The sequence below is a fragment of the Clostridium sp. AF23-6LB genome (genome assembly GCF_003461085.1).
GTDB lineage: Bacteria > Bacillota > Clostridia > Lachnospirales > Lachnospiraceae > Coprococcus > Coprococcus ammoniilyticus.
The window spans coordinates 1-57,671 of sequence record NZ_QTWK01000003.1; the positions used below are offsets into that span (position 1 = coordinate 1).

The 57,671-nt window shown below is 40.3% G+C and carries 54 protein-coding genes, 1 tRNA gene and 2 pseudogenes (1 of these 57 running past the window's edge); 49 read left to right on the forward strand and 8 right to left on the reverse strand.

Features of this window, described 5'->3' with window-relative positions; all coding sequences use genetic code 11:
* The first annotated feature begins 145 nt into the window (after positions 1-145).
* Positions 146-216: transfer RNA gene (locus DWY07_RS06975), tRNA-Trp, on the forward strand.
* Positions 217-261: 45 nt separating this feature from the next.
* On the opposite strand, the gene DWY07_RS06980 is transcribed toward DWY07_RS06975, so the two are convergent.
* Positions 262-1,149, reverse strand: coding sequence for an IS3 family transposase (locus DWY07_RS06980; protein WP_173783630.1), 888 nt, complete (start codon positions 1,147-1,149; stop codon positions 262-264).
* Between the two features lie 163 nt (positions 1,150-1,312).
* Here DWY07_RS06980 and DWY07_RS06985 point away from each other — a divergent pair, with 163 nt between their 5' ends.
* From DWY07_RS06985 to DWY07_RS07000, 4 genes are all read left to right on the forward strand, one after another.
* Entirely contained in the window at positions 1,313-1,573 is a 261-nt protein-coding gene (locus tag DWY07_RS06985; RefSeq protein ID WP_117807451.1) for a type II toxin-antitoxin system Phd/YefM family antitoxin, read from the forward strand.
* Positions 1,563-1,874, forward strand: coding sequence for a type II toxin-antitoxin system RelE/ParE family toxin (locus DWY07_RS06990; protein ID WP_117822564.1), 312 nt, complete (start codon positions 1,563-1,565; stop codon positions 1,872-1,874). The genes DWY07_RS06985 and DWY07_RS06990 overlap by 11 nt, the downstream gene beginning before the upstream one ends.
* A 203-nt stretch (positions 1,875-2,077) precedes the next feature.
* Positions 2,078-2,299: a ferrous iron transport protein A gene (locus DWY07_RS06995; protein WP_226801016.1), complete on the forward strand. Its 222-nt coding sequence runs from the start codon at positions 2,078-2,080 to the stop codon at positions 2,297-2,299.
* Between the two features lie 260 nt (positions 2,300-2,559).
* The gene (locus DWY07_RS07000) at positions 2,560-2,958 is read left to right on the forward strand and encodes a hypothetical protein (RefSeq protein ID WP_117822565.1); all 399 of its coding nucleotides are present in this window, start codon (positions 2,560-2,562) and stop codon (positions 2,956-2,958) included.
* 125 nt (positions 2,959-3,083) lie between these two features.
* Here DWY07_RS07000 and DWY07_RS07005 read toward each other — a convergent pair whose 3' ends face one another.
* Entirely contained in the window at positions 3,084-4,400 is a 1,317-nt protein-coding gene (locus tag DWY07_RS07005; protein ID WP_117822566.1) for an aspartate kinase, read from the reverse strand.
* Positions 4,401-4,770: 370 nt separating this feature from the next.
* Between DWY07_RS07005 and DWY07_RS07010 the strand changes: the two genes are divergently transcribed.
* The 25 genes and pseudogenes from DWY07_RS07010 to yihA all read left to right on the forward strand — a co-directional run bounded on the left by DWY07_RS07010 (position 4,771) and on the right by yihA (position 29,023).
* Positions 4,771-5,211, forward strand: a complete 441-nt coding sequence (locus tag DWY07_RS07010) for a 6-carboxytetrahydropterin synthase (protein WP_117807456.1) — start codon at positions 4,771-4,773, stop codon at positions 5,209-5,211.
* A gap of 75 nt (positions 5,212-5,286) precedes the next feature.
* Positions 5,287-6,717, forward strand: coding sequence for a Firmicu-CTERM sorting domain-containing protein (locus DWY07_RS07015; protein ID WP_181983897.1), 1,431 nt, complete (start codon positions 5,287-5,289; stop codon positions 6,715-6,717).
* 3 nt (positions 6,718-6,720) lie between these two features.
* The gene (xrtG, locus tag DWY07_RS07020) at positions 6,721-7,311 is read left to right on the forward strand and encodes an exosortase family protein XrtG (RefSeq protein ID WP_008400576.1); all 591 of its coding nucleotides are present in this window, start codon (positions 6,721-6,723) and stop codon (positions 7,309-7,311) included.
* Complete coding sequence (locus DWY07_RS07025; RefSeq protein WP_117822568.1) at positions 7,298-8,671, forward strand: TIGR03111 family XrtG-associated glycosyltransferase; 1,374 nt, start codon at positions 7,298-7,300, stop codon at positions 8,669-8,671. The genes xrtG and DWY07_RS07025 overlap by 14 nt, the downstream gene beginning before the upstream one ends.
* A complete protein-coding gene (locus tag DWY07_RS07030) occupies positions 8,664-9,797 on the forward strand; it encodes a hypothetical protein (protein WP_117822569.1) in 1,134 nt (377 codons plus the stop codon). The genes DWY07_RS07025 and DWY07_RS07030 overlap by 8 nt, the downstream gene beginning before the upstream one ends.
* A gap of 4 nt (positions 9,798-9,801) precedes the next feature.
* Positions 9,802-10,245, forward strand: coding sequence for a 6-carboxytetrahydropterin synthase (locus DWY07_RS07035; protein WP_117822570.1), 444 nt, complete (start codon positions 9,802-9,804; stop codon positions 10,243-10,245).
* 5 nt (positions 10,246-10,250) lie between these two features.
* The gene (locus DWY07_RS07040; protein WP_117822571.1) at positions 10,251-12,695 is read left to right on the forward strand and encodes a 6-pyruvoyl-tetrahydropterin synthase-related protein; all 2,445 of its coding nucleotides are present in this window, start codon (positions 10,251-10,253) and stop codon (positions 12,693-12,695) included.
* Positions 12,696-12,868: 173 nt separating this feature from the next.
* Complete coding sequence (locus DWY07_RS07045; protein ID WP_008400583.1) at positions 12,869-13,345, forward strand: acyl-CoA thioesterase; 477 nt, start codon at positions 12,869-12,871, stop codon at positions 13,343-13,345.
* Positions 13,346-13,364: 19 nt separating this feature from the next.
* Positions 13,365-14,456 carry a DUF2974 domain-containing protein gene (locus tag DWY07_RS07050; RefSeq protein WP_117807462.1) on the forward strand — a complete coding sequence of 364 codons (1,092 nt, stop codon included), beginning with the start codon at positions 13,365-13,367 and terminating at the stop codon, positions 14,454-14,456.
* A gap of 229 nt (positions 14,457-14,685) precedes the next feature.
* A pseudogene (locus tag DWY07_RS07055) lies at positions 14,686-14,928 on the forward strand (ABC transporter permease); the annotation flags it as partial.
* A gap of 163 nt (positions 14,929-15,091) precedes the next feature.
* Positions 15,092-15,323 (forward strand): annotated as a pseudogene (locus DWY07_RS07060) (RbsD/FucU domain-containing protein).
* A 39-nt stretch (positions 15,324-15,362) separates the two neighbouring features.
* Positions 15,363-16,253 carry a ribokinase gene (locus DWY07_RS07065; protein ID WP_117807463.1) on the forward strand — a complete coding sequence of 297 codons (891 nt, stop codon included), beginning with the start codon at positions 15,363-15,365 and terminating at the stop codon, positions 16,251-16,253.
* 110 nt (positions 16,254-16,363) lie between these two features.
* Positions 16,364-17,017, forward strand: coding sequence for a fructose-6-phosphate aldolase (gene fsa, locus DWY07_RS07070; protein ID WP_117807464.1), 654 nt, complete (start codon positions 16,364-16,366; stop codon positions 17,015-17,017).
* Positions 17,018-17,136: 119 nt separating this feature from the next.
* Positions 17,137-18,273, forward strand: coding sequence for a hypothetical protein (locus tag DWY07_RS07075; RefSeq protein ID WP_117822573.1), 1,137 nt, complete (start codon positions 17,137-17,139; stop codon positions 18,271-18,273).
* Complete coding sequence (locus DWY07_RS07080; protein ID WP_117807466.1) at positions 18,248-18,757, forward strand: isochorismatase family cysteine hydrolase; 510 nt, start codon at positions 18,248-18,250, stop codon at positions 18,755-18,757. The genes DWY07_RS07075 and DWY07_RS07080 overlap by 26 nt, the downstream gene beginning before the upstream one ends.
* 42 nt (positions 18,758-18,799) lie before the next feature.
* A complete protein-coding gene (locus DWY07_RS07085) occupies positions 18,800-19,498 on the forward strand; it encodes a 5'-methylthioadenosine/adenosylhomocysteine nucleosidase (protein ID WP_117822574.1) in 699 nt (232 codons plus the stop codon).
* Positions 19,499-19,585: 87 nt separating this feature from the next.
* Positions 19,586-20,068, forward strand: coding sequence for an S-ribosylhomocysteine lyase (locus DWY07_RS07090; RefSeq protein WP_021944150.1), 483 nt, complete (start codon positions 19,586-19,588; stop codon positions 20,066-20,068).
* Between the two features lie 116 nt (positions 20,069-20,184).
* Positions 20,185-21,105: a phosphate butyryltransferase gene (gene ptb, locus DWY07_RS07095; protein WP_021944151.1), complete on the forward strand. Its 921-nt coding sequence runs from the start codon at positions 20,185-20,187 to the stop codon at positions 21,103-21,105.
* 51 nt (positions 21,106-21,156) lie between these two features.
* The gene (gene buk / locus DWY07_RS07100) at positions 21,157-22,224 is read left to right on the forward strand and encodes a butyrate kinase (RefSeq protein WP_008400594.1); all 1,068 of its coding nucleotides are present in this window, start codon (positions 21,157-21,159) and stop codon (positions 22,222-22,224) included.
* A gap of 127 nt (positions 22,225-22,351) precedes the next feature.
* On the forward strand, positions 22,352-22,567 hold the full coding sequence (locus tag DWY07_RS07105) for an alpha/beta-type small acid-soluble spore protein (RefSeq protein WP_021944153.1): 216 nt from the start codon (positions 22,352-22,354) through the stop codon (positions 22,565-22,567).
* A gap of 263 nt (positions 22,568-22,830) precedes the next feature.
* The gene (gene tig / locus DWY07_RS07110; RefSeq protein ID WP_008400597.1) at positions 22,831-24,117 is read left to right on the forward strand and encodes a trigger factor; all 1,287 of its coding nucleotides are present in this window, start codon (positions 22,831-22,833) and stop codon (positions 24,115-24,117) included.
* Positions 24,118-24,155: 38 nt separating this feature from the next.
* Complete coding sequence (gene clpP, locus DWY07_RS07115; RefSeq protein WP_008400599.1) at positions 24,156-24,737, forward strand: ATP-dependent Clp endopeptidase proteolytic subunit ClpP; 582 nt, start codon at positions 24,156-24,158, stop codon at positions 24,735-24,737.
* A gap of 17 nt (positions 24,738-24,754) precedes the next feature.
* On the forward strand, positions 24,755-26,047 hold the full coding sequence (clpX, locus tag DWY07_RS07120) for an ATP-dependent Clp protease ATP-binding subunit ClpX (protein ID WP_021944155.1): 1,293 nt from the start codon (positions 24,755-24,757) through the stop codon (positions 26,045-26,047).
* A 55-nt stretch (positions 26,048-26,102) separates the two neighbouring features.
* Entirely contained in the window at positions 26,103-28,433 is a 2,331-nt protein-coding gene (lon, locus tag DWY07_RS07125; RefSeq protein WP_117822575.1) for an endopeptidase La, read from the forward strand.
* Positions 28,430-29,023, forward strand: a complete 594-nt coding sequence (yihA, locus tag DWY07_RS07130) for a ribosome biogenesis GTP-binding protein YihA/YsxC (protein WP_021944157.1) — start codon at positions 28,430-28,432, stop codon at positions 29,021-29,023. Before lon ends, yihA begins: the two co-directional genes overlap by 4 nt.
* Positions 29,024-29,027: 4 nt before the next feature.
* On the opposite strand, the gene DWY07_RS07135 is transcribed toward yihA, so the two are convergent.
* The gene (locus tag DWY07_RS07135) at positions 29,028-29,576 is read right to left on the reverse strand and encodes a DUF4364 family protein (RefSeq protein WP_117822576.1); all 549 of its coding nucleotides are present in this window, start codon (positions 29,574-29,576) and stop codon (positions 29,028-29,030) included.
* 287 nt (positions 29,577-29,863) lie between these two features.
* Here DWY07_RS07135 and rho point away from each other — a divergent pair, with 287 nt between their 5' ends.
* From rho to DWY07_RS07190, 11 genes are all read left to right on the forward strand, one after another.
* Entirely contained in the window at positions 29,864-31,768 is a 1,905-nt protein-coding gene (gene rho, locus DWY07_RS07140) for a transcription termination factor Rho (RefSeq protein ID WP_117822577.1), read from the forward strand.
* A 118-nt stretch (positions 31,769-31,886) separates the two neighbouring features.
* Positions 31,887-32,096 (forward strand): 50S ribosomal protein L31, encoded by a 210-nt coding sequence (gene rpmE / locus DWY07_RS07145; RefSeq protein WP_008400609.1) that lies wholly within the window; start codon positions 31,887-31,889, stop codon positions 32,094-32,096.
* An 82-nt stretch (positions 32,097-32,178) separates the two neighbouring features.
* The gene (locus DWY07_RS07150) at positions 32,179-33,183 is read left to right on the forward strand and encodes a DUF1385 domain-containing protein (RefSeq protein ID WP_173783627.1); all 1,005 of its coding nucleotides are present in this window, start codon (positions 32,179-32,181) and stop codon (positions 33,181-33,183) included.
* Between the two features lie 42 nt (positions 33,184-33,225).
* Entirely contained in the window at positions 33,226-34,071 is an 846-nt protein-coding gene (gene prmC / locus DWY07_RS07155) for a peptide chain release factor N(5)-glutamine methyltransferase (RefSeq protein WP_242997322.1), read from the forward strand.
* 65 nt (positions 34,072-34,136) lie between these two features.
* The gene (prfA, locus tag DWY07_RS07160; protein ID WP_008400612.1) at positions 34,137-35,213 is read left to right on the forward strand and encodes a peptide chain release factor 1; all 1,077 of its coding nucleotides are present in this window, start codon (positions 34,137-34,139) and stop codon (positions 35,211-35,213) included.
* Positions 35,214-35,414: 201 nt separating this feature from the next.
* Positions 35,415-36,791, forward strand: a complete 1,377-nt coding sequence (locus DWY07_RS07165) for a Mur ligase family protein (RefSeq protein WP_021944162.1) — start codon at positions 35,415-35,417, stop codon at positions 36,789-36,791.
* A gap of 3 nt (positions 36,792-36,794) precedes the next feature.
* Positions 36,795-37,517: a hypothetical protein gene (locus tag DWY07_RS07170; RefSeq protein WP_021944163.1), complete on the forward strand. Its 723-nt coding sequence runs from the start codon at positions 36,795-36,797 to the stop codon at positions 37,515-37,517.
* 209 nt (positions 37,518-37,726) lie between these two features.
* Complete coding sequence (locus DWY07_RS07175) at positions 37,727-39,637, forward strand: DUF4173 domain-containing protein (RefSeq protein ID WP_181983898.1); 1,911 nt, start codon at positions 37,727-37,729, stop codon at positions 39,635-39,637.
* Positions 39,638-39,780: 143 nt separating this feature from the next.
* On the forward strand, positions 39,781-40,452 hold the full coding sequence (locus tag DWY07_RS07180; protein WP_117807478.1) for a hypothetical protein: 672 nt from the start codon (positions 39,781-39,783) through the stop codon (positions 40,450-40,452).
* 178 nt (positions 40,453-40,630) lie between these two features.
* Complete coding sequence (locus tag DWY07_RS07185; protein ID WP_117822580.1) at positions 40,631-41,494, forward strand: DegV family protein; 864 nt, start codon at positions 40,631-40,633, stop codon at positions 41,492-41,494.
* A 177-nt stretch (positions 41,495-41,671) separates the two neighbouring features.
* Positions 41,672-42,214: an NADH peroxidase gene (locus DWY07_RS07190; protein ID WP_008400622.1), complete on the forward strand. Its 543-nt coding sequence runs from the start codon at positions 41,672-41,674 to the stop codon at positions 42,212-42,214.
* 115 nt (positions 42,215-42,329) lie between these two features.
* On the opposite strand, the gene DWY07_RS07195 is transcribed toward DWY07_RS07190, so the two are convergent.
* Positions 42,330-43,205, reverse strand: coding sequence for a DUF6709 family protein (locus DWY07_RS07195; RefSeq protein ID WP_117822581.1), 876 nt, complete (start codon positions 43,203-43,205; stop codon positions 42,330-42,332).
* Between the two features lie 303 nt (positions 43,206-43,508).
* Between DWY07_RS07195 and DWY07_RS07200 the strand changes: the two genes are divergently transcribed.
* The 6 genes from DWY07_RS07200 to DWY07_RS07225 all read left to right on the forward strand — a co-directional run bounded on the left by DWY07_RS07200 (position 43,509) and on the right by DWY07_RS07225 (position 51,761).
* Positions 43,509-44,201, forward strand: a complete 693-nt coding sequence (locus DWY07_RS07200) for a VanZ family protein (protein ID WP_117822582.1) — start codon at positions 43,509-43,511, stop codon at positions 44,199-44,201.
* 104 nt (positions 44,202-44,305) lie between these two features.
* Positions 44,306-45,160: a chorismate mutase gene (locus tag DWY07_RS07205; protein WP_117822583.1), complete on the forward strand. Its 855-nt coding sequence runs from the start codon at positions 44,306-44,308 to the stop codon at positions 45,158-45,160.
* A gap of 26 nt (positions 45,161-45,186) precedes the next feature.
* Complete coding sequence (gene pyrF, locus DWY07_RS07210) at positions 45,187-46,107, forward strand: orotidine-5'-phosphate decarboxylase (RefSeq protein WP_008400628.1); 921 nt, start codon at positions 45,187-45,189, stop codon at positions 46,105-46,107.
* Between the two features lie 102 nt (positions 46,108-46,209).
* Positions 46,210-46,974, forward strand: a complete 765-nt coding sequence (locus DWY07_RS07215) for a dihydroorotate dehydrogenase electron transfer subunit (protein ID WP_117822584.1) — start codon at positions 46,210-46,212, stop codon at positions 46,972-46,974.
* Positions 46,974-47,885, forward strand: coding sequence for a dihydroorotate dehydrogenase (locus DWY07_RS07220; protein WP_117822585.1), 912 nt, complete (start codon positions 46,974-46,976; stop codon positions 47,883-47,885). Before DWY07_RS07215 ends, DWY07_RS07220 begins: the two co-directional genes overlap by 1 nt.
* A 54-nt stretch (positions 47,886-47,939) precedes the next feature.
* On the forward strand, positions 47,940-51,761 hold the full coding sequence (locus DWY07_RS07225) for an EAL domain-containing protein (RefSeq protein WP_118662769.1): 3,822 nt from the start codon (positions 47,940-47,942) through the stop codon (positions 51,759-51,761).
* Between the two features lie 41 nt (positions 51,762-51,802).
* Here DWY07_RS07225 and DWY07_RS07230 read toward each other — a convergent pair whose 3' ends face one another.
* The 3 genes from DWY07_RS07230 to DWY07_RS07240 are packed head-to-tail and all read right to left on the reverse strand — an operon-like array spanning position 51,803 to position 54,200.
* Positions 51,803-52,006, reverse strand: coding sequence for a hypothetical protein (locus DWY07_RS07230; protein ID WP_117807487.1), 204 nt, complete (start codon positions 52,004-52,006; stop codon positions 51,803-51,805).
* A 15-nt stretch (positions 52,007-52,021) separates the two neighbouring features.
* The gene (gltS, locus tag DWY07_RS07235; RefSeq protein WP_008400636.1) at positions 52,022-53,209 is read right to left on the reverse strand and encodes a sodium/glutamate symporter; all 1,188 of its coding nucleotides are present in this window, start codon (positions 53,207-53,209) and stop codon (positions 52,022-52,024) included.
* A gap of 25 nt (positions 53,210-53,234) precedes the next feature.
* Positions 53,235-54,200 carry a TAXI family TRAP transporter solute-binding subunit gene (locus tag DWY07_RS07240; protein WP_117807488.1) on the reverse strand — a complete coding sequence of 322 codons (966 nt, stop codon included), beginning with the start codon at positions 54,198-54,200 and terminating at the stop codon, positions 53,235-53,237.
* A gap of 240 nt (positions 54,201-54,440) precedes the next feature.
* Here DWY07_RS07240 and pyrE point away from each other — a divergent pair, with 240 nt between their 5' ends.
* A complete protein-coding gene (pyrE, locus tag DWY07_RS07245) occupies positions 54,441-55,115 on the forward strand; it encodes an orotate phosphoribosyltransferase (RefSeq protein ID WP_044944879.1) in 675 nt (224 codons plus the stop codon).
* A gap of 17 nt (positions 55,116-55,132) precedes the next feature.
* Positions 55,133-56,002: a methionyl aminopeptidase gene (locus tag DWY07_RS07250; RefSeq protein ID WP_008400640.1), complete on the forward strand. Its 870-nt coding sequence runs from the start codon at positions 55,133-55,135 to the stop codon at positions 56,000-56,002.
* A gap of 273 nt (positions 56,003-56,275) precedes the next feature.
* Here DWY07_RS07250 and htpG read toward each other — a convergent pair whose 3' ends face one another.
* Positions 56,276-57,671: the 3' portion of a molecular chaperone HtpG gene (gene htpG, locus DWY07_RS07255; protein WP_117822586.1), read on the reverse strand. Its footprint extends 542 nt past the window's final position; 1,396 of the gene's 1,938 nt are visible here — the last part of the coding sequence; the start codon falls outside the window, past its right edge; its stop codon occupies positions 56,276-56,278.

Consider the following 57,671-nt stretch of genomic DNA (forward strand, 5'->3'; position numbering starts at 1 on the left):
TTATCCTGAGAGGTTCGAAAGATAAGCGGAAGAGATTGGAGAGAATGAAGTCGCAAGACTTTCTGTATGAAATTCTGAAGGTACATGAAAAGTAAATATTTCATTTATCTGTGAAGTGTCCCAATTTAGGACACTTAAGCAGTATAGGGGATTGGTCAAATGGTATGATAGGGGTCTCCAAAACCTTTGGTGGGAGTTCGATTCTCTCATCCCCTGCTATTAGGAATAGCCTTAGAAGTCGCATAAATGCTGGCTTTTAGGCTATTTTTTTTGTTTTGTGAAGATAGAAAACTCTGTGATATCAGTAAGCCATTTCTGATTCGGTTTTGTAGCATGGAAATCTCTAGCTATAACATTCTCCACCGCAGGTGTTATTTCACCTTTATAGGAGTTATATTTCTGTCTGCGTTTTCGTCTGATAATTAGTTTTTCTTGCTTCATAATACGACGAACCGCTTTTTCAGAAACTTTTATACCTTCACGATGAAGCAGCGTATGAATTCTCCGATAACCAAATATATCACGATTTTCATGAAACAGTTGTACGATTCTTTTGCGAAGATTGGAGTATTTATCCTCTGCATAAATGGTTTTTTCTTGATAATAATAGCTACTTTTTGCAAGGTTTAGTTTTTTAAGAAGATCCGGCAGTGAATACCTATTTTTCAGGGCATCGATTATCACTGCCTTCTCCCGATTTGAGAGAGCTGTCTGATCGATGCCGGGGTCTTTTTTTAATACATTGATTGTTTCTTTAAGAATATCTATTTCCATCTGCATATCAAGCATCTGAGCTTTAAGCTCATTGATATCTTCCGCAGATGTGATATCGTTTGGATTTACATTAATGTTGGCAGTAGTTTTTTTCGTGGGTTGAAAACATCCCTTCTCCCGATACTCCCTAATCCATTTATATATCAAGGAAGGTATGTATCCGATTTCTTCTGTCACTAATTTTACAGGCTCGCCCTTAATAAGGCAACGTTTAATTACGTCATGTTTCAATTCAGTTGAAGCTTGTCTCCAATGCTTTTGATTTGGAACATCGTAATATTCGGGATACTTTTTATGCCAATGATAAAGCATTGGTGCAGATGGATACCTTAAGGTTTGGACAACTTTGTCTGGGGATCCTGTCGCTTTTAGCAATACAAGTGCTGTCGATATTTGTTCTTGTGTGTACCTCATAACATGTCAGACATTACACAGTCCAACTTTTCGTCCGCATGCCCGTTTATTTTACGGTTATTTACTTTTATAAAGAACACAATTATGGTATAATAATACCATTATAAAGTAGGAGGTGGGTATTATGCCACAGATTATACCAATTAAGGAATTAAAGAATACAGCAGAGATATCAGATATGTGTCACAAGTCTGAAGAACCAATTTATGTTACAAAAAATGGATATGGTGATATGGTTATTATGAGTATGGAGAATTACGAAAATACCATGAATCGAATAGCGATGTATCATGATATAGAAATTTCAGAACAGCAAATAAGAAAAGGTCAAGTAAGGGATGCAAGAATCTCGCTTCAAGAAACAAGGGGAAAGTATGGCTTATAATTTGAGAATAACAAAACATGCAGAGAAACTGTTAGATAGACTTGTTTATTATTTGCTTTATCGACTTAAGAATGAACAGGCTGCCAGACACTTGTTGGATAGTATCAATGATATATATGAAAGATTGGAAGAAAACCCATTGCAGTTTCCACGATGCAGAGATAACTTTCTTGATCAAAAAGGATACCATGAGGTGGTTGTGCCACAGATGAATTATGTGGTTGTATTTAGTATTGATGGAAATGTTGTGAATGTTCTAGGTTTTTTTCATCGACTTGAGAACTATTCACACAAAATATAAATAGCAGAACTTGTGAACAAAAAGGTTTCTAAAGCATGGTTGACCAGATAGTTAGTTTCTGATAAGAAAGATTAGATTGTTGAACAATAATTAGCATTGACTTGCACAGGAAGTGTGGAAGTATAATTTATATAATCGGGGATATACTAAGCATATATCAGCAGATGATTGACACATATTTGTTAGAAGAAAGGGTGGTTATTATGATGTCATTATCAAATGCAGCGGATGGATTTTGTTCAACGATCGCGTGGAACTGTGCAGATAAAGCATTATTTGGAGATTGTCCGTTAGATACGGGGGATGAGGTTCAGGTGGTATCATCGTTTTTCGGAAATGTCATCGTCCGGGTACACGGAAGATGCCTTGCAATTACCAAGGATACGGCAGAGCGGATCAAGATGTGCCAGCCGGACGCACAGTAAGAGATAAAATTTATAACTGTTCTTGAATTCGTGGGCAAATGTTTTATTGTGTAAATGTTAAATGAAAATGAGTTGGTTGAAATAATAAATAATATATATTATTATTTATATATCAATAATTTGGAGGGAGACATTTACGAAAGAAAAAGAAGTATTTTATTATTATGTGTATTATTGATCATTGCACTCATACTGCCATGTAGTGGAAGCGAGACAGCATCTAAGTTTACTAAAAAGCAAAGGCAACATACAAGAAGTGTTTGGATAAATATTTTTATAAGACAAATGGGAAACCTTTAAAGTTTAAATATTATTATAAAGGAAAGCTTAGAAGCGAAGGTACAAAGAGTGACCAACATGGTATATATACACGTATAACAAAAATGTCTGATAAAGCATTTGTAGATGAATTTATCGGACGTATGGGTGTGTATATAAAGACATATTTCAAAAAGACAAAGTCGGGTGGAACAGAGGTCGCGAAATATAGCACACGGATGGATCCGGTAACGTATAAAACAATAAACGAGTATTATGTAAATGGTAAGAGAACAACAAAAAAAGCTTATCAGAAAAAAGTAAAATCATTAGGAAAGTTAAAAAAATTACATATCAGAATTATAATGATGTCTGGTAAAATGGGAATATATTTAATATGAATACAAACGCCTGCCATTGGATTGAATAAGAACCAATGACAGGCGTTTGTATTACCTGTGCGAGGACAATAAGCTAAAGTCTGTATTTATACAATGTGCTCTGATAATTGCCCACGATATAAATATTATTTTGTAATAAACGTGCTGTAGATTGCTTTGATTGCTGTCTCGAAGTCACGGTTTTCAACACCGATGATGATGTTAAGCTCAGAAGAACCCTGATCGATCATCTTGATATTGATGCCCTTGTTTGCGAGAGCAGTGAAGAGCTTTCCGGCTGTACCACTGGCTGACTTCATGCCACGACCAACAACTGCGATCAGTGCAAGACCGGATTCAATCTCAACAGAATCTGGTTCTGCCAGACGATGGATAGCAGATACAACGCTCTGTTCTTTATCGATGAATTCGTCTGCATGAACAACGATGGTCATAGTATCAATGCCGGATGGCATATGCTCGAAGGAGATATTGTTCTCTTCAAATGCCTGAAGAACCTTACGGCCGAAGCCGATCTCTGAATTCATCATTGCTTTTGTAATGAAGATCGTACAGAAATCTTTCTTTCCGGCAATACCTGTTACAACATAATCCTGCTTCTGGCAGGTACTTTCAACGATCCATGTTCCTGCATCTTCCGGTGCATTTGTATTCTTGATATTGATAGGAATACCACAGCTTCTTACAGGGAAGATAGCGTCCTCGTGGAGAACGGAAGCGCCCATGTAGGATAACTCACGAAGCTCGCGGTATGTGATATATTTGATCGGCTTTGGATCCGGAACGATTCTTGGGTCGGCTACAAGGAAACCGGATACATCTGTCCAGTTCTCATATACATCTGCACGGCTGGCTCTTGCAACGATAGAACCGGTTACATCGGAACCACCACGGGAGAAGGTCTTAATATTTCCATTTTTACCCATACCATAAAAGCCAGGGATAACAGCACGTTCATTCTGAGCGAGACGCTCGGTCAGACGCTTGTATGTCTTATAATCGTTCAGATTTCCCTCTTCATTGAAGAAAATGACTTCTGCTGAATCGATAAATGGAATACCAAGGTAAGCTGCCATGACCTTACCATTTAAGTATTCACCTCTGGATGCAGCATAATCGCTCTGAGGATTCTCTGAAAGGTTCTTTTTGATCTCGGCAAACTCATCATCCAGACTGAAATCCTTCAGTTCAAGACCAGTGATGATCTCATCGTATCTGGCTTTGACCGCTTTTAATTCTTCGTCAATATCATTGCCTTCGCTGGCGGTCTGATATGCATGAAGTAACATATCAGTTACCTTTGTATCTCCATCAAATCTTTTTCCCGGAGCAGAAGGAACAACATATACACGGCTATCATCTGCATGGATGATTTTTCCGACCTTCTTGAACTGCTCTGCACTTGCCAGGGAACTTCCACCAAATTTAACAACTTTCTTCATAATAAACTCCTGCATTTTTATTTTTATTTACAAATTATCTCTATCTTAATATTATTGTGCCGATTAGACAAGGAAAAAATGTGATTTTTTTGAATTTTGAATGATCGAATAAAAACCTCTTGTATAATGGTTTTGTTTTAGGCAAAATGTTGAACCTTTTCAGAAATAATCTGAGATTTTTGATAGATGAAATATAAGAATATGGATTTTACACGTAAATTGTGCAAAATGACTGAAACAGCTGAAAAAATTCGTTATCTCCAAATGTGAAAAAATGTTGTACTTCCTTGAATTTGCTTGTTTTCTATACTAGAATAGCAGTCGAAAAGGTAGCATAATGCCCAAATGGCTAGAAGATTGAGGTGATAATGTGATTGATTTTTATAAGTGTCAGTATCATTTTAATGCCAGCCATAGCTTTGATGGCAATAAAGAACAGGCGCACAGTCATACATTTACGATGATACTGTATATTCGTAATCATTCTGGCCGAGATATGGATTTTAAACGGCTTGACAGAATGATTGAGATTTTTCTCGGCAGATATGAGGGCTTATATCTGAATGAACTTTCCTGTTTTGCCGGGAATGCAAGTATAGAGGCAATCGGAGATTATTTTTACGAACAATTAAAGATAAAATTATCGGAATTGAATGCGGAGCTGATGCAGCTTGATATAGGGGATACACCACTTGGTGTGTATCAGGTGTGTGATCACATTTTGTTACCGACGGTTAATGAGAAACGGAGCAGAGAAAATCTGGAGGCAATCTTGTTCTATAAGAAACAGATGCCTGACCAGAAAAAATAGATAGGGACTCATTCGGATAAGATGGGTCTTTTTTGTGTGGAATGTCATAAAACAGACAGAAAGAAGGCATGTATGATGAGACATAAGAAAATCTGTAAAAAAATAATAGCTGTAGGGATAGCGGTATTGTTGATCGCTGTTTCATGTATGCCAATGACAGAAATGAGGAGTCAGGCAGCAACGTTTGAAGATAATGGAAATACAGTAGATATATATACGGATAATGATTATTTGTGTATTCGGTATAATGGAAGCTGGTCAGGATATCTGAATGAGCGTTTTGACTTGTCGGCAGACGGAGTGTCATTGGATCGATTGAATGCGATCATATTGAATAATGAAAATAATGGAGACGGAAGTTCATTTTCAGTAAAGGATGCATGGAGTTCGGAAATCAGCGGGGCTTCCGGAACGGTTACAAATACCGGAAAAAAACAATATTATGGATATGAATTTATGACATGGAAGATTCAGGTTCCACTTGATACTTATGAGGCTTTTAATCTTGATACGCTGAAGGTAACATATAAAGGGCAGAGCACGGAAGTTGCGATTGGTACAAAGAATACTACGGAAGAAGCTTCTACAGAAAATACGGAAGAAATTACATCTGCTACAGAGAAGGACTCAACGGAAGAAATTCTGACGACCGAAGATACAACTGAAACTGAAAAAAATGATACAACAGTTTCCGGGACAACGGAACAGGGTGTTACTGAAGCAGTAAGTGAAGATACTACTGCAGACAGTACTGATGAGAGCACAACAGAGATATCCGGTACGGAATCAGAAGACAGCAGTGCAGTAACTCCTGAGACTACATCGGAGGATAACAATAATGCAAGCACTACCGTAGAAATGACGGACGAGGCAACAACAGAAACAACAGGCGGAATCCATGTAGGCGGCAATATCCAGATCGATGGATATTATGATGATTGGGAAGGAAGACCGAAGACGGAGATTACATATTCCAGTAATAACAAACAGTGTAACCATTATGGTCAGCTTGCATTAGACGGGGATACTTTATATGGCCATTTTAAGATGAATGAATTATATACCTCCGGTATGCAGCTTCAGATCTGGTATCTGACGATCAACGGCAAGACATTTGCCATGCAGATCCAGCCGGAAAAGAATGGAAATATCGACTGGAGTACGCAGACTCCGAGATCAGAAGGAATCCATACTAACTTGAAAGCTTTTATCGGATATGGAAATAATAATGAATGTGACAGTAAAGTAGCATATACAGTGTATGATGCAGAACATAAGGATAATACGCCGGGAGATGAGGTGGAATTCTCGCTCAGTCTGAAACGTCTGGCAGAATTAACAGGTATTCCCGCGGATGAGATGGGAACTATCACAATCCAGAATCCGAATATCGGAGGTCAGGGTGTGTCGATTGCCGGATCTTCTACAGGACCGGTCGTAGGTGTGTTGATCGCTCTGTTACTGGCAGCAGGCTATGTTGCAAAGAAAAGAAAGGATAAAAGGTAGAGGATGAACTGGCTGGTATTTGTCTGTCTTCTTGGTTGGATCTATATATTAACAGTATTATATCGGGCAAAATTGAATTTCTGGTATTATATCTGCGGAAGTGTGGGATTGTTTATTTTCAGTCTGATACTGATAGAACCGTATGTCGTAGTTCCGCTTCAAAAGGCCGTCTCTGCTGTTGCCGGTGTGATCGGTGGGCTGACGCATCTCTATGATTCTTATTTTCAGCAGGGAATTCTGTTTATCCAGAATGGAGGAACCAGTCTGTCCTTATATATTGATTTTGAGTGTTCCGGTGTGATCGAGATGCTGGCGTTTCTTGCGCTGCTCTGGTTCTTTCCGGTCTATGACAAATATGAGAGAGTGGTTGTAAGTATGATCGGAGTGATGGCGATCTTCCTCGCAAATGTACTTCGAATCTTCTTTATCTGCCTGTTAGTTCATATATGGGGCATCGATATGTATTTCTTTGCACATACGATATTTGCCAGAATCTTGTTCTATGGATGTACAGTATTCCTGTATTTCTATGTATTCACGAAACCACAGATTGTCAGACAGAAGGTAGGTGCATTCCGTTATGACAGCAATTAAAAATATGCTTATGTCTTCCGTGATCTTCTGGGTGGCATGGATCGTCATTCCGTTGATCATGGAAGTGATCCCAACAGTCGGGAATTTTATCATCCTGTTAAAACGCAGGATCATGAAGAAGAAATATAAGCCGTTATCCCATTATCCGGAGGTATCTCTGATCGTTCCGGTCTACAATTCGGCAGAAACCTTGTATGCCTGTGTGCAGTCGATCTATCAATCGAATTACCCGAAGGATAAGATATTTGTTCTGCTTGTCAATAATATGAGCAAGGATAACAGCTTTGAGATATACAGCAAATGTCAGAAGGATTTCCCGAATCTTTCGATTAATTGGATGAATTCGAAGCAGGGAAAATCCAAAGCCCTTAATCTGGCATTGTTTAACTGCCAGGGTAAATATATTATCCATATTGACAGTGATGGAATGTTAGAACCGGATGCTATCAGAAATATTGTAACAATGTTTGAGAATGAACCGGAAGTTCACAGCCTGACCGGAACAGTACTGACGAATCCGGAGTTGATCGATCAGACGAATCGATGCGCTTTACGGTTACTGCAGAAGATGGAGTTTGGTGAATATTGTCAGGCATTTCTATCCGGCCGTAATTTCCAGTCGGAGTTGAACAGTATCTTTACTCTGTCGGGTGCTTTTTCGGCGTTCCGTAAATCTGCGATCATGAAGACGCAGTTATATAATACGGATACCCTGTGCGAGGATACGCATGTAACTTTTCAGGTACGGTTTCAGATGAAGAAGCGTGTGGCACTTTGTCCGAATGCGATTTTTTTTGTAGATCCGATCGAGAGCTTGAATAAACTGTATGTTCAAAGGCAGCGGTGGCAGAGCGGTGAGCTGGAAGTGCTTCATATGTTCCGAAAGGATAAGATGAACATTGGCAGGAGTTTCTTTAAAGATTTCGTCATGCGGATCCTTGTGTATGATCACACGTTTGCGTTCCCTCGGATGATCTGGTATTTTGCGATTATCTGTCTGGCATTTATCAATTATCCGATGAAGCTTATTGTGACATCGCTCGTATTCTTATTCTTTTTATACAGTATGGCCAACTTCCTGTTGTATATCTGTATTATTCTGTTTTTAAAGGATTTTCCGTATTTGAGAAAATATTATGCAAGGAAATGGTATCTGATTTTTTTACTTCCGTTGTTTAATTTTATTGTATTCTGGTTCCGGTTTGCAGGAATTATTAATTCAACCAGAAAAACGAGAACATGGCGGACAAGAGACCTGCATGAAGAATGGAATGACTTTAAACAGGTCGTGACGCATGATTTTGCAGGAACACACCGGGTGCTGGAGAAGATCAGAGATGAGGTAAATACCAGTGAATAAAGAGAAAAAACAATCATGGATAAAAAAACTATATACATCACCGAATCATAGGATTTTCTCGATATCCGCAACCGTGATCCTGTTTATTATGATATTTATGGGATGTATCTGTTATGAGCTGTTACAGAACCGGGAAGCAGTGATACAGGCGTATGAGGATGATCAGGAGGACTATCTACAGTTATTAGCCTGCAACATTCAGTCAGTTCAGAAGTCAGGAAAAGATGCAGAGGTTCTTGCTTTTTTACAGGAGCAGACTGTTTCCTCCGGAGAGAGGTTCTTGGTATATACAAGAGATTCGGAAGTGCTGTGGGCAAAGAATGAGAATACAACGAATACATTAGGTAAATATGCAGAGATCACAGAATTCTGGAAGATGATACGTGAGCAGGATGTTGTGGTGGATACAGTCAGATGGACGGTCGGACAGGAAGAATGTACGATCAGTGTGGTGTCTGATACGGATAGTATTCTGGAACGGACATCGACAATAAAGCATGGATATTATATTGTAATTGCAACAGGACTTGTAAGTGTCGTTCTGCTCGGGCTGTTGATTGCATTGTTAGAATCCTGGAACAAGGCAGAGAAGAATTTGAAGGGTACGAAGAAAGAACTGGACAAACGTAACCGGAAGCTTGAAAAGGTGACGAGCAATGCCGGGAATATGGGGTTTGAAAAGGCTTTAGATGACGAGATGGCAAAGAATATCTATGTACAGAATCAATATAACAGCTCGCATGAATTCTATGATAATAATTTTCTTCGTATCATGCTTCAGAAATCGGATGATGAAGCGTTAAAACCGATCCATTATATGTTCATTCATCTGGACATGATGGATCGTTATTATAGCAGACAGGAGATCTTTCATTTTATGAGGAAGATCCGTTCCAGACTTCATCAGAATGAGATCATGGGTGAGGTGAAGAAAGGATTTTTTGTTATTCTGCTTTACAGGCTGGATGAACAGCAGGCAAAAGACAGGGCGGATGAGATTTATCGGTACTGTATCCGAAAGTCCGAGAATGCATATCGCTCGATACGATATGACTTAATCGATGTTGGGGTAAAAAAACCGGTGGATGTGTACGATGCTTATACCAGAAAGCAGGAGGAGGCGTAGCGGAATGAGATATCAACAGTATAAATTCAAATTCTATATGGATGCCAGGCATGCTATCTATATCGGTGGAAAATTAGGCGAAGTACATCCGCATACCTGGGAGATCGTTCTGCATGTGGTGAAGGGAAAGGAGAATTTTGAACCATTTCATATACTTGAAAAGGCAGTTGAGGAATTTCTGGAACCTTTTCAGAATAATTATCTGAATGATATAAAGCCGTTTGATATATTAAATCCAACGATCGAAAACGTATGCCTGTATTTTAAAGAAAAATTGCAGGAGATATTAAATGCAATGGGATGGATCTTTCTGATGATCGAGATGAGTGAGACACCGGGAAGAACATATGTGATCAGTATGCTGGATGAGCAGGAGATGGAGCAGAATCAGACGGTGCAGACGCTTACAGACCTGATCTTAGATGAGATAAAACATATTGGAGAGTAAGAAATATGACAGACAGTCACAAGAGAATTCGGAAAAACTGCATATGTATAAGTATCTTGTTACTTGCAGGTGCAGGGCTTGCACTGTATCTTGTGCTATCAGGATATGAGCCGTCCGGCGGTGATATCTGGGGACATCTCTATAAGTCGCAGGAAATGTATGAGAGCCTGAAAAAAGGAAACGTCTTTCCGTTGTTCTCCCCATACTGGTATAACGGAATCCAGCTTTTCAGATATTGGGGACCGCTCTCTTATTATATTATGGCGGGACTGATGTTTCTTACAGGGGGCGATCTTCTTCTGGCTTACAGGCTACTTGCCTTTGTTATATTCGTAGTCGGTGGACTTCCGTGGATTCTCTGGGGGATCCATGAGAACCGCAGAGTGCTTGGAACCTTTTTCGGACTGCTCTGGTTCTTTATGCCGGAGCATATCAGAATTTATTTTACAGCGGGAAATCTGCCGCAGATGGTGACGACGATGCTTGTACCATATGCGATCTGGTTCTTATGGCTCTATGTAAGAAAGAAGAATAATTGTGCAGCTGTCGGATTGTTTGTTTGTATGACATTGATGAGTTTTACGCATCTGATGGTTACTGCGATCATGGGCGTATCTGCATTTTTATATCTGCTGATCGATCAGATATGGAATAAGGATACTAGAAGAAAAATATTTGCTCTTATCTATATGATCTGTGGAATCCTGACAGCGGGTATATGGGTGATTCCTTCTTTAAAAGGCGGGCTTGTGACGTCAGAGAGTGGAGACGGAAGTGTTATGTCAACTTTGATCTATCCACTTACGACGTCATTAAATCCATTTAAACGTCTGAGTGCAGGAAATGACAGCTTTTATTTCGGACTGGCAGCAGTACTTATCGCGATAGCCGGAATCCTGCTTGCAAGAGGCGGAAAGAAAGCCGGTTTTGTATTTTTACTGATCATGCTTGCCTGTACAACGCCTGCTGCATACCGGATACTGGTAAAGCTTCCGTTCAGCCAGTTGTTCTGGATGACCCGGTTTGCGCCGATGATCTATGGTTTTTTCTTCAGTGCATGTCTGGAATGGGTTCGCTTGAAGAAAAAATATTGTGTGCTTCTGGCTGCGCTTTTGTGTGTAGACAGTATATCATGTATGAATCTGGATTTTTACAGCGTTGCTACATCAGATGAAACAAAAATGGAGATGCAGAAGCTTACGAAACTGACAGACCAGCGGACGGCTGTTATCGATAAGAGTTCTTATGGTTCTTATCCATCTTATGGAATCAGTGGCAGCAGTCATACGATGTACACGTATGGCTGGGCTTGGCAGGGTGCTGCGACCGGGGATAATATTGTTCTGTTAAATGAAGCGCTTGACCGAAAATACTATCGTTTTCTGTTTGATCGGGCAGTAGAGCTTGGGGCTGATACGGTTCTGATACGGAAGAGTGATCTTGAGAAGCAGGATATCACAATCTCTGATATTGAGCAGGATGCGGCAGCCAGCGGTTATTCTATGGTGCAGGAAATGACGACTGCATATACTTATAAACGTGAGACACCAGAGAACTTTGGAACGGTCACCGGATACTATGGGCTTGCAATCGGAAAATATGCAAATGAAATGACTCTGCTTTATCCGGCATTTGTGGCAGGAAGCTCGGATGTGATTGAGGATTATTCAGTGGAAGAATTGAGCCGGTATGATACTTTGTTCTTAACCGGATTTGAATACAGGAATCAGAGTAAGGCAGAAGCGATACTTACGGACGTGGCGGCAGCAGGTACCAGAGTTGTGATCGACAGTACCCATGTTCCGGCTAATAAGAGTAATAAACAGGAAATGTTTCTCGGTGTATTTGCACAGCAGATCCATTTTGATGAACGGTATCCGGTTCTTTCTTATCAGAACAGCGAGATCCGAAGTGATGACTTTGCGGAGGAAGACAGGGATTTTAGTACAGCTTATATAACTGGAACCGATACCGAGATCGGAACGTTTCAGATGGGCAATCAGAAGCTGACGTTTTTAGGTATGAAAGATGATCTGCCAAATATATATTTCCTCGGACTGAATCTGATGTATGAAGCTGTTAGCAGGAAGGATGCGGCACTGGTTGACATCTTAAATGATGTGCTCGGGATATCAAATGAACAGCTTCCGGACAGAGAACTTGTTCCAATCACAATAGCTTATAAAGAAGATGGACTATCGATCGATGTTGATGCGGATTTTGATCAGGAAACAGGTGTCAATACGTCGATTGCGGCACAGGACATATTTACATCTGATCAGGAGATTTCCGAGCAGATGAATCTTCTTGTTGTGCATGAGAGGCATACAGAGATTTCCTTTGTATATCCTATGTTTGTACCGGGAATTATTATCACGATATCAGGATTTATATGTTTTATACTGTGCATATGTATGGATGTACGCGACAGAAGAAAGCATATTGTTTAACAGACCGGACAAGAGAGCATTGCAGGATAGACGGAATAAAAGGGTATTGTCGGACAGACCGGCTGCCGATTGTGTATTTGCGTCTGTTATGATAAAATGAGCAGAACAGGAATAATACCGGATGAATACTCCAATTATAAACAGGATGAAAATAAAGAAAGGGAACGGTGTATATGGAGCGAAATACGAAAAAAGTCAGTGATTCAATGGTAGAGCAGGTCTTTCAGGTACGGCCGGAGCATTTAAATGGTGCCGGACGATTATTTGGCGGACAGTTAATGGCATGGATCGATGAAGTTGCAGGTCTTGTTGGGATCCGCCATTCAAATGGAGATGTGATCACAGCCTCGGTTGATAATCTGAAATTCATGCGAGGTGCTTATCTGAAGGATCTGATCGTATTAGTAGGCCGTATTACCTATGTCGGACATACCTCGATGGATGTCCGTGTGGATACTTATATCGAGGATCACAGAGGAATCCGGCGCTCAATCAATCGGGCGTATCTGACATTGGTGGCTGTCGATGAAAATGACAAACCAAGACCGGTTCCGGGGCTGACACTTGAGAACGAAAGTGAACAAGCAGAATGGCTGGCAGGAGAGAAACGGAGAGAACTCAGAGGGCAGAGACGTAAAGAAGGTTTTTAGATAAGCCGGGGGTATGAATATGGCAAATATATTAGACTATCTGGAATGGCGGGGTGATCTGCCGTTTGAGGCATCGGCTTTTAATGAGGTGGATGCAGTTGTATTTTCAAGATTTTCATATATACCGTTTGAGGGGATCGTGCCGGATGATTTTAGTCATGCAGTCACGGTAGCAGAGGCGGCAGAGCGTTTCTTAGGAGATGCGAAGCGCATGACACAGGTGATTTATGAAGATGATCTGAAACTGCTTGCTGCAATGGGAGCAAGCCGACGATTTGGTGATCTGCGCTTATGCGGTTATGTGAATCAGTTGGATGAGGAGATACAGAAGCAGTTTTCAGCAGTCACAGTAAAATTATTTGACGATGTAAGCTGTGTGGTATACCGAGGAACCGATAAAACAGTTGTCGGTTGGCGGGAAGATTGTAATATGGCATTCCTTTCACCGGTTCCGTCTCAGCGGACAGCAGTCGAGTATCTGCGGCAGGCAGCAGAACAGATAGCCGGAACATTCCTGCTATGCGGACATTCCAAAGGCGGAAATCTTGCGATTTATGCAGCAGCAACCTGTGAACGTACCCTACAGGATAGGATCCTGAAGGTATGCAGTATGGATGGACCGGGATTTGAACCAAATGTGTTAGAGCTTGCCGGTTACAACCGGATGCTGTCACGGATGATCACATACATACCACAGAATTCCGTAGTGGGAATGCTGCTTGAGCACAGAGAGAAATATGTCGTGATCCGAAGTATGCAGGAGGGCTTCATGCAGCATGATGTATATAGTTGGGAGGTTCTTGGACCATCCCTGATCCATGAGGAGGGGATCACAGATGAATGTCGTTTATTAAATGCTTCCTTAAAAGAATGGATCGACAATATGGACTACGACCAGCGCAGGCAGTTCGTAAATTCCCTGTTCGACCTGCTGGATGAATGCGATGCGAAGACCACGGATGATCTGCAAAATAACTGGCATAAGGATATCGGAAGGATTCTGACCTCGATCAAGAAGATGGACGAAGCCAACCGAAAAGTCGTCAGCCAGACAATCCTGTCGCTGTTAAAGATCACAAGAAAGAATGTATCAAACAGATCAGAAGATTAGAAAATGCCATATACAGGCGAGAAAGTTTTAACTTTATTTTGCAGAACACTTTTATTTGATTGAATTAGAAGAAAGCTATTCATGCGGAGATAATTAGTAAATAAAAAATAGAAGATATCATATTATTATGCAACAAGCCTGCCTGAGCGTCGGTCCTTAGCGACCCGCGAAAGCGGGAGCTTAGTACCGCTACGCCGAAGGTAGAGCGAAAGCGTCTTGTGGAAGGAATGCGATCGCAGCAGCCGTACTTGGTGGAACATCCATGGCGGGTGGTGTTGGTACGATCGGCGGAACAATCGTTGGTGCTTTCGTAATCGGTGTTATCAATGATGGTATGGTTATGTGTGGTGTATCTGAATTCTGGCAGATGGTTATCAAAGGTTTGGTTATCATCGTAGCGGTTATCATTGACCAGTTCCAGAGAAAGATGCAGGCAAAGATGGCATTACAGGCAAGAAATGAGAACAAATAATATCGAAGATATCAGGTAAAGACGGAGATAATATTAAGGAACGTGGACATGGAGAATCGCTTCATGTCCACGTTCTTAAAAAGATAAACATATGTCAGATAGGTATGGAGGACAGATAATATGAAAAAAAAGAGGTATCATTAATGCACAGCTTGCAGGTCTGATCGCAGGACTTGGACATAAGGATACATTTATGATCGGTGATGGCGGAATGCCAATTCCAAAGGGAGTAGAGATTGTAGATCTGGCACTCTGTGGAGGTGTACCGACATTTAAGCAGGTAATGGATGCAGTCCTTGATGAGACACAGATTCGTGAAATTTGCAATTCGGACAGGTGAATTTACACTATATCCAAATATTATCCTTACAGCAGGAGTCGCATTTCCTGCATAAGTAATAACGACAGAAAAATACAGATTTTGGAGGTGAATGATGAAAGTTTTAAATATTGGTTCCATGAACCTTGATTATGTCTACAGTGTCGATCATATTATCGCACCGGGTGAGACGCAGGCAACCTACGGAATGAATGTATTCCTCGGAGGAAAAGGAATTAATCAGTCCATTGCACTTGCAAAGGCAGGCGTAGATATCTATCATGGCGGAATGATCGGAGAAGACGGACAGGTATTCTTGGATGCATGCAGAGAACATGGTGTGCATGATGAATTCATCCGTACGATCGATGAGAAGACCGGACACACGATCATTCAGGTAGACAAGGATGCACAGAACTGCATTTTGCTCTTTGGAGGAGCAAATCAGAGTCTGACAGAAGAATATATAGATGAAGTATTAGAACATTTTGAAGCCGGAGATATTCTGTTACTTCAGAACGAAGTTAATAAGCTGGATTATATCATTGACCGGGCATATGACAGAAAGCTTGTGATCGCACTTAATCCATCTCCATATAATGAAAAGATTGAAGTTTGTGATCTTTCAAAGATCAGCATCTTCCTGTTAAATGAGATCGAGGGTGCACAGATCACAGGACTGACAGAGCCAGATGATATACTTGCTTCCATGAGAAAGCGTTTCCCGGAAGCAAAGATCGTACTGACACTTGGCAAAGATGGCGCAAGGTATTCAGACAAGGACTGTGAGTATGAACAGCCGATCTTTCCAGTAAAAGCAGTCGATACGACAGCAGCCGGAGATACCTTTACCGGATATTTCCTCGCAGGACTGATCCGCGGCATGGAGATACCGGATATCTTAAGAATGAGTGCGAAGGCATCTTCTATAGCAGTAACCAGAAATGGAGCCGTTCAGTCAATTCCAAAGAGAGAAGAAGTAGAGGCAGCATTGTCGGCAGACTGATACAGCAGATAAAGGAGAAAACAAAGCATGAAATTGCATGTATGCATATAAAAGCAAAGCATGAATGACATGCCTGTAAATAAAAAGAAAATAAAGCGAGGTAAAGGAATATGAAATTTTTTATTGATACAGCAAATGTAGATGACATCAGAAAAGCAAATGACATGGGAGTAATCTGTGGTGTAACAACCAACCCATCTCTGATCGCAAAAGAAGGCAGAGATTTTAATGAAGTTATCAAAGAGATCACAACAATTGTAGATGGTCCTATCAGTGGAGAAGTAAAGGCAACAATTGTAGATGCAGAAGGCATGATCAAAGAAGGAAGAGAGATCGCAGCGATCCACCCAAATATGGTTGTTAAGATCCCTATGACAGTTGAAGGCTTAAAGGCAGTCAAGGTGTTATCGGCAGAAGGAATCAAGACAAACGTAACTCTGATCTTTACGGCAAATCAAGCGCTTCTTGCAGCAAGAGCAGGTGCATCTTATGTATCTCCGTTTCTTGGAAGGTTAGATGATATCAGCACAACAGGTATCAACCTGATTGAAGATATCGTAACAATATTTGACAATTATGGTTTAGATACAGAGATCATCGCAGCCTCTGTAAGAAATCCAATCCACGTTACAGACTGTGCTCTTGCAGGCGCACATATTGCAACTGTACCATACAAGGTAATCGAGCAGATGACAAAGCACCCGTTAACAGATCAGGGTATTGCAAAGTTCCAGGCAGATTACAAGGCTGTATTTGGTGAATAAGAGTTTTTTAGATTTATTGTAGATGTTTGAATAAAATGTTACAATAAGCTCGATTTTTTACTTTATAGGATAAGATGTTCTATAAAGTAAAAAACTATAGGAAAGGTGGTGAGAGAGATTTGGCAGAGTATAGGAATAATTACCGCCAGAGAGAGAACAAATCTGTATATGGGGAACGAAATACTTATGAAAAAAAGAAAAATTACCGAAATGGAAATAACAGACAACAGAACCTGAGTCAGAAAATGTATTATGATAAGAGACAGCAGGGAAATTCCGGCAGACAGATGAATGATTCAAAACTCAGACGTAAGATTATGGCGGATGATAATGTGAAGTTTATCTGTTCCAGAAATGAAGATGTGATCCATGATAAAAGCTGTATTCTTACAAGGAATATTAAAGACTATGATCTGAAGTATCTGGTAAATTATCCGAAGTGGATGAAACAGTGCCCGAAGTGTGCGATAGAAGCGTATCTCAGATATGGGGCAGAGGATTATGACAAATTGGCAGAATATGATGCGTTATTCCGACTTATGATGATGTCTGTAGAGATGATCCGGCATATGTATATTGATTGTGATATGAAGACAAGGATAAATGGGGATACGCTTACAATCCATCATAAAGAAGATACATGGAAGATCGTATATTTAGACAGTCCGGGAAATGTCAGACTTCTGCATAATAATTATCATATAGTGGATGAACACAGGGAATTTGAAAAAGGTTTTCATATCCAGAGCGAATTTACTTCTAATACAAAGATTAAATATGCTATCGAAAATATTGAAACATATTCGTGGAGCATGCATCGGGTGCATGAACGGGAAGCGATGTTGGAACAGAAAAAGAATGAAACAGGGAAAATGGGATTCTGGTCACGGGTGGCACGAGCATTTCGTTATGTGTTTCATAAGCAGGAAGAAGATGAATCTAAAAATCAGACAGATGATAACAGAAAAGATGATCCAATCGATTTTCAGTTGGATTTTTCGGATTTTAATTTTGTAAATAAGTTCGGTTACCCGGATAATGGTACCAGATGTATCTATGTCTGGAAGACAAAAAACGGGATATATCAATGGCAAATCGGAGAATATGTATCAAAGAAACGACAGTTTGTGATCAAATTTTCAGATCAGACTTTTATAACGGACTGGCGAAAAGTAATCGCATGGAAATATGTATGGAAAGGTGACCTGAACTGGTCATATGGTGAAAAGAATGAGACGAACCCTGATCGTAATTGATATGCAGAATGATTTTATTGATGGTTCACTTGGTACAAAAGAAGCAGAGGCAATCGTGGATCCGGTAAGAAATCTGATACAGGAATATAAAAACAGGGGAGATGAGGTGCTTTATACCAGAGATACCCATGGGGCAGATTATCTGCAGACGAACGAGGGGAAACATCTGCCGGTGGAACACTGTATAAAGGGAACTAACGGATGGAAGATCGCAGATGGAATATATGCAGATGGCTGTAAGATCATAGATAAGCCATCCTTTGGGTATACAGGTTGGGATCGGTATGAATTTGAAGATGTCTGTCTGATCGGGCTTTGTACCGATATCTGTGTAGTTTCAAATGCTCTTATCATAAAGGCGTTATATCCGGAGATTCGCGTGGCAGTCGATGTCAGATGTACGGCAGGCGTGACACCGGAATCAAAGGTGGCTGCACTTGAAACGATGAAGATGTGCCAGATTGAGCTGGTTGGTGAAGAATAAGCAGGATAAAAAGAACAAATGCAGTAAGAAAGGAAAGAAGACATGCTTGGAATTATAGGAGCAATGGACGAAGAAGTTGCAAAGTTAAAAGAAAAAATGGAACAGGTGCATATTATTGAAAAAGCAGGTATGCAGTTTTACAGAGGTACTTTGTGTGACCATGAAGTGGTTGTGGTAAAATGTGGTGTAGGTAAGGTTCATGCAGCAATGTGTACACAGGCAATGATCGACCTGTTCCCGGTAGATGGAATTGTAAATACCGGAATTGCAGGCTCGTTAAATGCAGACATCAACATCGGAGATATCGTGCTGGCAAAGGATGCATTAGAGCATGACATGGATGTCTCTGCTCTTGGATATGCTCCGGGAATCAATCCGGATTTAAAAGATGATGAAAATATTTTCAAGACAGATGTCAAAATGCTGGAGCTTGCTCTTGCCGCAGCAAAGCAGGCAGAGCTTTCCGTCAACATCTTTACCGGACGTGTAGTCAGCGGAGATCAGTTCATATCAAGGAAAGATAAGAAAAAATGGCTGGTTGAGACATTTGACGGAACCTGTGCAGAGATGGAGGGAGCATCGATCGGACATGTCGCAAGTCTGAACAAGATTCCATATCTGATTGTCCGTGCGATTTCAGATAAAGCAGATGACAGTGCAGAAATGGATTATCCGTCTTTTGCGGCTATGGCGATCGATAACAGTGTTGCACTTATGACAGAATTTGTAAAGTTATGTTAAAAATAGATTGTGACAGGAATACTTGCATTAAAAATAAAAACTGAGAAATTATATTTATTGATACAGACAGGAGGTAGTTGAAAAACTATGGAAAAGATTAAAAGTTTTCAGATCAATCATTTATTATTAAATCCTGGAATCTATGTATCCAGAAAGGATAAGGCTGGAGATGCGGTCCTTACGACTTTTGATATCCGCATGACAAAGCCAAATTTTGAACCGGTCATGAATACGGCGGAGATTCATACGATTGAGCATCTGGCAGCTACTTATCTCAGAAATCATGAGGATTATAAGGACAAAGTAATCTATTTTGGACCGATGGGATGCAGAACCGGATTTTATCTGATCCTTGCAGGTGATTATAAGTCAGAGGATATCGTAGATCTGATGATTTCAATGTTTGAATTTATACGTCATTATCATGATCCGATTCCGGGTGCAAATCCGAGAGAATGTGGAAATTATCAGGACATGAATCTGAACATGGCAAATTACCTTGCAGAGAAGTTCTTAAAAGAGGTTCTTTATAATATAGGCGAAGATCGCCTGAACTATCCAGAGGGTTGACCTTTTTTTTTCAAAGTGATACGATAACAGATAAAGATTGCCGGAAGAGAGCGGCAACCCATAATAAGTTCATGCGTTATGGGAAAAAGAATAAAAATCGCGAGAGGTGTAAACGAATGAGTAAGAGTTTTGAAGATTTATTAGCCAAGGTTGCAAAATGCAGCAAGAAGACAGTATCTGTAGCATGTGCTCAGGACAAGCCGGTTCTGGAAGCCGTTAAGGCGGCAAAGGAAAAAGGTATTGCAGATGCGATTCTCGTCGGTGATGAAGCTGAGATCAGAAAGATCGCTGCTGAACTTGATATGAATCTGGATGAGTATGAGATCATAAATGAACCGGACAGCATTCAGGCTGCACATAAGGCTGTTGAGCTGGTACATAATAATAAAGCAGATATGTATATGAAGGGTATCATTGATACAAAGAACTTCTTAAAGAGCGTTCTGGATAAGGAAGTAGGTTTAAGAACCGGTAAGCCATTATCACATGTAGCAGTTTTTGAGGTTCCGGGTGTTGACAGATTATTATATCTTTCAGACGTAGCATTCATGACATATCCATCTCTTGAGGATAAAAAAGCGATTATTGAAAATACAGTAAAAGTTGTTCATGCTTGTGGTATTCCATGTCCAAAGGTTGCTCCGCTTGCGGCAGTTGAAGTTGTAAATCCTAAGATGCCTGTAACTGTAGATGCAGCAGAGCTTACAAAGATGAACGAGAATGGCGAGATTACAGGATGTATCGTTGACGGACCATTATCACTTGACCTTGCGATCGATCCGGAAGCAGCTAAACATAAGGGAGCAGAAGACCGTAAGATCGTTGGTGATGCAGATATCCTCTTATTCCCGGATATCCACGCCGGAAACCTTGTATACAAGTGCCTGACACATACAACAGCAAGCAAGAACGGTTGTATCCTGACAGGAACAAAGGCACCGGTTATCCTGACATCCAGATCAGACAGCTTTGAAGTAAAGATGAACTCTATCGCTCTTGCAGCAGTTGTTGCAGAAGCAATCAAGAATGAGCAGTAATCAGACCGTTATGGTTACGGAATAAATATATAAGAATTTTGGAGGAAGAACATGTCATACAAAATTTTGATTATCAATCCGGGTTCAACATCTACAAAGATAGGTGTATTTGAAGACGAGAATTTATTATTTGAAGAAACATTAAGACACACAACAGAGGAACTTGCGGGCTTCAACCTTATCGTTGAGCAGAAGGACTTCAGAAAGAAAGTTATCCTTGATATTCTTGCAGAGAAAAATTTTGACATCAAGACATTAGATGTATGTGTAGGTCGTGGTGGTATGTTAAAGCCGATTCCGGGCGGTACATATCCTGTTAGTGATGAATTATTAGAGGATTTAAAGATCGGTAAACAGGGTCAGCATGCATCCAACCTTGGTGGTATCCTTGCAAGAGAGATTGGCGATGAGTTGGGAATTCCATCTTACATTGTAGATCCGGTTGTTGTAGATGAGCTGATGCCATCCTCCCGTTTATCCGGTGTGCCTGAGCTTCCAAGAAGAAGTGTATTCCATGCATTAAACCAGAAGGCAGTTGCAAAGAGATATGCAAAAGAGCATGGTAAGAAATATGAAGATCTGAACCTGATCGTTGTACACATGGGCGGCGGTGTATCTGTTGGTGCTCACTTAAACGGACGTATCGTTGATGTTAACAATGCATTAGATGGTGAAGGCGCATTCTCACCGGAGAGAGCAGGTGGAGTTCCATCAGGTGATCTTGTTAAGATGTGCTTTTCAGGAAAATATACACAGCAGGAAGTTACAAAGAAACTTGTCGGTAACGGCGGATTCAATGCATATATCGGCAGCAATGATGCAAGAGATCTCGAGAAACTCGTTCAGGAAGGTGATGAGCATGCAAAGCTTGTTCAGGACGCATTTCATCAGCAGGTAGCAAAGGATATCGGGGCTATGTCAACCGTACTTTGCGGAAAAGTAGATCAGATCATCTTAACAGGTGGTATCGCATATTCCAAGCATACATGTGCAGAACTGGAAAAGAGAGCCGGATTTATCGCTCCGTTTACAGTATATCCTGGTGAGGATGAACTTCTTGCACTTGCACAGGGAGCATTAAGAGTTATGAATGGCGAAGAAGAGCCGATGACATATTAATTTGATGATTGATATTTTGCCTGTGAACTATAAAAATACAAAAATTGGCATAATAGTTTTTCTTATAATACACATAATAGAATCAAGACAACAAAGTCTTAAATAAATGTATTGGAGGAAATGTATTATGGCAAGTTCAAATTCAACAGGAACAAGCAAGATGAGTGTTCCGGAAGCTAAGGACGCTATGAACAAGTTCAAAATGGAGGTTGCTAAGGAAATTGGTGTAAACCTCAAGGATGGTTACAATGGTGACTTAACATCTGCTCAGAGCGGATCAATCGGTGGCGAGATGGTTCGTCAGATGATCAAGAGACAGGAAGAACAGATGTCAGGCAGATAAGCAGTAAAATAAGAGATATCTTATAGCTTTTGCTTAGCAGGAAGGGGTTATTGTCGAAAAGACAATAACCTTTTTCTGCGTTATTATGGAAAATGGACTGGACATATATCCGGTATATATGGTATAATCGGATGATTGATGCGGGTATTTTTATGCCCACAATAAAAACAAAATGATAAATGGATGCTAAATAATGCCTTATATATTATTAAAAGATGATGGCATAAGGCATCATTTGCATAATTTTAAGGAGGAAATAAAAAATGAGTTTAGCAGTAGAAAATCTGGAACACAGTATGGCAAAACTTACAATCACAGTACCGGCAGAGGAGTTTGGTAAGGCAATGACAACTGCCTACAATAAGCAGAAAGGTAAATTCAATGTACCTGGTTTCAGAAAGGGTCATGTACCACAGGCATTTATTGAGAAGATGTATGGACCTGCAGTATTTTATGAAGAGGCAGCTAATTCATTAATTAATGAGTATTATCCAAAGGAAGTAAGCGCATCAGATGTTGATGTTGTATCAAGACCGGTTATCGATGTAACTCAGATCGAAAAGGGCAAGGATTTTATCTTTACAGCAGAAGTAGCTGTTAAGCCTGAAGTTGAGCTTGGTGATTATAAGGGACTCGAAGTAGAAAAGGCTGACGTAGAAGTAACAGATGATGAAGTTATGGCAGAGCTTTTAAAGGTTCAGAAAGAGAACTCAAGATACAACCCTGTAACAGACAGAGCTGCACAGATGGATGATGAAGTTACACTTGACTTCGAAGGATCTGTTGACGGTGTTCCTTTCGAAGGCGGTAAGGCTGAGAACTACAAGCTCGTTCTTGGTTCTCATTCATTCATTGATACATTTGAAGATCAGCTTGTTGGCAAGAACATCGATGAGGATGTAGAAGTAAATGTTACATTCCCGGAAGATTATCAGGCAGAAGATTTAGCAGGTAAGCCGGCAGTATTCAAATGCAAGATCAAAGAGATCAAGGCTGTAGAATTACCGGAATTAGATGATGAATTTGCAAGTGAAGTTTCAGATTTTGAGACATTAGATGAATACAAAGAAGACATCAAGAGCAAGGCTGCTGAGAAGAAACAGAAGGATGCTGAGAACGAGAAAGAAAACAAGCTGATCGAGAAAGTAATCGAGAATGCTAAGATGGACGTTGCAGATGCACAGGTTGCAGATGTACAGGAAAGAATCAAAGATGAGTTCGCTCAGAATCTTCAGTATCAGGGAATCAACCTTGAGCAGTATATGCAGATCTGCAATATTACAGAGGAAGCATTAATGGAGAGAATCAAACCAGACGCAGAGAAGAGAATCAAATCCCGTCTTGTTCTGGAAGCAATTGCTGCTGCTGAAAACATTGAAGTATCAGACGATGAAGTACATGAAGAACTGGAAGCTATGGCAAAACAGTATCAGATGAATGTAGAAGATATCGAAGGCTTCATGGGTGATGCAGAAAAGGATAGCATTAAAAAGGATCTTGCTGTTAAAAAGGCAGTTAAGGTTGTTGTAGATAACGCAAAGGAAGTTTAATCCATAATTTCTGATTGCGATATTTTGGAGGTGTAAATATGAGTTTAGTACCTTATGTCATTGAACAGACCAGCCGTGGTGAACGTTCATATGATATTTATTCAAGACTTCTGAAAGACAGAATTATCTTTCTGGGAGAAGAAGTAAATGATACATCAGCAAGTATAGTGATCGCACAGCTCCTGTTCCTGGAGTCCGAAGATCCATCCAAGGATATCTCATTGTATATCAACAGTCCGGGCGGTTCTGTAACAGCAGGACTTGGGATTTATGATACAATGCAGTACATCAAATGTGATGTATCTACAATCTGCTGTGGAATGGCAGCAAGTATGGGTGCATTCCTGCTTGCAGGTGGTGCAAAAGGTAAGAGATTTGCACTTCCAAATGCCGAGATCATGATCCATCAGCCATCCGGCGGATCACAGGGTCAGGCTACAGAGATTGAAATTGCTGCGAAGCATATTTTAAAGACAAAAGAGAAATTAAATAGAATGTTAAGCGAGAATACCGGAAAGCCATATGAAACGATTGCTGCTGATACAGAGAGAGATAACTGGATGTCAGCAGAAGAAGCATGTGCATATGGTCTGATCGATAGTGTAATCGCAAAAAGATAGTATAAAGAGGTATTGGAATGGCAAATCGTAGTGAAGATAGAAAACTACTTAGATGTTCCTTCTGCAATAAGACGCAGGATCAGGTCAGAAAACTTATAGCAGGACCAAACGCTTATATTTGTGATGAATGTGTACAGATATGCGCAGAGATCGTTGATGAAGAACTGGAAGAAACAGGTGCTGAAGATTCCATTAATTTACTGAAACCCAAGGAGATCCGTGAATTCCTGGATCAGTATGTAATCGGTCAGGAAGAAGCAAAAAAGGTATTATCTGTTGCGGTATACAATCATTATAAGCGTATCATGGCAGATAAAGATTTTGACGTAGAGCTTCAAAAGAGTAATATTCTCATGGTCGGACCAACCGGTTCCGGTAAGACATATCTGGCACAGACACTTGCGAAGATCTTGAATGTTCCGTTTGCCATTGCCGATGCAACTGCATTGACGGAGGCCGGATATGTTGGTGAAGATGTAGAAAATATTCTGCTGAAGCTGATTCAGGCGGCCGATTATGATGTAGAACGTGCAGAGCATGGAATTATCTATATTGATGAGATCGATAAGATCACGAAGAAGAGTGAGAATGTATCCATCACCAGAGATGTATCCGGTGAAGGTGTACAGCAGGCTTTGTTAAAGATCGTGGAGGGAACGGTTGCATCAGTGCCACCACAGGGTGGCAGAAAGCATCCACATCAGGAATTTATACAGATCGATACATCAAATATTTTATTTATATGCGGTGGTGCATTTGATGGTCTGGAGAAGATCATTGACAACAGAATCGGCAAGAAAGCTATCGGCTTCAATGCAGAGGTTGTTGATAAGACAGAACAGGATATCGGAGAGCTGTTAAAGCAGGTAACTCCTCAGGACTTTGTAAAATATGGACTGATTCCTGAATTTGTCGGACGTCTGCCGATAACGGTTACACTGGATCTGTTGAACAAGGATGCGCTTGTAAGAATCCTGACAGATACAAAGAGTGCAATCTGCAAGCAGTATAAGAAATTATTTGAATTAGATGGCGTGGAATTGGAATTTGATAAGGATGCGCTTTACGCTATAGCAGAAGAAGCGATGGAGAGAAAGACCGGAGCCAGAGGACTTCGTTCTATCATAGAGAAAGCAACGCTAGATCTTATGTATGAGATTCCATCGGATGACAGAGTTGCAAAATGCGTGATCACAAAAGAAGTTATAACGGATGGAGCACAACCAGAAATCACTTATTCTGATAATCCGGCTGAGAAAAAGCAGATAAAGAAGAAGCGTTCAGTAAAAAACAGTGATGAAATAGCTTAAGCAGAAAGCCGGGATGTTATGCATCCCGGTTTTTTGATATAAAGGAGATAAAAGTATGGATAATATCGTCTGGAACAGGCCGATGATCGTTTTGAATAATATTGTTATAATGCCGGATACTTCCTCCCATCTGGATGTGATCAGCAAGGAATCCTGTGAAGCAGTTGCCAATGCGATGAAGGGTGATTGCAGCATCCTGCTGGTTACGGCAAAGGAAGTAAAGGAGAATGGAAAGGTTCCTGATCTTTATCCGATCGGTGTTACAGCAAAGATCAAACAATATCTGAAAATGCCGAACAAAACAGTCCGTATTCTGATTGAAGCAGAAAAACGTGCAAGGATCGTTTCATTTTATAAGGAAGACGGAGCATATAATGCAGACTTTGAATATATAGATACAGAAGAAACAAACCATCTGGATGAAGTAGAGGAAAAAACATTGATCCGTATGCTTACGGATAAGCTCAGACAAGCATTTGCAAATGGAATGGGAACAAATAAGCTGTTATATAAAAAACTGCTTACGATCGATGACCTTGCAAAATTTGCCGATGGAGTGACAGAATTCATTCCTGCGCCATATACGAAGAAGCAGGAGATTCTGGAAACGCTCGATGTGAAAGAACGTGTAATGAAGATCCTTCAGACGATGGATGAAGAGATGGAGATTTTAGCCATCCGTCAGGAGATTCAGGAGAAATTACAGGATTGTGTAAATAAGCACCAGAGAGAATATGTTCTCCGGGAACAGATGAAGGTCATAAAGAAAGAACTTGGCGAGGATGATAATACAGAAAAAGCGGCAGATGAATATATGGAGCGCCTGCAGGAACTGACAGTTCCGGAAGAAGTCAAAGAGAAGCTTACGAAAGAGATATCCAGACTTCGTGCTTTGCCGCCTATGGCTGCTGAATCCGGCATCCTTACAAACTATATTGAGACGTTGCTCGACTATCCATGGGGCAAAGCTTCAAAAGAGAATGATAATCTGGAAAAGGCAATTAAGATTCTGGAACGGGATCATTATGGTCTGGAAGAAGTAAAGGAACGGATCATAGATTATCTGGCAGTTCATATCTTAAATGAAAAAGGCAACATGCCGATCCTGTGTCTGGTTGGACCTCCGGGAACCGGTAAGACCTCGATCGCGAGATCAATTGCTACTGCGACAGGAAAAGAATATATCCGTATGTCGCTTGGTGGCGTTCGGGATGAAGCAGAGATCCGTGGACACAGAAGAACTTATATCGGTGCTATGCCGGGCAGGATCGCACAGTCGATCGCAAAGACAAAGACTGAGAATCCACTGGTACTGCTTGATGAGATAGACAAGGTGAGCAGCGACTACAAGGGAGATGTATCCTCTGCTCTGTTAGAGGTTTTAGACAGCGAACAGAATAATAAATTTTACGACCATTATTTTGAAGTGCCGATCGATTTGAGCAAGGTATTATTTATCGCAACAGCAAATGATGCATCCCTGATCCCCGGACCGTTAGCTGATCGTATGGAAATGATCGAGATCAGTGGATACACGGAAAATGAGAAGTTTAACATTGCGAAGCTGTATCTGGTCAATAAAGCGATTGAAAGAAACGGACTGACTAAGAAGCAGTTCAAGATCAATGGATCAGCGATCAAATATATCATCCGTCATTACACCAGAGAAGCAGGTGTGCGTGATCTGGAGCGGAATATCGATAAAATATGCAGAAAAGCGTGCAGAATGATACTTACAGAACATGTAGAGACTGTAAAAGTAACAAAGGAAATGATACCGCAGCTTCTCGGAACAGAGAAGTACATGGATGACAGCTATGATCTGACCAATAAAGTAGGCTCTGTACGAGGCCTTGCATGGACAGCGGTAGGTGGTGTAACACTTAATATAGAAGTAAATATTATGCCCGGAAATGGCAGCATACAGCTTACCGGTAAATTAGGAGATGTCATGAAGGAGTCTGCTGTTACCGGTTTATCGTATATTCGTACGATGAAGGAATCAGAGCCACTAGGTGAAGATTATTTTGAAAAGCATGATATCCACATCCATATTCCGGAAGGAGCAGTTCCAAAGGATGGACCTTCTGCGGGAATCACGATGGCAACCGCTATTTATTCCGCAATATTTAATAAGTCTGTAAGGGGAGATCTTGCGATGACAGGAGAGATTACTCTGAGAGGAAGTGTGCTTCCAATCGGTGGTTTAAAAGAAAAGCTTCTGGCAGCAAAAACGATCGGTATTAAGAAGGTGCTGATCCCTGAGATGAACCGCAGAGATCTTAATGATATCAGTACAGAGATTACAGACGGACTGGATATTACCTGTGTGAAAACAATGGAACAGGTGCTTAGTCTTGCACTTGCAAAAGGAGAAAAGAAATGATAATTAAGAGTGCTGAACTTGAAACAGTATGTGGAATTACAAGTACACTTCCAGAGACAGAGATGCCGGAGATCGCGTTTGCCGGTAAGTCAAATGTAGGAAAATCCTCACTGATCAATGGATTGTTAAACCGGAAGTCACTTGCCAGAACATCGTCACAGCCGGGTAAGACACAGACGATCAATTATTATAATATTAATCATGATCTGTATTTTGTCGATCTTCCGGGATATGGCTATGCACAGGTATCCGTAGAGATCCGTGCAAAATGGGGTAAGATGGTAGAACGGTATCTGCATACCTCAAAGCAGTTACGGCTTGTATTTTTGTTGATCGATATCCGTCATGAGCCGTCAGAGAATGATTGCATCATGTACGACTGGATCGTAAAAAATGGATATGAACCGGTGATTATTGCAACAAAGCTTGATAAGATCAAGAGAAGTCAGATTCAGAAGAATCTGAAGATCATCAGACAGAAGATCCAGCCGGTAGAGGGAACGATCATAATTCCGTTCTCGGCACAGACCAAGCAGGGAAAAGAAGAGATCCTGCAATTGATCGAAGACCGGATCGCAGAATCAGAATAAATGATCAGGACTGTTTTTCGCCCTTATCATCAGAATACAGCCAGAGAGTATTGACGAGATAGTCATATACTTCGGCACTTTTCGCACGCCAGTTATCACAGATAGCGATGGCGTGCGTTTTTGTTGGTACGTTAAATTTCAGATCGACCAGAGTTTCTTTCCGATCCTTGATCACGCAGGTAACGACGTATTCACCATAGTCATTTAAGGCATAATCGGCATAGATCTCGGATTCATTTTTCAGATTGATCTTCTGATTATCAAAATAATCGAGAATGTCCTGTTTAATCGCATAAGGAATACGATTTTCAAACATGCTTAAGGCTTCTTCACCTTTGTCAGTGATCTTATAATGAGAAGAAGACCGGATCGTGGATACATAGACAAAATCACACTCGATCAGTCCATTAATGGCTTCCTGAAGCGTGAAATAATTCGTATATCCCTTTGTCAGAACAAAATCGGAAATCTGGGAATTGGTTAGTGTGAAATCCACACGATCCAACATATATAATATAATTAATTTGTATAAGACGATCGATTCAGTATTCATAATAATATCCTTTGTATGTTTTGTAAGAATAAATGTATCACAAGAAAAGCATAAAATCAATGAAGCAATGCTGCGGTGAAAGAAAATGATTTACAAAACTTTTTTTTATGCTATACTAAGGCTATTAAATACAACGCTCATGTGGCATCCGGATATCTGATAAGCAGGATGCACAGGTAAGTCATACAGTTGATATACCTGTTTCGAAAAGAATTCATTAGGATAATCCCCAAGAATAAGAATGTGTGTGAATTAAATAAAACGGATAAAATTGGAAGGAGTAAAAGATGGATTTCAAAAATGCATCATTAGAGGAATTGAAGCAATTCGTAAAGGAGCATAAGATAAAGGGTGTATCAGCACTTCGTAAACCGGCTCTGATCGAATTCCTTGAAAAAAATTATAGTGATGAAGCAGGACATGCGGAAGAAAAGCAGAACGTGAAATCACAGAAAAAAGATGCTGAAAAAATAAAAAAGACAGGAAGAACACGGAAACCGAAAAAGGCAGAGCCGCCAGAAAAAGCAGAACAGACTGAAAAAACGGAGCACACAGAGCAGCCGGAGAAATCCGAAGAAGATGCTGTAAAAAAAGTGGATAGAAACCAGACAGAAAATGGTCAGAGATCAGGAGAATCCGGAAGAAGACAGCATAGGAATACTGCCGGAAGACAGACCAACCGAAATGGAAAAAGACAGGACTATCGGTCACAGGGGTATAATAACAGAAATAACAATTCCAATCATGGAAACAATACACCAATTGTAAATAACGGAAGAAAAGACCATGTTCAGGAGAACAAACCGCTTGCAGCCGAGATGACAAAGCTGGAAATGAATATGGAAAAAGCAGTTCTTGAAAAGTCTGCAATGGAAGAGAAAAAAGTAGCTGTTGAAAGTTCTGTAGTATCAGAAAAGAAAGCAGCATATGAAAAATCAGTTATAGAAGAAAAAAATACGGCTGCAGATACAGAGATAAAAGCAGAGGTAAGAATGGAGACGAAGCTTGAGAACAGGCAGGAAGGATCATCTGCTCAGCAGGAACCAAATGGACCGGAGCTTGACAGCGGTAAGATGGCACATGGAATCCTGGAAGTAATGCAGGAAGGATATGGATTTATAAGAAGTGCCAATTATCTGCCGGGAGATCAGGATATCTATGTATCACCGGCGCAGATCCGTAGATTTGGACTTAAGACCGGAGATATCATAATGGGAAATATCCGCGTAAAGACGCAGGGAGAAAAGTTTGGCGCATTATTATATGTAGCTTCTGTCAATGGAGAAAGTCCTGCAAGCATTGCAGGAAGAAAAGCATTTGAAGATCTGACGCCGATTTTCCCGAATGAACGGATCAATATGGATGGGGAGGACAGCCCGATTCCGATCCGTATGATCGATCTGCTGTCACCGATCGGTAAAGGACAGCGTGGTATGATCGTTTCCCCTCCAAAGACAGGTAAGACAACCTTGCTGAAACAGATCGCAAAATGTATCAGTACCAGATACAGTGAGATTCATTTGCTGGTGCTTCTGATTGATGAAAGACCGGAGGAAGTAACGGATATCAGGGAATCCATAGAGGGACCAAATGTAGAAGTTATTTATTCGACATTTGATGAGCTGCCGGAGCATCATAAGCGTGTATCGGAAATGGTGATCGAACGTGCAAAACGATTGGTAGAGCAGAAGAAAGATGTCGTGATCTTACTTGACAGTATTACAAGACTTGCAAGAGCGTACAACCTTACAGTTCCACCAAGTGGAAGAACCTTATCCGGTGGTCTTGATCCTGCGGCGTTACATATGCCGAAGAAATTCTTTGGTGCTGCCCGTAATATGCGTGAGGGTGGAAGTCTTACGATCCTTGCGACAGCGCTGGTTGAGACAGGAAGCAAGATGGATGATGTCGTATTCGAGGAATTCAAAGGAACCGGTAATATGGAACTGGTGCTTGACCGGAAGCTCGCAGAAAAGAGAATCTTCCCTGCAATCGACATTGCAAAATCCAGTACCAGACGGGATGATCTGTTATTATCACCGGAAGAACAGGAAGTTGTATACGCACTTCACAAGATATTATCCGGTAATAAGGCAGAGGATATGCTGGAGGATGTACTGAAATTATTCGTCCGAACCAAGAATAATAAAGAGTTTATCTATTATGTTAAAAAATCATTATTAAGAAAATAAAAAAACACTTGCATTTCTATGTCGGTTTGTGTTAGAATACAAAAGCTGTGTTTTATGAAGAAGTGAGGCTGATGGCCTATTCTCATATATCAATAATATAATAAAGAGGTGAGATTAAATGAGAGAAGGAATACATCCAAATTATTATCAGGCAAAGGTTGTATGTAACTGCGGAAACGAATTTGTTACAGGTTCTACAAAAGAAGAAATTCATGTAGAAATTTGCTCAAAGTGTCATTCATTCTATACAGGCCAGCAGAAGGCAGCTAAGGCTCGTGGTAGAATTGATATGTTCAACCGTAAGTACGGTGTTTCACAGTCAAACTAATAAAAAGGATGATAGGTTGAGGTTAAAGCTTTTAATCTCAGCCTATTTTTGTTTTAGGAAACAATTTTACGAGGTATAGAATTTGAAAAGAGCCAGAATAGGTGGTCAGGCGGTGATCGAAGGCGTAATGATGAAATACGAGGATCAGTACGCAGTAGCAGTCAGAAAGCCGGATCAGGAAATTGAAGTTAAAGTAGAAAGCTATACACCGATAGGTGAAAAATATAAAATCCTGAAATTGCCGATTCTTCGTGGAGTGGTTAATTTCTTTGAGTCGCTGGTAATTGGAGTTAAAACGCTGACATATTCAGCCGATTTTTATGAAGAGGAAGAACCGACTGGAAAGAGTGAAAATAAAGATGATTCCAGGTTGTCAGATACAGAAAGTAATAATGGAAGCGGTTCAGGTGAGAACGGCAGTAAAAACAATAAAAAAGAAAGCAGTACAGGAGATGATCTGATGATGATCGGAACCGTTATTGTATCACTTGCCATTGCGATCGCATTATTCATGCTGCTTCCGGCATTTATTGCAGGACTGCTTGAGCATGTGACAAAAAGCAATGTATTGATAGCGGTAGCGGAAGGTGTGCTTCGGTTGGTGATCTTTCTTGCATATGTAGTATTAATATCATTGATGAAGGATATCAAACGTGTATTTATGTATCATGGTGCAGAGCATAAGACGATCAACTGTTTTGAAGCAGGCGATCCGCTGACTCCGGAAAATGTAAAGAAACATTCCAGATACCATAAACGCTGTGGAACCAGTTTTTTGGTAGTCGTTATGATCATAAGCATTATTGTATTTATGTTTATAAATGTGAAGTCTATGTGGCTGCGATTGCTGTCGCGTGTACTTCTGGTTCCGGTTATTGCGGGAATCTCGTATGAATTTATCATGTTTGCAGGCAGAAGTGACTCAAAGCTTGCGAATATATTAAGTGTACCCGGTATGTGGGTACAGCGTCTTACGACGAAGGAACCGGATCTTGAGATGTGTGAGGTGGCAATTCGTTCGGTAGAAGCGGTGATCGACTGGCGCGCTTATCAGGACGCTATGAAGCGTGGAGAAATCGAAGATTAAGAAGTTGAAATGATGCCAGTGAATGTAAAAGGAAATAGACGTATGACTCAGTATCAGCTTGTAACAGCAGGAAAAGAAAAACTGAACGAACATAATGTGCCGGATGCAGATATCGATGCAGAGTTATTATGGCTCTTTGTATCAAAGCAGGATAAGATGGCATATATTATGAACCGGCAGGAAGATGTTACCGAAACGATTCGTTCTTCCTATGAAGCGTTGATCGATAAAAGGTCAAAACGTATTCCGTTACAATATATAACAGGCATACAGTGCTTTATGGGGTATGATTTTGAGACTGCACCGGATGTACTGATTCCAAGATTTGACACAGAAGTCCTGGTGGAACAGGCAAACCGCTTGATTCAGGACATACATTCTGATAAGATGTCTGTGCTGGATATGTGCTGTGGTTCCGGGTGCATCGGATTGTCGGTAGCACTTATGAATCAGGATATTCATATAGATCTGTGTGATATCTCAGATTCCGCGATCGCACTTACGACAAAAAATGCGAAACGATTAGAAGTATCTGATTATACGGTTATAAAATCAGATTTATTTGATAAGATAAATAAAAGATATGATATGATCCTGTCCAACCCACCATATATAGAGAGCAAAGTGATTGACGGGTTGATGCCGGAGGTTCGGGATTATGAGCCGAGGCTGGCATTGGACGGCGATACGGACGGATTGAAGTTTTACAGAGCAATTATAGAAAATGCGGAGAGTTATTTAAATGAAAAAGGATATATTTTATTTGAAATTGGTAATCATCAGGCACATGATGTGCAGCAGCTCCTTGTAGATAAGCATTTTGAAGATGTACGCGTAGTGAAAGACCTCGCAGAAAATGACAGGGTTGTAATTGGAAGAAAAGCCTGAAAAAAGGCTGGATATATTAACAGACACATGAACAGGAAATGAGCATGTGCTGCAGGAGGATTATTATGTTTGATAAATTAGAAGATTTAGTAGACAGACTTGATACATTAAATAACCAGTTGACAGATCCGGATATCGTATCTGATCAGAACAAATTCCGCAAATTAATGAAGGAGCAGAGTGAACTGACTCCTATCGTAGAAAAGTACAAAGAATATAAAGATGCAAAACAGACGATCGAAGACAGTCTGCTTATGCTTGAAGAAGAAAATGATGAAGAGCTTCGTGAAATGGCGAAGGAAGAATTAAATGAAGCAAAGGCAACAGTAGAAAAGACGGAAAATGAATTAAAGATTCTGCTTCTTCCAAAAGATCCGAACGATTCCAAGAATGTTATCGTCGAGATCCGTGCAGGTGCAGGCGGAGATGAAGCCGCATTATTTGCATATGAGATCTACAGAATGTATCAGAAATACGTTGATCAGTTCAAATGGAAAGTAGAACTGATGAGCGTGAATGAGAATGGAATCGGTGGTTTCAAGGAAGCGGTATTCATGATCACAGGTGATGGTGCATATTCCAAGATGAAATATGAGAGTGGAGTTCACCGTGTACAGAGAATCCCGAAGACAGAGTCTGGCGGAAGAATCCATACCTCAACTGTAACAGTTGCAGTTATGCCAGAAGCAGAGGAAGTTGATGTAGAGATCAATGAAAATGATATCCGTATCGATGTCATGCGAGCATCCGGTAATGGTGGTCAGTGTGTCAATACAACAGATTCAGCCGTTCGTCTGACACATATACCAACCGGTATCGTAATTTACAGCCAGACCGAGAAGTCCCAGCTTCAGAATAAGGCGAAGGCATTTGCGCTGCTCCGTTCCAAGCTGTATGATATGGAGCTTCAGAAACAGCATGATGCAGAAGCTGCAGACCGTAAGAGCCAGATCGGAACCGGAGATCGTTCAGAGAAGATTCGTACTTATAACTTCCCGGAAGGCCGTGTAACCGATCACAGAATCAAACTCACCTTGTATAAGCTGGAACAGATCTTAAACGGTGATCTGAATGAGATTATCGACAGTCTGATCGCAGCAGATCAGGCAGCCAAGCTTTCTCAGGTGAATGAGGAAGAATAAAAGAAACCCTCGATATTGAAAAAACAAGTTGGCATCTGCCTGATCCGGCAGATGCCATTTTTAAGTAAAAGAGGGTGTTGGCGAAATAAACTGAATAAATAAGGCAAATTGATTGACATATTTTTGAATAAGTGGTTATATTATATGTGGCTTAAATGGACATACTAATGATAATTTACAGATATGAAATGAGGTAGCTAGATGTATAAAAAGAATGTAAGGTTCTTTTTTGCTTTGTTCATGGGCAAACTGGCAAGAACCATGCAGAGAATGTTGAAGATGAACGCAAGTTATTTTCCGGGAAAGCTGGCAGTCAAGCTTTGTCCGGATTTCATGGGATGTATAGATAAACCGAAAACGATCATAACAGTAACAGGAACCAACGGCAAGACAACAGTATGTAATATGATCATAGATATTTTGGAGGCAAATGGCTATGACGTTTTGAACAACCGTGCTGGTTCTAATGTGAATGCTGGAGTAGCGAGTTCATTGATCGCAGGAAGTACTCTGACAGGAAAGGCAAAGAAAGAATATGCAGTATTTGAAGTCGATGAAAGAAGTTCAAAGCTGATCTATCCATATGTAAAGCCAACATATGCGGTATGTACGAACCTGTTCCGTGATTCCATTCAGAGAAATGCAAACCCGGAGTTTATTTTTAACTTTATCAATAATAATATGCCAAAAGAATCACATCTGATCTTAAATGCGGATGATCTGATTAGTTCAAATCTTGGATCGGAAAATGAAAAAACATACTTTTCAATCAACAGACTTCCATCTGACCGGGAGGAATGTATTAATCTGATCAATGATATGCGGATCTGTCCAAAGTGTCATCATAAATTAAAATATAACTATGTCCGGTATCATCATATTGGAAAAGCTGTCTGTGAGTTCTGTGGATATACGTCACCGGAAGGCGATTATAAGGCAGATGTTGATTATGAGAACAAAGTAATAACAGTTACACATAATGAGAGCAGGGAACAGTATCCGATGATCAGTAACAGTACATTTAATCTGTACAATGAGTTGACTGCAGTTACCGCTCTTCGTGAATTTGGTTTGACAGGTGAACAGATCCGGAACGCGATCCAGAATCTTAATATTGTGGAATCGAGATATTCCAGAAGTACAGTGGATGGGATCACGATAGTGACCAATATGGCAAAAGGACAGAATCCAATTGCATGTTCCTGTGTATTTGATTATGTGTCTAAGGAACCGGGAAATAAAGAGGTCATTCTTTTGCTGGAAGATATATTTGACCGGAAAAATTCATCTGAAAATATGACATGGATCTTTGATACGGATTTTGAGTTCTTAAATCAGCCGAATATTACGAACATCGTAATAGGTGGTCTGCGGACGAAAGATTATAAGCTCCGTTTAATGATGGCCGGGGTTCCGGAAGAAAAGATCAAAGAGACAACGGATGAAGCAGGTGCATATAAATCCCTGAATCTGGATGGAACAGACAGTGTATACATTCTTCATGATATTCATGAAAATGATACAGCGCTTGTACTTCGGGATAATCTGAAACAATATTTGAAGGAAAGAGAGGCATAACAAATGGGAACAGATATTACAATAGAAGTTCTATATGGAGAATTTGCCAATCTTTTCGGTGAATTACAGAACGTAAATTATTTAAAAGACTGTATGCCGGAGGCAACAGTTATTTATACCGGCTTATATGATAAACCGGCATTTACAGAGGGCAGGGCAAACCTTGTATATATGGGAGCAATGACAGAGAATCAGCAGGAATTGGCGATTCAGGCATTGAAACCATATAAGAAAGAACTGGAAGAGCAAATCGAGGCTGGAACAGTATTTCTCTTTACCGGGAATGCAGTCGAGATCGTTGAACAGTACATTGAGAATGAAGATGGAAGTCGAATAGAAGGACTTGGTATTTTTAATACCTATGCAAAGAGAGATATGATGCATAGATATCATTCTCTTGTATTTGGACAGTATGAAGATATAAAGCTGGTTGGTTTTAAAGCGCAGTTCAGTCATTCTTATGGAGATAATTCAAAGGATTATTTCTATGATGTGATTCGCGGGGATGGTTTTCATCCGGGAATAAAACAAGAAGGTTTGAAGAGAAAGAATTTCTTTGCAACATATACAGTTGGACCATTTCTTATTATGAATCCGTTGTTTGTGAAATATCTGATGCAATTACTTGGTATAAAAGAACCGGTTCTTGCGTATGAATCCGTTATTATGGAAGCATACAGACAGCGTTTGGAAGAGTTTGAAGATGAAAAATTAAAATATCAGTAAGAGAATATAAAGGAAAAACTTCCGGATATGACCTTGTATTGTAAAACAGAGGTTCCTATCCGGAAGTTTTTATTTTACAAAGTTATCAGGAGAGTTGGCGTTTTTGCTATATAAGTATATTAACAAATATTCACTTGACAAAAAACAGGTAACATGAAACTATGGATGTAGGATTTTTTGTTACAGGAAGGAATGGGAGGTTACTTAATATGGATATAAATAATACACCGCCAAATTTTGGAGAACAGCCGAATTATAATAATGTACCGCCAAACTATAATAATGTGCCACCAAACTTTGGAGGACAGCCAAACTATAATAATGTGCCACCAAACTTTGGAGGACAGCCAAACTATAATAATGTGCCACCAAACTTTGGAGGACAGCCAAACTATAATAATGTGCCACCAAACTTTGGAGGACAGCCAAACTATAATAATGTACCACCGAATTTTGGAGGACAATCAAACTATAATAATGTGCCGCCAAATTTTGGATGGCAGTCAAATTACGATTATAAGCCGAGAAGATCAAGACCGGGGGTATCGCCCGAACGGTTTGAGATTTTTGGCGGTTTTGCGTTTGGTTATGCCATGATCTACAGTGTGCTGATGTACCGGAATTATGCAAGTATCTGTGCTGTATTCATGGCAGTTATGACCGTTTTGTTTATGAGTTTCAGTATCATGCGCCATGAGAAGAATCTGCCGGTAAATGACGGAGAATCGTTATCTTTTGGGAAACTTTTTGGAAAGCAGACGAAGCTGATTCCGCATTATGCAGGTATCCTTTTGCTTGGGGTATCAGTTTGCAGGACCGATGATTCATTTTTGATCGTTTTGGATCATCTTTGCATTTTATTCCTTGTGTGTGCAGGGCTTCTCCGGTATTTTGATGATCTTAAAAACATGGGATTTGTCGAATATGGTCTTACGGTTATCGAGAAGATGGCAGAGCCGTTTACCTGTTTTGACCGTTTTTTCTCAGACTACAGACAATATAACAGAGAACATGAAAATGCAAGAAAACGTGCGAAATTTGTCTATATTCTGATCGGTGTTGTCGTTGCGATTCCGTTGCTGTTCGTAATGATCAGCCTGCTTTCCAGTGCAGATCAGATCTTTGGAGATGCAGTTGAAACATTACTTGGAAATATTTTCCTATCATGGGATGCAATCTGGTTTCTTGTATTTGCATTTGCGGCGTTATTATTTACATATGGTATCATTGTGTCAGCACCGTTTGGAAGCAGATATCACAGACAGACAAAAGAAGGAACACATGAACCGATCATTGCGATCACGGCAATGGGACTGCTTACCCTGGTGTATCTGTTGTTTTCAGTGATCCAGATCCTATATCTGTTTACAAATAATATGTCACTGCCGGATGATATGACTTATGCGGAATATGCCAGACAGGGATTCTTCCAGCTTATGTTCGTATCGGTGCTGAATGTGATACTGGTGCTGATCTGTCATGCAATCTTTCGTAAAAGCACAGTGCTTAATATCGTACTGACTATTATGTCAGCCTGTACCTACGTGATGATCGCATCTTCGGCACTTCGTATGACAATGTATATCAAAGCATATGATCTTACTTATATGAGAATACTGGTGTTTGCAGCACTGGCTGTTCTTGCTGTGGTACTTGCAGGAGTGATCGTCAGAATCTATATTGACCATTTCCCTCTGGTACGTTATTCGATGTTTGTGATCGTTACTGTATATATCATCGTATCGTTCCTTCGTCCGGCTTATCTGGTTGCCAGATATAATCTGGAAAATCAGGATCCGAAGGATGTGGATTTCCGGTATGTGACGTCACTTGGTGCAGATGGAGCGGAAGAAGTATATGAGTTCATTGTAGATAACTATATGACGGGACAGGATGATGATTACTACGAGTACGATAACTACCAATACGACGATTATTATAACAAATATAATAATTATAAGGATATCAAGGGATTCTCGTATAACAGAATGGAATGGTATTTTAATGGAATTCGGGATACCTATAAAGAAAAAGGTGCGATCCGTGGATTTAACTTTTCAAGGAACAAGGCAGAGAAGTATGCAAAACGTTTCTTTAAATGGTACGGGAAAGAAGAATAAAGTGCGTTAAATTAAGATTAAAATACGTTGCACCTATTGTAAAAAAATGGGAAATAGTATAAAATAAAACTAAATTTGGGGCATACAGATGAGAGGTCAGAATGCCGCCGGATAAAAGATGATTTTATGGAGGTAGTAGAAAAATGAAAAAAGCAACAAAGAGATTATTAGCTGCATTTTTAGCCCTTGCAATGGTATTCACATTATTAGCAGTACCTGCAACAAGCATGAAGGATGTCAGCGCTGCAACCAGTAAGACTGTGTATATTAACCCGTATAGTGACAGAGTCGTTTCCTATAAGCCGGGACGTGTGACTCAGGCATCCGGTGTTATCAGTATCATGGGATGTACAAAGGCATCTCAGATCAAAAAGTTAAAATGTTCAAACAAGAACATGAAAGTATCAGCCAAAGATGGATATATTCGTGTAGACTATGGAAAGAAAGCTGGTAAGGCAACTATTACATGTACAGTAAAGGGTGTTAAGCTGAAAACTACATTTACTGTAAAGAAATATACCAATCCTGTAAGTTCAATCAAGATTGGAAGCAAGAATTATACATCAAGCTTTGCAAAGAATACTTACACCTATACTTCAAAGAAAGTATCAAAGAAGACACTGAGCGTAAAGGCTAAAAAGGGATGGACCATTAAGTCAGTCAGCGTATATAATGGTGGAAGCAAATATTATAATGTAAATAAATCCAGTTATTCCAAGAAGATTACATTAAGTAAGAAATATTCAGATGTGATCGTTGTTATGTACCAGAAGAGTACAGGACTTACAGAGTCTTTAATGGTAACATACAGATAATTAAAACATAGAATTAATGAAAAGGTGTTGATATATATATCAGAACAGATTATATGTCAGCACCTTTTTGTTGTGCCTGTTTATAAGGTGTGGTATACTTTACATAGCGATTTGGTAAAATATATCATGTGGTTTTAAAAACCATATTTGCCATAAAATGGTAATGGAGGATGTTAAAATGAATGATTATGTTATATTGACAGATTCATCCTGTGATCTGCCGGATGATATCGTGAAGAAATATCAACTGGAGATCTTACAGCTTGATTTTATTGTTGAGGGCGAGGGAAGTTTTCATAATGATCAGGCAGATATTGAGAAAGTATATAGCAAATTAAGGAATGGGGCAAATATCAAGACTTCTGCAGCAAATATCTCGCAGGCATCGGAGGCAATAGAAGCTTTATTTAATCAGAAGAAAGATATCTTATATCTGGGCTTTTCATCCGGGCTTAGTTCTACTTATCAGACCGTGTATATGGCCGGTCAGGAATTGATGGAGGAGTATCCGGAACGAAAGATGGTCAGTGTTGATACTCTTGCGGCATCTATGGGACAGGGACTTTTGGTATACAAAGCATGTCAGGCAAGAGATGAAGGAAAAGGTCTGGAAGAAAATGCACAGTATATCGAAGATATAAAATTAAAACTGTGTCACTGGTTTACAGTAGACGATCTGTTTTTCTTAAAAAGAGGCGGACGAGTATCCGGTGTGACAGCGACAGTTGGCACAATGCTGTCGATCAAGCCGATCCTGCATGTGGATGACGAGGGACATCTGATCAATGTAAGTAAGGTCAGAGGAAGAAAAGCAGCGATCACAGAGCTTGCAAACCGGATGGAGAAGCTGGCGGTACATCCGGAAGATCAGGATATTTTTATCAGTCATGGTGATTGTATAGAAGATGCAGAGAAACTTGCTTCTATTATTAAAGAGAGATTCGGAAATGACAGGATCACGATATCCTATGTCGGTCCGGTGATCGGAGCACATTCGGGTCCGGGAACACTGGCATTGTTCTTCCTTGGAGAACACAGATAAACAGCTTCTTACAGAATAAGGATAGCCGGAACAAAGTTTGATTAAATAAAAAAATAATTGAGAATCATTCCTAATAACTATTGACATTTATCAAAAATTGTGTAAAATAGAATCATAGAAATTGATAACGTTTCTCAATAAGAATAATAATAGCAAAAAGCAAAGGAGATTTTAATTATGGCAAAGTTTGTATGTAGTGTATGTGGATATGTATATGAAGGAGAAGAAGCTCCTGCACAGTGCCCTGTATGTAAGGCACCTGCTGAGAAGTTTATCAAACAGAGTGATGATAAGACATGGGCATCTGAGCATGTTGTAGGTGTAGCACAGGGTGCACCGGAAGATATCATGGAAGATTTAAGAGCAAACTTCCAGGGCGAATGTTCAGAAGTTGGTATGTACCTTGCAATGGCTCGTGTAGCATTCAGAGAAGGCTATCCTGAGATTGGTAATTACTGGGAGAAGGCAGCTTATGAAGAAGCAGAGCATGCAGCTAAGTTTGCAGAGCTTCTTGGTGAAGTAGTTACAGATTCAACAAAGAAGAACCTTGAGATGAGAGTAGAAGCAGAGCATGGTGCAACTGCCGGTAAGACAGATCTTGCAAAACGTGCAAAAGCACTGAATCTGGATGCAATCCATGATACTGTTCATGAGATGGCAAGGGATGAGGCAAGACATGGAAAGGCATTTGAAGGTCTCTTAAAGAGATACTTCGGTTAATCATTCTATGAATGATCGTGCAGAATAGCACAGAACACTAATTAAGAAGTAAATATATAATACACTCTAATAAAAAATCCGGCTGACAGGAATTTCCCATCAGTCGGATTTTGTGTTAGTCTTTCAATTTAAAAGATGAAGTTCCATCGCCATCAAAGGTGTCAGGATCTAAGCCGCTTGTGGTTGCTTCAGATGTATTGTTATCTGAAAATGGAGTCGTTGGCTCCTGTGCATTGGGATCGGCATAGCCTGAATTCATGCTAGTGTTCATATCAGGAGTTGTTGGATTGCCATAAGCACCGGTATATGGTTCTGGCTGGATATCCGGACCGTATACAGTGTTCTTGTGACGGATAATACCTAATATAATGAGCAGGATACCAAGACCGAGAACTACAAGACCGATAATGATAGATGTACGGGATCCCTCTTTTGTCATGATCTTAATATAGTATGGAAGCATATAAGAATCCAGTGTAGCTTTTTCTGTGGAGGTAAGAGTGATATCATAGGCAGATTCATACATATCGTAGATATAATTTTTCATATATCCCATAATCTCACTGTCTGATTTGCATAATTTGCCGATGTAGTGTAATGTACCCGGATCTGCACCTGACTGAGACCAGGTGTGATCGGATAAAGCTTCAAGCTCAGACTTTTTTGATTCAGCAATATTCAGTCCAATGTAGTATTCGTTGTCTTTAAGTGCACTTATCAGATAATACTGGTCTGTTGTTCTTTTGAATACATAATTTGTAGTTTCAACATTCTCACAGAAAGAATAAAAAGCATAGTCAACATCAATCTCTACATATTTTCCGGCATCCAGATCCTTTTCAGATGCGGTATTCAGATTGAGCAGATCCCCATTCAGTTTGCTGTAATCCCGGATTCCCTGAAAGGCAAATACGATACCGATGATTATCAATATAATGCCTGGAATCAGGAGATCGGAAAATTTCTTCGTCCTCTTATTTTTGTTAAACATATAATGTCCTCCCATTTTTTGTTTTTGTGAGCAAAAATCTTCTTTTTGTAGTACAATAGAATACAAGTTGCGCTCTTTTGAAATTTTATCAAATCTGCAATCTTTCGACAATGTGAAATCTGCTGAAAAAAAGCAGCTATTATAAAGGTATGCGGGATGTTTGAATATTATTTTTTGGATAATTTGACCAGAGTAAATTATTTCAGAAAAACACGGGAGAAGAAATGGCAAGATGAAAGAACAGTAAGGTAAAAGAATAAAGAATGAGTCGAATGAACATATCAGAAAAGGATTTAGACAGAGATGCAGAAGAATAATTCAACAAATAAAGCAAAATCCACAAATGCAAATAAAGCTAAAACTTCAGGCGGATCAAGAATAACAAAAAGAAAAGCAAATAAAAATACAGACAGATCGGCAAATAGTAAATCCTCATCAGGAAAAAGAAAGCAGAATACAGCGGACAGTAACGACCGTTTTCTGTATCTGATACCGGTTGTTATATGGATGATATTTATATTCTATATGTCAGGAAAGACTGGACAGGAATCCTCCGGACAGAGTGGGAAGATCAGTTTGTTTATAACAAATCTCTTGGAAAAGGTACGGCAGGATTCACCGCAGGAGATGCAGAATCTACAAGATATTCTGGAGCTTGTTATAAGAAAGACTGCACATATGACAGAATATGCGATCCTGTTCTTACTTTCATATCTGGCAACGGTGAAGATATCCATGAGCCAGAGCAGATTTTATAACAGAAGCATAGCTGTCTTAATTTCGTTATTATATGCATGTTCGGATGAGATGCATCAGTTATTGGTTCCGGGCAGGAGCGGAAAAATGATCGATGTCGGGATCGATATGGCAGGAGTGTTGATTGTTCTAATATGTATGATTCTGTCTAAGAATACGAAATGGAAGATCATTTGTGGAGTACTTTTGGGAGTGCTGTTGGTTGCAGCATTTGTCGCTCTGCTATTTGTCCCGTTTTGAAAAACTGACGCAGGACTTCGATCATTTCCGTGTGCAGCGGTTTACTTCATGCTGAAAAAATGATATATTAATGAATATATGTTATGCCAAAAGGAGCCGGAGAAATGACATTAGAGGAAGTTAGAAAGCAGATCGACGTGGTTGATAAGCAGATCAAGTCGCTGTTTAAGGAACGAATGATACTTGCAGATCAAGTCGCAAGGGTAAAGGCGGAATCAGAGGATGCTATATATAAGCCGGATCGGGAAGAAGCGATCATAACGAAGCTGACCGGGGATGTAGACGACAGCATCAAGAAAGAATATACGGCACTGATCAAGCGTATTATGGAGGTCAGCAGAAAGTATCAGTATGGGAGAACATTAGAACTTCGTAATTGTCTGAATGTATCGTTTGTGACGGAGGAACCGAAGGTAAAGAAGCTTGCCATGCTGAAGCATGAACTTTACATATGTCAGGGCTATTCCAGAGATCTGGTAAATACGGTCAGTGATTATGAACAGGTCATGGAGCTGATCCGGAAGGATGAAGCAGATGCCGGAATGGGTATATTTGAGGATATCAGCTATGGCGTATCGGATTCCCTGCATGAAGCACTTGCCATGAATGATCTCTATATTTACAGGTGTGATGAGGTGTTGGACGAGGGACACCGGAAGAAGGTCGTTACATTCGGGAAACAACTGGTAGTTCTGCCGGAGCATAACCGGTTAAAGATCGTATTTGTATGCAAGAATAAGAGCGGAAGTCTGGCGAGTGTATTATCGATGATATCCGATTATGGCGTGAATCTGACCGAGATCCATTCGGTGCCGTTCCGTGGAGGAGAATGGAATTATCGGTTTTATATCGAGTTAAACGGAAACCTGCTTCAGAAAGAGATCCAGGCACTTGTATTCCAGTTGATAAATGAGACAGAGACATTTAAGATACTTGGAAGCTATTATTGTGAACAATAAATTTTTATATATAAGGGAGAAAAGACATGATAGACAAATTAGTAAAAAAAATCAAAGAGACAAAGGCACCGATCGTTGTTGGACTGGATCCGATGCTTTCCTATGTGCCGGAATATATAAAGAAGACAGCATTTGATGAATATGGTGAGACTTTAGAGGGCGCAGCGGAAGCCATCTGGCAGTACAATAAGGGTATTGTGGACGCAGTTCATGATCTGATCCCTGCTGTTAAGCCGCAGATTGCTATGTATGAGCAGTTTGGTATCGAGGGCTTAAAGGTATTCCAGAAGACGGTTGATTATTGTAAGTCAAAGGATCTGGTTGTGATCGCAGATATTAAAAGAGGCGATATCGGATCAACATCTGCAGCATATGCAGTCGGACATCTTGGAAAGGTTGCGGTCGGAAGTAAGACATATTCCGTATTTGGTGAAGATTTTGCAACTGTAAATCCATATCTTGGTACCGATGGAATCAAGCCTTTTGTAGATGTATGTAAGGAAGAGAAGAAGGGAATCTTTGTACTGGTCAAGACATCAAATCCTTCATCCGGTGAATTCCAGGATCGTCTGATCGATGGTAAGCCGTTATATGAGCTGGTTGGCGCTATGGTTAATGAATGGGGCAAAGATACGATCGGTGAGAGCGGTTACAGCAGTGTCGGTGCTGTTGTAGGAGCAACGTATCCAGAGATGGGTAAGGTACTTCGTAAGATCATGCCGAAGTCATTTATTCTTGTTCCGGGCTACGGAGCACAGGGCGGTAAGGCTGCTGATCTGGTACATTATTTCAATGAAGACGGACTTGGTGCGATCGTAAATTCATCCAGAGGGATCATTGCAGCATACAAGCAGGAGAAATATGCTTCATTTGGCGAAGCAAATTATGCAGATGCTTCCCGTCAGGCTGTTGTTGATATGATTGAAGATATCAACAGCGTATTATAAATATCGGATTTATCAGAAAAAACGATCTGTCGTTCACTTTAGTGTGGAGACAGTGGCGGTGAGACAGATCATGTGGAAGAGATCACGGGAGGACATAGATACATGGGAAAAGTAAAGATAACAGCAGGGGTTGTGAGCCAGACCTGTATAGCAACAGATATATATAGTCTGATCCTGAAAGCAGGGGAGATTGTATCGCAGGCGGTTGCAGGTCAGTTTGTTTCTGTATATTCAAAGGATGGAAGCCGCATGCTTCCAAGACCGATCAGTTTATGTGGAATTGATAAAGAAGCAGGTACGCTTCGTCTGGTATATCGTATCGCTGGAAAGGGAACAAATGAGTTCTCAAAATTACAGGCAGGAGATACGGTTGATATTCTTGGTCCGCTTGGAAATGGCTTTATGAAGGAGTCTGGAAAAGCAATTCTGATCGGTGGAGGAATCGGAATTCCACCGATGCTGCAGCTTGCAAAAGAGCTGGACTGTGAGAAGTCCATCGTACTTGGATACCGGGATGAGCTTTTCTTAAATGAAGAATTTGAACCATATGGTAGTGTGTATCTGTCTTCCGAAGATGGAATGCATGGAACAAAGGGAAATGTAATAGATGCGATCAAAGCATGTGCGGTAACCGGTGATATCATATATGCCTGTGGCCCGACTCCGATGCTTCGGGGAATCAAACAGTATGCGGCAGAGCAGAATATCCGTTGTGAGATTTCATTGGAAGAAAAGATGGCATGTGGTGTAGGCGCCTGTCTTGCCTGTGTCTGTCAGACAAAGAATGTGGATGAGCATTCAAAGGTACACAATGCAAGGATTTGTGCAGATGGTCCTGTCTTTTATGCTGAGGAGGTGGAACTGTAATGAGTAAAGTAAATATGGCGGTAAACATCGCAGGAGTAGAATGGAAGAATCCAATTACAGTTGCATCCGGTACATTTGGTTCAGGTATGGAGTATTCGGAATTTGTCGATCTGAACCGTCTGGGAGCAGTTACGACAAAGGGTGTGGCAAATGTTCCGTGGCCGGGCAATCCGACACCCAGAATTGCAGAGACATATGGCGGAATGATGAATGCCATCGGACTTCAAAATCCGGGTATTGATACTTTTATAAAAAGAGATCTTCCGTTCCTTGCAAAATATGATACAAAAGTGATCGTAAATGTATGCGGAAAGTCAAAGGAAGATTATATAGATGTCGTAGAACGGCTGGCAGATACAGATATTGATATGCTTGAGATGAATGTATCCTGCCCGAATGTAAAAGAGGGAGGAATTGCATTTGGTCAGAAGCCGGAAGCTCTTTATGATATAACACAGGCAGTAAAGAAGGTTGCAAAGCAGCCGGTGATCATGAAGCTCAGTCCGAATGTTACAGATATTACTGAGATGGCAAGAGCTGCGGAAGCAGGTGGAGCAGATGCACTGTCACTTATTAATACACTTACAGGCATGAAGATTGATGTTAAGCGTCGTACATTTGCTGTAAAGAATAAGACTGCCGGTGTATCAGGTCCTGCGATCCATCCGATCGCAGTACGGATGGTGTTTCAGGTTGCAAATGCTGTCAAGCTTCCGATCATAGGCATGGGTGGTATCGCTACGACTGAGGATGCTCTTGAAATGATTCTGGCAGGTGCATCGGCAATCGCAGTTGGTACAGCAAACTTCAATAATCCATATGCAACAGTGGAGATTGCAGATGGAATTGAAAAATATCTGATCGAGAATCAGATTGATGATATAAATGAGTTAATTGGGTGTGTAAAATAAAAGATATTGGGTTATCTGCTTTACAGGATGTATTGGGGAGGCAGTTAGTTGGTTATGGAAAAACAATTTGAAGAAATTATATATTCCAGATATCAGGCACGTATCAGAGATATGAGGATTCTAAAGGTAGATGAGGGATTTGAACAGATCCTAGGTTACTCTGCGGAAGATGTAGAACGCTTACAGCTTCATGTAAAGGATATTATGCTGGATGAAGACTGGGAGGATTATACACAGATCATCTATACAAAGATGACGAGCCGGGGAGAAGCATATCTGGGACATCGGTTAAAAAAGAAAAATGGTGAAGTTATATATGTATTCTGTTTTGGGCGGGCATTTCAGTCGGAAGAAGGAGAAATGTGCGGAGAAATCCTTATTACAGATATAACAAATACCAAGAAGCTGTCGAAACAGCTTGAAAATCTGACCGATATTAATTCTGAACTTAATATGGAATTAGCGGATAAGAACCGTATGCTGGAGTCCATTCTCAATAATCTGGCGGGTGGTGTCGGAGTATTTGATATCGGAAATAAGAAAATTACAGTAGAATATATCAGTGAGAGCTTTTATAAGATGTTCAATCTGGAAAAAGGTCAGCTTGGTACAGAAGGAAATGAATATATCAATCTGGCATTTGAAGAAGATCGGAAAGAACTGAAACGACAGATTAAGGAGACCTTGTTGTCAAATAAGATGACAATTGGTGAATATCGCTTTATTAATAAAAATAATCCGGAATCATATTATTGGGTGCAGGTATGTCTGTCGCTCCTTGCAGCAAGAAAAAGCGTTTTTTCCATATGCGCTGTTTGTGTAGATATTACGAATAAAAAGAAAGAAGAACTGGAAAAGAGTGCACAGACCGAGATGTTGAAGTTAGTGGCGCAGGGAAGTGATGAACTCTTGTTTACCTATACGGTTGAAGATGACAGCATGGTTATATCTAAATATATGGATGGCAGAACCGTAACGGTTTTTGATGATAAAGATTTTATTGCAAACCTTGCTCAGTGTCAGTTGATCTACTCGGAAGACAAAAAAGAGGTATCAGACGTATTGGCTGAACTGACAGCTGTTAAGGATACCGAAACCGTTGAAATCAGGGTCGATTTTATCGGTAACGGTATGTATCTCTGGCATCGTGCAATGCTTGTCAGTGTTGCTGATACAAACGGTGTGGTAAAAAAGATTGTAGGTAAGTTGTATTCGATTCATGAGGAGAAACTGCAGAGTCAGGAATTAATTCTGCGTGCGGAACGTGATTCCCTTACAGGGGTTTATAATCATAGCACCTTTGTGTCTAAAGTATCCAGGTTTCTTGTGGAATTTGATGAGACGCTGTGTGCACTCTATATGATCGATCTGGATGATTTTAAATTAGTAAATGACGCATTGGGACATTATGCCGGAGATGATTTGTTGTGTGACACAGCAGTTGTTCTGGAGAGTGTTGCAAATACATATGGTGGATTTTGTGGTCGTCTCGGTGGAGATGAATTTTCTATGTTTATTCCGGATATAGTCGATGAAGATACGGCATGCATGGTTGCGAAGACACTTAATAAAGGAATTCGTGCGATTAAATGTAAGGCGGAGCACTCGGCATCAATCGGTATTGCAGTTGATACTATATCAAAGTCATTAAAATTCGATTCTTTATATTATAAAGCAGATCAGGCGTTATATTATTCCAAGCGGCAGGGCAAAGACCGCTGTATGCTTTTCTGTGAGAAGATGGATGAGGCTAAACCGGTATTAAATTCCAAGTTCAGCAGTTATTCGGATGAAGAGGATTATCTGTTGGATGACATCTCAGATGTTGTATATGTAACGGAGATGAATTCTTATAAGCTGCAATATATGAATAAGGCAGCCAAGCTTGGTGTTGGTCTGGATGAAGATGATACTTCTTATATTGACAAGCATTGTTATAAGGTGCTTCAGGGTATGGATCTTCCGTGCAGCTTCTGCACGAATAAGCTGTTATCAACGGAGAAGAGTTTTATCTCGCATCATAAGAATCTCAATAACGGAAAAGAATATGTTTTAAAAGACAGGATTGTAAACTGGCATGGAAGAAAGTGTCGTATGGAGATGGCTGTTGATATTTCTGATGCCGATAAAGTAACACAGGTTCTTTCTAACCGTTATGATATTGAGGATGCGTTGGTATCCAGTATTACACAGATTTCTACAGGAGTAGAGCATTCCTTAAATTACAGCAAACTGTTAGAAACACTTGGAGAGTATTATGGCGCAAAACATGCTTGTCTGGTGGAATGTGATTCCAATAAGTTATATGAATGTCATGAATGGAAATCAGCAAATAGTAATTCGTATGGGAAAAAACTGGAGATCTTTTATAAAGAAACTGTCCGGAAAGAACTGCAGAGTATATCTAGTAAAAAAGGTGCACTGATCATTAATCATATTTCGGACTACCCATACAAAACATCGGATCTGTATTCGTTTTTTTTGGAAAACAGGATATGGTCAATGTATTCTGTTCCGATCAAAGACAATAAGTCTGAGATTATTGGAAGGATCATTATCTTTAATCCGCAGCTTCACAGTGGTGACCTGAAGCTTATGAATCTTTTGTCTTTGTATATTGGAAATGATATTGTCAGCCGGGCGCTTGCAGAAGAACGAAATTATGAAGTGACGCATGATCGTATAACGGGAGCATATAATCGTATCTGCTATATGGATTATATAAACCGCAGACAGAATCTGGAATCAGTGGGTATCGTGATTATTGATATCAATGAAGTGCGTAATATATTTGATGAATTTGGACAGTCCTTTGTTGATAATCTGATGATTGATTATTACAGACTGTTAGATAAGGTATTTCCGAAATCCTGTATTTATCGGATTGGGGATGACGATTTTGCTGTAATTTGTGAGAATATTTCACAGTGTGATTTCCTGGATCAGGTTCGTGCATTGAAAGGTCAGCTTAAGATTGGCGATTTTACGGCATGTATCGGATATGTATGGGATGATTATGAGAAAGATATCAAGCGGATGGAAAACCATGCGTATGATATGCTCTATATGGAGAAACAGAAGTGGTACGATCAGAAGGATGAACATTCTTATAAATGGAGTACATTAACGAGAGAGCTTGTAAAAAAAGACATTAAAGACGGAATGTTCTTTGTGTATTTACAGCCGAAGGTGGACTATTCGAATGGTCGTTGTTATGGTGCAGAAGCACTGGTGAGATATGCCAAACCGGATAACCTCGCAAATGTGATCGATCGTCTGGAAAAAAGCAGAAATATAAAGTATATGGATCTCTTTGTGCTTGAAAATGTATGTAAAATGCTTATACGTTGGAAAAAAGAAGGGTATAATCTGATCCCGGTCTCCTGTAATTTTTCCAGAATATCTCTGTTGGAAGAAGATATGCCGGAGCGTATCAATGCGATTGTTGAATCTTATGGAGTTCCAAAGGATATGATCGAGATCGAGATTACAGAGTCTGTTGGTGAGATGGAACATGAGATGGTTACCAGAATTGCAAATAAACTGCATACTGCAGGTTTCAGGATTGCCATGGATGACTTTGGAACAAAATATTCCAATGTATCGATTCTTTCTTCTATGAAGTTTGATGTGATCAAGCTGGATCGGAGTATGGTTTATAATATAGACAAGAATATAGCCAGCAGAACGATTCTAAGACATCTGGTTGAGATGTGCACAGATCTTGGAGTGGAATGTATAGCGGAAGGAGTAGAGACCAAGGAACAGGCAGAATACCTGAAGGAAATGGGATGCAACCATATTCAGGGCTATCTGTATAGTAAGCCTGTGAATATTGAATCCTTCGAGCAGGTCTATATGAAGCGTGATGAATAAATAAAAAACTCCCTACAGTGATATCGACTGTAGGGAGTTTTTTATTTTTTCTTCCGGATATGAACTTCAGGGATGGCGACATCATAGGAGATGTTCGCTTCCTCCTTGGAAGATTCTGTATGTACAGGATTCGAAGTGTCAGCGTCATTCGAATCCGAGTCTGACTGCGTATGAATTTCAGGGATTGCGAGATTGTCGTAAGTCAGATTATAATCTTTTTTCTTATCTTTTCTATGTCCGAACATGAGAATATCCTCCTTTTATAACAGGTTGATGAAGAATGTAATAACAAGGCTGTTGATAAAGTCTGCAAATAAACTGCCAACAAGCGGAATCAGGAGATAGGCTTTTACGGATGGCGAATATTTATCACAGATTGCCTGCATATTTGCCATGGCATTTGGTGTTGCCCCCATTCCAAAACCACAGGTTCCGGCAACCAGAACAGCAGCATCGTAGTCACGTCCCATGATGTTGAATTCAACAAAGTATGTGAACAGACAGATCAGAATAACCTGACTGGTCAGCAGGATAAATAATGGAAGAGCGAGAGATGCAAGCTGCCATAGTTTTAATGTGATCATTGCAATACCGAGGAACAGGGAGAGAGCAATACCGCCAAGATCGTTGATCTCACCCATATGAATCGTGAATTTACCGGAATATTCACCGATATTTCGAATCAGTGCGGCTGCGATCATAGCACCGATGTAGATTGGAAAAGTTAACCCGGTTTTTGTCAGTAACCATGAGAATATCGTTCCGAGTCCTATTGCAAGGATCAATTGAAAAACAGCGGCTGCATACATATTTGTATGACGTTCATGTTTCTTTTCTTCTTCGATCAAAAGGCTGTCATCTTCAGGCACAACCGTTTCTAACAGATTCTTTTTCTCGATCAGTCGTTTTCCGAGTGGACCGCCGATCAGACTTCCGGCGATCAAACCAAAGGTTGCAGCTGCGGTACAGATTGTGGTTGCACCGGATATGTCAAAGTCTTCCAGAACCGGACCGAAGGCACCTGCGGTTCCGTGTCCGCCGACCATTGGGATTGATCCGGTACACATACCGATCAGAGGGTCAAGTCCAAGGATCCTGGACATACCGACAGCAAGCAGGTTTTGAAGTACGATCAGAGCAATAACAAGCCCCAGAAAGACCGCCAGTGATTTGCCACCGCTCTTTAAGACCTTCAGATTTGCCTGAAAACCTACAGAGGTAAAGAAGAATACCATACAGACTTCCCGTAGGGTATCATCAAAGGAAAATTCTGCCAATCCCGTACTGTAACAGATACAGGTGAAGATTGCAAATAAGAGTCCGCCGATAACAGGAGAAGGTATACAGAATTTTTCCAGAAAGAAGATCCTTTTTTTCAAAAATGTTCCAAGCATCAACACAAGGACGGCAATCGCAAGTGTCTGATACATATCTAATTGAATTTTCATAATTACCCTTTCTTATGTTCAGAAATTATCGTACATCAACGGTAATCCCTTTTTCTTTGTAGTAAGCAGCAGCCCCTTTGTGAAATGGGATCGTGATGCCCTTTGTTGCTGCCTGTTCATTTAACTGCATATCGATCGAAAGTGAATATTGCAGATCATTTGCATGTTCAAACAGAAGCCTCGTAAGATCTTCTACAGTATCCTTCGATAAGTCGTTATCTGCAAGCATGACAGCCTGCACACAGACCGTTGATACATCCTCGGTCTGACCGGAATAGGTATTTGCGGGAATGATAAAATCGGAGTAATACGAATAAGCAGACAATAGCTTATTTTTACAACTGTCGTTAAGTCCGATCAAACGGATATCACAGGTTCTTGTCAGCTCTTCAATGACCGTGGTCTGAATGCCTGCTGTAACAAAGAAAGCATCAATTTCACCGGAAACCAGGCTTTCGGCAGCATCGATATAGTCAAGGTTTGTGGTTTTGACCAGATCGTTATTCAGACCGGCAACCTCAAGGATCTGTTTTGCATTTCGTTCCGTACCGGAATCGGATGCTCCGATGCTTATGGTTTTTCCGGTCAGGTCATCGAGAGACTTGATGTTTGAATCTTTTTTTACAATGATCTGGCAGGCTTCCGGATACAGAGAGGCGATAGCGGAATATCCACTGATCGATTTTCCCACAAATGTGCCTGTGCCGTTTACTGCGTCGTCAATCATATCATTTTGTGCAATACAGAGATCAATGTAACCGTCGGCAAGCAGTCGTAGATTTGCCGCAGATCCGGCAGTCTTCTTTGCTTCAATGCTGTAATCAGGGGCATCGTTGTTGACCAGACCGGCATAAGCATTTGCAAAGGTATAATAGATACCGCCGATATCCGCCGCACCGAATCGGATGGCGTCTTTTTTGCTGCTGCATCCTGTTCCGATAGTGGAAATAAGCAGGATCAGACAGAGAAAAAGTGCTGTTTTTTTCTTCATATTGATAAAATTTCCTTTCTAATGTATATATTTTTTCGTAAATATGGTAATATAGGACGGAATTGTTCTAAAGGTATGTCGAAAAATATAGACCTTTGGCTATTGTACAACAATTAGATACAAAATGGAACAGAAAAAATTAACCATTTGTGTTTCGAAACCATTTGTGCTAGAATGAGTTCGAAATGCCTAACTAAAGGGTACATAAATGGTCTGAAATCAAGGAGGAATGAAAGAAAAATGGAACAGTACAAACAGGAATTCATTGAATTTATGATCGATTGTAATGTATTAAAATTTGGAGATTTTACAACAAAGAGTGGAAGAAAAACACCTTTCTTTGTAAATACCGGATTTTACAGAACAGGGGCACAGTTAAAGAGACTGGGTGAGTTCTATGCGGAAGCAATCAACAGTGCGTTTGGTCTTGATTTTGATGTATTGTTTGGACCTGCATACAAGGGAATTCCGCTTTCAGTAGCAACTACCATGTCAATTGCAGAAATGTATGATGAAGACATCAAATATTGCTCAAACAGAAAAGAGATCAAGGATCACGGAGATAAGGGAATCTTACTCGGAAGCCCGATCTCAGATGGTGATAAGGTTGTTATCATTGAAGATGTAACAACAGCCGGAACATCGATCCAGGAAACTATGCCGATCATTAAGGCACAGGGAGATGTAGATGTTATGGGACTTGTTGTTTCTGTTGATCGTATGGAGCGTGGACAGGGCAAGAAGAGTGCACTGACAGAGATTCAGGAAGAATATGGTATCCAGACAACTGCTATTGTTACAATGGCAGAGGTTGTAGAGCATTTATATAATAAAGAATATAAGGGAAAAGTCATAATCGATGATAAGTTAAAGGCTGCGATTGATGCTTATTATGATATTTATGGCGTAAAGTAGAAACGGTTGGTAGAAAAATGAAACTAGGAAGAAATGATATCTGCTGGTGCGGAAGTGGAAAGAAATACAAATCCTGCCATTTGAACATCGACAGCAAACTGGAAGAAATGAAGCTGAAGGGATATAAGATCCCGACAAGAAGAATGATGCGTTCACCGGAACAGATCGAAGGAATCCGCGTGGCATCCAAGGTAAATACAGAGGTGCTTGATTTCATTACTCCATTTGTAAAAGAAGGAGTATCTACAGGTGAGCTTGATCGAAGAATCTATGAATACACGAAATCAATCAATGCAATACCTGCCTGCCTTGGATATGAAGGATATCCGAAGAGTGTCTGTATATCGATTAATGATGTTGTCTGTCATGGTATACCGGATGAGAAAACAATCCTGAAAAATGGAGATATTGTCAACATTGACTGTACAACGAAATATAATGGATATTTTGGTGATTCATCTCGTATGTTCATGATCGGAGATGTTGATCCGGTCTGGAAGAAGCTGGTAGAGGATACAAAGAAAGCACTGGATCTTGGAGTAGAAGTATGTAAGCCATATTCAACGATCGGTGATATCGGATATGCGATCAATACATTTGCCAAAGAGCAGGGCTATTCTGTTGTCCGTGAGATCGGCGGACATGGTGTGGGACTTGATATCCATGAAGATCCGTATGTCAGCCATATCGGACAGCCGGGCAAGGATTATGTGATTGCTCCAAGCATGACATTTACGATCGAGCCAATGATCAATCTAGGTGTGCCTGACGTATGGCAGGATGCTGACGATGGCTGGACGATCCGTACAGATGATGGCAAGCCATCTGCCCAGTGGGAATACACCCTTCTTATGACCGAGCACGGAATTGAGATTCTGGCAAAATAATACTTTCACATAATTATACAAAACACAGGGATTGCCCCTATACAGACCATAAGCCCCATTATAAATGACTCGTTACGGTTTCTGTTCAATGCATATGCCTGATTCGTAAATACTCCTGCGCTAACTCGCCAACTAAATGTTGGCTCAGACAAGCGCTCGTATTTACTGGCAATATGCATTTCACGACGAAACCTTCACTAAATGTCATATTATAATGGGGCTTATGGTCTGTATAGGGGCAATCCCTGTGTTTTATATTTTAAATGAATGACATTATTTTGCCAGAATGCTTAAGATCTCGTTGCTTCTTGCGACGAACTTGGTCATGGCATCGGCAGATAATGGACGGTTTGCAAGGACTGCCAAGTCATATAACTGACAGCAGATGGTAGGAGTGTTCTCGCCATCCGGGTTGTCAAGGACATATTTGACCAGATTGTTGTTGGCATTTAATACCAGCGTTTCACCCTTGCCGCCGAACATGGCAGGATCCATGCCCATACCGGCCATACCATACATCTTCATCATTTCCTGCATACGTCTGGATTCTTCTGATAAGGTCAGCATAGAAGATAAGTCCTTATTCTTTAATGCTTCTACCTTGATCGTGATATTTTCGACATCCAGTGCTTTCTTGAAGAGTTCGGTCAGCTTGTCGGTATAATCCTTTGCTGTTTCTTCAGATAATGATTCATCTACAAAATTATCGGACAGATCTGCATCGATTCTGTAGAAATGTACATTTTCATTTTTCTGTTCCAGAAGCGTGATAAATGGGCTGTCAATCGTCTGTGTCATGATCAGGGCATCCATGCCTTCCTCTTTGAACATGTTAATGTACTGTGACTGAGCAACTTCATCCGTAACATAGAAGACTTTGTTTTCGTATTTTTCTTTTCCGGCTTCCAGATATTCCGGCAGAGTCAGGTATTTGCCTTCCAGATTCTTATAGATACAGAAATCTTTCATCTTCTCTAAGAATTTCTCATCTTTTAAGCAGCCGAATTTGATAAATGGGTTGATATCATCCCAGTATTTCTCATAATCTTCTCTGTGAATCTTATACATACCGGATAATTTATCGGCAACCTTCTTTGTGATGTAATCGGAAATCTTTTTAACAAATCCATCATTCTGCAGAGCACTTCTGGATACGTTTAGCGGAAGATCCGGACAGTCGATGGTACCTTTTAACAGCATCAGGAATTCAGGGATAACTTCTTTGATGTTATCAGCTACGAATACCTGGTTGTTATACAGCTTGATCGTTCCTTCCAGATTATCGTACTGGGTATTGATCTTCGGGAAGTACAGAATGCCTTTCAGGTTAAATGGATAGTCCATGTTCAGGTGGATCCAGAACAATGGATCTTTGTAATCATGGAATACTTTATGATAGAAGTCTTTGTATTCATCGTCTGTACAGTCATTTGGATGCTTGGTCCAGAGAGGTGTTGTAGTATTTAAAGGCTTTGGTGCTTCTTTTTCTTTCTTTTCGGCAGCATCCTTTGTTTCATCGGTTTCAGCAGTAGCTTCTTCTGATGCTTCAGCTTCGGTTGCCTTTTCTTCTTCATCTTTTGCAGGGGCATCTGCATTTGTAAAGTAGATCTCTACAGGCATGAAAGAGCAGTATTTGTCAATTACTTCTTTGATACGGTATTCATTTGCA

What these genes read in the sequence shown, in the direction of transcription:
- DWY07_RS07230 (WP_117807487.1), bottom strand. Translation starts at nt 52,006, where the DNA reads ATGTTCGGACATAGAAAAGATAAGAAAAAAGATTATAATCTGACTTAC.
- DWY07_RS07205 (WP_117822583.1), top strand. Translation starts at nt 44,306, where the DNA reads ATGACATTAGAGGAAGTTAGAAAGCAGATCGACGTGGTTGATAAGCAG.
- DWY07_RS07250 (WP_008400640.1), top strand. Translation starts at nt 55,133, where the DNA reads ATGAAACTAGGAAGAAATGATATCTGCTGGTGCGGAAGTGGAAAGAAA.
- rho (WP_117822577.1), top strand. Translation starts at nt 29,864, where the DNA reads ATGGATTTCAAAAATGCATCATTAGAGGAATTGAAGCAATTCGTAAAG.
- yihA (WP_021944157.1), top strand. Translation starts at nt 28,430, where the DNA reads ATGATAATTAAGAGTGCTGAACTTGAAACAGTATGTGGAATTACAAGT.
- DWY07_RS07090 (WP_021944150.1), top strand. Translation starts at nt 19,586, where the DNA reads ATGGAAAAGATTAAAAGTTTTCAGATCAATCATTTATTATTAAATCCT.
- DWY07_RS07135 (WP_117822576.1), bottom strand. Translation starts at nt 29,576, where the DNA reads ATGAATACTGAATCGATCGTCTTATACAAATTAATTATATTATATATG.
- DWY07_RS07190 (WP_008400622.1), top strand. Translation starts at nt 41,672, where the DNA reads ATGGCAAAGTTTGTATGTAGTGTATGTGGATATGTATATGAAGGAGAA.
- lon (WP_117822575.1), top strand. Translation starts at nt 26,103, where the DNA reads ATGGATAATATCGTCTGGAACAGGCCGATGATCGTTTTGAATAATATT.
- fsa (WP_117807464.1), top strand. Translation starts at nt 16,364, where the DNA reads ATGAAATTTTTTATTGATACAGCAAATGTAGATGACATCAGAAAAGCA.
- DWY07_RS07080 (WP_117807466.1), top strand. Translation starts at nt 18,248, where the DNA reads ATGAGACGAACCCTGATCGTAATTGATATGCAGAATGATTTTATTGAT.
- DWY07_RS07085 (WP_117822574.1), top strand. Translation starts at nt 18,800, where the DNA reads ATGCTTGGAATTATAGGAGCAATGGACGAAGAAGTTGCAAAGTTAAAA.
- DWY07_RS07185 (WP_117822580.1), top strand. Translation starts at nt 40,631, where the DNA reads ATGAATGATTATGTTATATTGACAGATTCATCCTGTGATCTGCCGGAT.
- DWY07_RS06990 (WP_117822564.1), top strand. Translation starts at nt 1,563, where the DNA reads ATGGCTTATAATTTGAGAATAACAAAACATGCAGAGAAACTGTTAGAT.
- xrtG (WP_008400576.1), top strand. Translation starts at nt 6,721, where the DNA reads ATGAACTGGCTGGTATTTGTCTGTCTTCTTGGTTGGATCTATATATTA.
- DWY07_RS07220 (WP_117822585.1), top strand. Translation starts at nt 46,974, where the DNA reads ATGAGTAAAGTAAATATGGCGGTAAACATCGCAGGAGTAGAATGGAAG.
- gltS (WP_008400636.1), bottom strand. Translation starts at nt 53,209, where the DNA reads ATGAAAATTCAATTAGATATGTATCAGACACTTGCGATTGCCGTCCTT.
- DWY07_RS07105 (WP_021944153.1), top strand. Translation starts at nt 22,352, where the DNA reads ATGGCAAGTTCAAATTCAACAGGAACAAGCAAGATGAGTGTTCCGGAA.
- tig (WP_008400597.1), top strand. Translation starts at nt 22,831, where the DNA reads ATGAGTTTAGCAGTAGAAAATCTGGAACACAGTATGGCAAAACTTACA.
- rpmE (WP_008400609.1), top strand. Translation starts at nt 31,887, where the DNA reads ATGAGAGAAGGAATACATCCAAATTATTATCAGGCAAAGGTTGTATGT.
- DWY07_RS07175 (WP_181983898.1), top strand. Translation starts at nt 37,727, where the DNA reads ATGGATATAAATAATACACCGCCAAATTTTGGAGAACAGCCGAATTAT.
- prmC (WP_242997322.1), top strand. Translation starts at nt 33,226, where the DNA reads ATGACTCAGTATCAGCTTGTAACAGCAGGAAAAGAAAAACTGAACGAA.
- clpP (WP_008400599.1), top strand. Translation starts at nt 24,156, where the DNA reads ATGAGTTTAGTACCTTATGTCATTGAACAGACCAGCCGTGGTGAACGT.
- DWY07_RS06985 (WP_117807451.1), top strand. Translation starts at nt 1,313, where the DNA reads ATGCCACAGATTATACCAATTAAGGAATTAAAGAATACAGCAGAGATA.
- DWY07_RS07215 (WP_117822584.1), top strand. Translation starts at nt 46,210, where the DNA reads ATGGGAAAAGTAAAGATAACAGCAGGGGTTGTGAGCCAGACCTGTATA.
- DWY07_RS07040 (WP_117822571.1), top strand. Translation starts at nt 10,251, where the DNA reads ATGACAGACAGTCACAAGAGAATTCGGAAAAACTGCATATGTATAAGT.
- pyrE (WP_044944879.1), top strand. Translation starts at nt 54,441, where the DNA reads ATGGAACAGTACAAACAGGAATTCATTGAATTTATGATCGATTGTAAT.
- clpX (WP_021944155.1), top strand. Translation starts at nt 24,755, where the DNA reads ATGGCAAATCGTAGTGAAGATAGAAAACTACTTAGATGTTCCTTCTGC.
- DWY07_RS07200 (WP_117822582.1), top strand. Translation starts at nt 43,509, where the DNA reads ATGCAGAAGAATAATTCAACAAATAAAGCAAAATCCACAAATGCAAAT.
- DWY07_RS07025 (WP_117822568.1), top strand. Translation starts at nt 7,298, where the DNA reads ATGACAGCAATTAAAAATATGCTTATGTCTTCCGTGATCTTCTGGGTG.
- DWY07_RS07015 (WP_181983897.1), top strand. Translation starts at nt 5,287, where the DNA reads ATGAGACATAAGAAAATCTGTAAAAAAATAATAGCTGTAGGGATAGCG.
- ptb (WP_021944151.1), top strand. Translation starts at nt 20,185, where the DNA reads ATGAGTAAGAGTTTTGAAGATTTATTAGCCAAGGTTGCAAAATGCAGC.
- DWY07_RS07045 (WP_008400583.1), top strand. Translation starts at nt 12,869, where the DNA reads ATGGAGCGAAATACGAAAAAAGTCAGTGATTCAATGGTAGAGCAGGTC.
- prfA (WP_008400612.1), top strand. Translation starts at nt 34,137, where the DNA reads ATGTTTGATAAATTAGAAGATTTAGTAGACAGACTTGATACATTAAAT.
- DWY07_RS07035 (WP_117822570.1), top strand. Translation starts at nt 9,802, where the DNA reads ATGAGATATCAACAGTATAAATTCAAATTCTATATGGATGCCAGGCAT.
- DWY07_RS07050 (WP_117807462.1), top strand. Translation starts at nt 13,365, where the DNA reads ATGGCAAATATATTAGACTATCTGGAATGGCGGGGTGATCTGCCGTTT.
- DWY07_RS07005 (WP_117822566.1), bottom strand. Translation starts at nt 4,400, where the DNA reads ATGAAGAAAGTTGTTAAATTTGGTGGAAGTTCCCTGGCAAGTGCAGAG.
- DWY07_RS07180 (WP_117807478.1), top strand. Translation starts at nt 39,781, where the DNA reads ATGAAAAAAGCAACAAAGAGATTATTAGCTGCATTTTTAGCCCTTGCA.
- buk (WP_008400594.1), top strand. Translation starts at nt 21,157, where the DNA reads ATGTCATACAAAATTTTGATTATCAATCCGGGTTCAACATCTACAAAG.
- pyrF (WP_008400628.1), top strand. Translation starts at nt 45,187, where the DNA reads ATGATAGACAAATTAGTAAAAAAAATCAAAGAGACAAAGGCACCGATC.
- DWY07_RS07240 (WP_117807488.1), bottom strand. Translation starts at nt 54,200, where the DNA reads ATGAAGAAAAAAACAGCACTTTTTCTCTGTCTGATCCTGCTTATTTCC.
- DWY07_RS07165 (WP_021944162.1), top strand. Translation starts at nt 35,415, where the DNA reads ATGTATAAAAAGAATGTAAGGTTCTTTTTTGCTTTGTTCATGGGCAAA.
- DWY07_RS06995 (WP_226801016.1), top strand. Translation starts at nt 2,078, where the DNA reads ATGATGTCATTATCAAATGCAGCGGATGGATTTTGTTCAACGATCGCG.
- DWY07_RS07225 (WP_118662769.1), top strand. Translation starts at nt 47,940, where the DNA reads ATGGAAAAACAATTTGAAGAAATTATATATTCCAGATATCAGGCACGT.
- DWY07_RS07195 (WP_117822581.1), bottom strand. Translation starts at nt 43,205, where the DNA reads ATGTTTAACAAAAATAAGAGGACGAAGAAATTTTCCGATCTCCTGATT.
- DWY07_RS07170 (WP_021944163.1), top strand. Translation starts at nt 36,795, where the DNA reads ATGGGAACAGATATTACAATAGAAGTTCTATATGGAGAATTTGCCAAT.
- DWY07_RS07065 (WP_117807463.1), top strand. Translation starts at nt 15,363, where the DNA reads ATGAAAGTTTTAAATATTGGTTCCATGAACCTTGATTATGTCTACAGT.